The sequence below is a fragment of the Lysinibacillus sp. HST-98 genome (assembly GCF_016757845.1).
GTDB lineage: Bacteria > Bacillota > Bacilli > Bacillales_A > Planococcaceae > Lysinibacillus > Lysinibacillus capsici.
This window is the reverse complement of record NZ_JAENHX010000007.1, coordinates 57,672-115,342: the sequence shown is the minus strand read 5'-3', so window position 1 is coordinate 115,342 and position 57,671 is coordinate 57,672. Positions and strand designations below refer to the sequence as shown.

The 57,671-nt window shown below is 37.5% G+C and carries 63 protein-coding genes (2 of these 63 cut by a window edge); 53 read left to right on the top strand and 10 right to left on the bottom strand.

Going from position 1 to position 57,671, the window contains the following annotated elements; all coding sequences use genetic code 11:
• Positions 1-307 carry the final stretch of an ABC transporter ATP-binding protein gene (locus JIN86_RS16190; RefSeq protein ID WP_004224774.1) on the top strand. The gene continues 461 nt to the left of window position 1, outside the view, so only the last 307 of its 768 coding nucleotides appear in the window; its start codon lies off the left edge, out of view; its stop codon occupies positions 305-307.
• Complete coding sequence (locus JIN86_RS16185) at positions 300-1,094, top strand: ABC transporter permease (RefSeq protein ID WP_202342380.1); 795 nt, start codon at positions 300-302, stop codon at positions 1,092-1,094. Before JIN86_RS16190 ends, JIN86_RS16185 begins: the two co-directional genes overlap by 8 nt.
• Positions 1,095-1,148: 54 nt before the next feature.
• On the opposite strand, the gene JIN86_RS16180 is transcribed toward JIN86_RS16185, so the two are convergent.
• Positions 1,149-1,352: a YlaI family protein gene (locus JIN86_RS16180; RefSeq protein ID WP_048394712.1), complete on the bottom strand. Its 204-nt coding sequence runs from the start codon at positions 1,350-1,352 to the stop codon at positions 1,149-1,151.
• An 11-nt stretch (positions 1,353-1,363) separates the two neighbouring features.
• Positions 1,364-1,864: a molybdopterin-binding protein gene (locus JIN86_RS16175; protein WP_036077076.1), complete on the bottom strand. Its 501-nt coding sequence runs from the start codon at positions 1,862-1,864 to the stop codon at positions 1,364-1,366.
• A gap of 182 nt (positions 1,865-2,046) precedes the next feature.
• Here JIN86_RS16175 and JIN86_RS16170 point away from each other — a divergent pair, with 182 nt between their 5' ends.
• The 5 genes from JIN86_RS16170 to JIN86_RS16150 all read left to right on the top strand — a co-directional run bounded on the left by JIN86_RS16170 (position 2,047) and on the right by JIN86_RS16150 (position 7,952).
• Positions 2,047-2,328 carry an Fpa/YlaN family protein gene (locus tag JIN86_RS16170; RefSeq protein ID WP_004224778.1) on the top strand — a complete coding sequence of 94 codons (282 nt, stop codon included), beginning with the start codon at positions 2,047-2,049 and terminating at the stop codon, positions 2,326-2,328.
• Between the two features lie 60 nt (positions 2,329-2,388).
• Complete coding sequence (locus JIN86_RS16165) at positions 2,389-3,570, top strand: FtsW/RodA/SpoVE family cell cycle protein (protein WP_004224780.1); 1,182 nt, start codon at positions 2,389-2,391, stop codon at positions 3,568-3,570.
• Positions 3,571-3,582: 12 nt separating this feature from the next.
• Positions 3,583-7,017, top strand: a complete 3,435-nt coding sequence (gene pyc, locus JIN86_RS16160) for a pyruvate carboxylase (protein WP_202342379.1) — start codon at positions 3,583-3,585, stop codon at positions 7,015-7,017.
• Positions 7,018-7,150: 133 nt separating this feature from the next.
• Positions 7,151-7,771 (top strand): TetR/AcrR family transcriptional regulator, encoded by a 621-nt coding sequence (locus JIN86_RS16155; RefSeq protein ID WP_202342378.1) that lies wholly within the window; start codon positions 7,151-7,153, stop codon positions 7,769-7,771.
• Positions 7,764-7,952: a hypothetical protein gene (locus JIN86_RS16150; RefSeq protein WP_004224783.1), complete on the top strand. Its 189-nt coding sequence runs from the start codon at positions 7,764-7,766 to the stop codon at positions 7,950-7,952. Before JIN86_RS16155 ends, JIN86_RS16150 begins: the two co-directional genes overlap by 8 nt.
• A gap of 51 nt (positions 7,953-8,003) precedes the next feature.
• Here the strand turns inward: JIN86_RS16150 and JIN86_RS16145 are convergent, their stop codons facing one another.
• Positions 8,004-8,927 carry a COX15/CtaA family protein gene (locus tag JIN86_RS16145; protein ID WP_004224784.1) on the bottom strand — a complete coding sequence of 308 codons (924 nt, stop codon included), beginning with the start codon at positions 8,925-8,927 and terminating at the stop codon, positions 8,004-8,006.
• Between the two features lie 336 nt (positions 8,928-9,263).
• On the opposite strand from JIN86_RS16145, the gene cyoE reads away from it, so the two are divergent.
• From cyoE to JIN86_RS16110, 7 genes are all read left to right on the top strand, one after another.
• A complete protein-coding gene (gene cyoE, locus JIN86_RS16140) occupies positions 9,264-10,181 on the top strand; it encodes a heme o synthase (protein WP_004224785.1) in 918 nt (305 codons plus the stop codon).
• A gap of 99 nt (positions 10,182-10,280) precedes the next feature.
• A complete protein-coding gene (coxB, locus tag JIN86_RS16135) occupies positions 10,281-11,369 on the top strand; it encodes a cytochrome c oxidase subunit II (RefSeq protein WP_004224786.1) in 1,089 nt (362 codons plus the stop codon).
• A 40-nt stretch (positions 11,370-11,409) separates the two neighbouring features.
• Positions 11,410-13,293 (top strand): cytochrome c oxidase subunit I, encoded by a 1,884-nt coding sequence (ctaD, locus tag JIN86_RS16130; protein WP_004224787.1) that lies wholly within the window; start codon positions 11,410-11,412, stop codon positions 13,291-13,293.
• A complete protein-coding gene (locus tag JIN86_RS16125) occupies positions 13,293-13,919 on the top strand; it encodes a cytochrome c oxidase subunit 3 (RefSeq protein ID WP_004224788.1) in 627 nt (208 codons plus the stop codon). The genes ctaD and JIN86_RS16125 overlap by 1 nt, the downstream gene beginning before the upstream one ends.
• Positions 13,919-14,263, top strand: coding sequence for a cytochrome C oxidase subunit IV family protein (locus JIN86_RS16120; RefSeq protein WP_004224789.1), 345 nt, complete (start codon positions 13,919-13,921; stop codon positions 14,261-14,263). Before JIN86_RS16125 ends, JIN86_RS16120 begins: the two co-directional genes overlap by 1 nt.
• Before the next feature lie 180 nt (positions 14,264-14,443).
• Positions 14,444-15,367, top strand: a complete 924-nt coding sequence (ctaG, locus tag JIN86_RS16115) for a cytochrome c oxidase assembly factor CtaG (RefSeq protein WP_004224790.1) — start codon at positions 14,444-14,446, stop codon at positions 15,365-15,367.
• Between the two features lie 40 nt (positions 15,368-15,407).
• A complete protein-coding gene (locus JIN86_RS16110) occupies positions 15,408-15,869 on the top strand; it encodes a DUF420 domain-containing protein (protein ID WP_004224791.1) in 462 nt (153 codons plus the stop codon).
• Positions 15,870-15,883: 14 nt separating this feature from the next.
• On the opposite strand, the gene ytvI is transcribed toward JIN86_RS16110, so the two are convergent.
• Complete coding sequence (gene ytvI / locus JIN86_RS16105) at positions 15,884-16,945, bottom strand: sporulation integral membrane protein YtvI (RefSeq protein ID WP_009373494.1); 1,062 nt, start codon at positions 16,943-16,945, stop codon at positions 15,884-15,886.
• A 146-nt stretch (positions 16,946-17,091) separates the two neighbouring features.
• Complete coding sequence (locus JIN86_RS16100; protein ID WP_004224795.1) at positions 17,092-17,493, bottom strand: YugN family protein; 402 nt, start codon at positions 17,491-17,493, stop codon at positions 17,092-17,094.
• A gap of 147 nt (positions 17,494-17,640) precedes the next feature.
• On the opposite strand from JIN86_RS16100, the gene JIN86_RS16095 reads away from it, so the two are divergent.
• Both JIN86_RS16095 and JIN86_RS16090 read left to right on the top strand, forming a co-directional pair.
• Entirely contained in the window at positions 17,641-18,795 is a 1,155-nt protein-coding gene (locus tag JIN86_RS16095; protein WP_004224796.1) for a CAP domain-containing protein, read from the top strand.
• 151 nt (positions 18,796-18,946) lie between these two features.
• Entirely contained in the window at positions 18,947-20,419 is a 1,473-nt protein-coding gene (locus tag JIN86_RS16090) for a UDP-N-acetylmuramoyl-L-alanyl-D-glutamate--2,6-diaminopimelate ligase (RefSeq protein ID WP_202342377.1), read from the top strand.
• Here JIN86_RS16090 and JIN86_RS16085 read toward each other — a convergent pair.
• Positions 20,400-20,900 carry a PaaI family thioesterase gene (locus tag JIN86_RS16085; protein ID WP_202342376.1) on the bottom strand — a complete coding sequence of 167 codons (501 nt, stop codon included), beginning with the start codon at positions 20,898-20,900 and terminating at the stop codon, positions 20,400-20,402. The two genes, JIN86_RS16090 and JIN86_RS16085, sit on opposite strands and share 20 nt — an antisense overlap.
• Positions 20,901-20,987: 87 nt before the next feature.
• Here JIN86_RS16085 and JIN86_RS16080 point away from each other — a divergent pair, with 87 nt between their 5' ends.
• Both JIN86_RS16080 and JIN86_RS16075 read left to right on the top strand, forming a co-directional pair.
• Complete coding sequence (locus JIN86_RS16080; RefSeq protein ID WP_004224800.1) at positions 20,988-21,434, top strand: YlbF/YmcA family competence regulator; 447 nt, start codon at positions 20,988-20,990, stop codon at positions 21,432-21,434.
• Between the two features lie 104 nt (positions 21,435-21,538).
• Positions 21,539-22,591, top strand: a complete 1,053-nt coding sequence (locus JIN86_RS16075) for a tartrate dehydrogenase (protein WP_004224802.1) — start codon at positions 21,539-21,541, stop codon at positions 22,589-22,591.
• A gap of 90 nt (positions 22,592-22,681) precedes the next feature.
• On the opposite strand, the gene JIN86_RS16070 is transcribed toward JIN86_RS16075, so the two are convergent.
• Positions 22,682-23,593 (bottom strand): glycerophosphodiester phosphodiesterase family protein, encoded by a 912-nt coding sequence (locus JIN86_RS16070; RefSeq protein ID WP_202342375.1) that lies wholly within the window; start codon positions 23,591-23,593, stop codon positions 22,682-22,684.
• A 377-nt stretch (positions 23,594-23,970) separates the two neighbouring features.
• Here JIN86_RS16070 and JIN86_RS16065 point away from each other — a divergent pair, with 377 nt between their 5' ends.
• Positions 23,971-24,243 carry a YlbG family protein gene (locus tag JIN86_RS16065; RefSeq protein WP_004224806.1) on the top strand — a complete coding sequence of 91 codons (273 nt, stop codon included), beginning with the start codon at positions 23,971-23,973 and terminating at the stop codon, positions 24,241-24,243.
• A 2-nt stretch (positions 24,244-24,245) separates the two neighbouring features.
• On the opposite strand, the gene JIN86_RS16060 is transcribed toward JIN86_RS16065, so the two are convergent.
• Entirely contained in the window at positions 24,246-24,635 is a 390-nt protein-coding gene (locus JIN86_RS16060; protein WP_004224807.1) for a DUF7147 family protein, read from the bottom strand.
• A 56-nt stretch (positions 24,636-24,691) separates the two neighbouring features.
• Between JIN86_RS16060 and JIN86_RS16055 the strand changes: the two genes are divergently transcribed.
• The 3 genes from JIN86_RS16055 (at position 24,692) to coaD (ending at position 27,244) form a co-directional block, all read left to right on the top strand.
• Entirely contained in the window at positions 24,692-26,113 is a 1,422-nt protein-coding gene (locus JIN86_RS16055; RefSeq protein ID WP_004224809.1) for a hypothetical protein, read from the top strand.
• 71 nt (positions 26,114-26,184) lie between these two features.
• Complete coding sequence (rsmD, locus tag JIN86_RS16050; protein WP_036219467.1) at positions 26,185-26,751, top strand: 16S rRNA (guanine(966)-N(2))-methyltransferase RsmD; 567 nt, start codon at positions 26,185-26,187, stop codon at positions 26,749-26,751.
• A 1-nt stretch (position 26,752) separates the two neighbouring features.
• Positions 26,753-27,244 carry a pantetheine-phosphate adenylyltransferase gene (coaD, locus tag JIN86_RS16045; RefSeq protein WP_004224812.1) on the top strand — a complete coding sequence of 164 codons (492 nt, stop codon included), beginning with the start codon at positions 26,753-26,755 and terminating at the stop codon, positions 27,242-27,244.
• A 58-nt stretch (positions 27,245-27,302) separates the two neighbouring features.
• On the opposite strand, the gene JIN86_RS16040 is transcribed toward coaD, so the two are convergent.
• The gene (locus tag JIN86_RS16040) at positions 27,303-28,202 is read right to left on the bottom strand and encodes a hypothetical protein (protein ID WP_009373505.1); all 900 of its coding nucleotides are present in this window, start codon (positions 28,200-28,202) and stop codon (positions 27,303-27,305) included.
• 118 nt (positions 28,203-28,320) lie between these two features.
• Between JIN86_RS16040 and JIN86_RS16035 the strand changes: the two genes are divergently transcribed.
• On the top strand, positions 28,321-29,367 hold the full coding sequence (locus JIN86_RS16035) for a SepM family pheromone-processing serine protease (protein ID WP_004224816.1): 1,047 nt from the start codon (positions 28,321-28,323) through the stop codon (positions 29,365-29,367).
• A gap of 44 nt (positions 29,368-29,411) precedes the next feature.
• Here JIN86_RS16035 and JIN86_RS16030 read toward each other — a convergent pair whose 3' ends face one another.
• On the bottom strand, positions 29,412-30,623 hold the full coding sequence (locus JIN86_RS16030; protein WP_004224817.1) for a nucleotidyltransferase: 1,212 nt from the start codon (positions 30,621-30,623) through the stop codon (positions 29,412-29,414).
• Between the two features lie 167 nt (positions 30,624-30,790).
• Between JIN86_RS16030 and JIN86_RS16025 the strand changes: the two genes are divergently transcribed.
• The 30 genes from JIN86_RS16025 to JIN86_RS15880 form a co-directional block, all read left to right on the top strand.
• On the top strand, positions 30,791-31,324 hold the full coding sequence (locus JIN86_RS16025) for a YceD family protein (RefSeq protein ID WP_004224818.1): 534 nt from the start codon (positions 30,791-30,793) through the stop codon (positions 31,322-31,324).
• A gap of 24 nt (positions 31,325-31,348) precedes the next feature.
• The gene (gene rpmF, locus JIN86_RS16020; RefSeq protein WP_004224819.1) at positions 31,349-31,522 is read left to right on the top strand and encodes a 50S ribosomal protein L32; all 174 of its coding nucleotides are present in this window, start codon (positions 31,349-31,351) and stop codon (positions 31,520-31,522) included.
• Between the two features lie 163 nt (positions 31,523-31,685).
• Positions 31,686-32,453: an enoyl-CoA hydratase/isomerase family protein gene (locus tag JIN86_RS16015; RefSeq protein ID WP_004224820.1), complete on the top strand. Its 768-nt coding sequence runs from the start codon at positions 31,686-31,688 to the stop codon at positions 32,451-32,453.
• Positions 32,454-32,564: 111 nt separating this feature from the next.
• Positions 32,565-32,942 carry a transcriptional regulator gene (locus JIN86_RS16010; protein WP_004224822.1) on the top strand — a complete coding sequence of 126 codons (378 nt, stop codon included), beginning with the start codon at positions 32,565-32,567 and terminating at the stop codon, positions 32,940-32,942.
• A 378-nt stretch (positions 32,943-33,320) separates the two neighbouring features.
• Complete coding sequence (locus JIN86_RS16005; protein ID WP_202342374.1) at positions 33,321-34,214, top strand: ketopantoate reductase family protein; 894 nt, start codon at positions 33,321-33,323, stop codon at positions 34,212-34,214.
• A complete protein-coding gene (locus JIN86_RS16000) occupies positions 34,211-34,606 on the top strand; it encodes a DUF3397 domain-containing protein (protein WP_004224829.1) in 396 nt (131 codons plus the stop codon). Before JIN86_RS16005 ends, JIN86_RS16000 begins: the two co-directional genes overlap by 4 nt.
• Before the next feature lie 397 nt (positions 34,607-35,003).
• Positions 35,004-36,620 carry a bacillithiol biosynthesis cysteine-adding enzyme BshC gene (bshC, locus tag JIN86_RS15995; RefSeq protein ID WP_202342373.1) on the top strand — a complete coding sequence of 539 codons (1,617 nt, stop codon included), beginning with the start codon at positions 35,004-35,006 and terminating at the stop codon, positions 36,618-36,620.
• A 254-nt stretch (positions 36,621-36,874) separates the two neighbouring features.
• Positions 36,875-37,306, top strand: a complete 432-nt coding sequence (mraZ, locus tag JIN86_RS15990) for a division/cell wall cluster transcriptional repressor MraZ (RefSeq protein WP_004224832.1) — start codon at positions 36,875-36,877, stop codon at positions 37,304-37,306.
• 62 nt (positions 37,307-37,368) lie between these two features.
• The gene (gene rsmH, locus JIN86_RS15985) at positions 37,369-38,319 is read left to right on the top strand and encodes a 16S rRNA (cytosine(1402)-N(4))-methyltransferase RsmH (protein ID WP_048394669.1); all 951 of its coding nucleotides are present in this window, start codon (positions 37,369-37,371) and stop codon (positions 38,317-38,319) included.
• Positions 38,320-38,691 carry a cell division protein FtsL gene (gene ftsL / locus JIN86_RS15980; RefSeq protein WP_004224836.1) on the top strand — a complete coding sequence of 124 codons (372 nt, stop codon included), beginning with the start codon at positions 38,320-38,322 and terminating at the stop codon, positions 38,689-38,691.
• On the top strand, positions 38,688-40,910 hold the full coding sequence (locus JIN86_RS15975; RefSeq protein WP_202342372.1) for a penicillin-binding protein: 2,223 nt from the start codon (positions 38,688-38,690) through the stop codon (positions 40,908-40,910). Before ftsL ends, JIN86_RS15975 begins: the two co-directional genes overlap by 4 nt.
• 57 nt (positions 40,911-40,967) lie before the next feature.
• The gene (locus tag JIN86_RS15970) at positions 40,968-42,884 is read left to right on the top strand and encodes a stage V sporulation protein D (RefSeq protein ID WP_004224841.1); all 1,917 of its coding nucleotides are present in this window, start codon (positions 40,968-40,970) and stop codon (positions 42,882-42,884) included.
• A 125-nt stretch (positions 42,885-43,009) separates the two neighbouring features.
• Entirely contained in the window at positions 43,010-43,981 is a 972-nt protein-coding gene (gene mraY / locus JIN86_RS15965) for a phospho-N-acetylmuramoyl-pentapeptide-transferase (RefSeq protein ID WP_004224845.1), read from the top strand.
• A complete protein-coding gene (murD, locus tag JIN86_RS15960; protein ID WP_004224847.1) occupies positions 43,981-45,330 on the top strand; it encodes a UDP-N-acetylmuramoyl-L-alanine--D-glutamate ligase in 1,350 nt (449 codons plus the stop codon). Before mraY ends, murD begins: the two co-directional genes overlap by 1 nt.
• A 40-nt stretch (positions 45,331-45,370) precedes the next feature.
• A complete protein-coding gene (ftsW, locus tag JIN86_RS15955) occupies positions 45,371-46,450 on the top strand; it encodes a putative lipid II flippase FtsW (RefSeq protein WP_004224848.1) in 1,080 nt (359 codons plus the stop codon).
• A 21-nt stretch (positions 46,451-46,471) separates the two neighbouring features.
• Positions 46,472-47,305, top strand: coding sequence for a cell division protein FtsQ/DivIB (locus JIN86_RS15950; RefSeq protein ID WP_004224849.1), 834 nt, complete (start codon positions 46,472-46,474; stop codon positions 47,303-47,305).
• Complete coding sequence (locus tag JIN86_RS15945) at positions 47,283-48,011, top strand: DUF881 domain-containing protein (protein WP_004224850.1); 729 nt, start codon at positions 47,283-47,285, stop codon at positions 48,009-48,011. Before JIN86_RS15950 ends, JIN86_RS15945 begins: the two co-directional genes overlap by 23 nt.
• A gap of 123 nt (positions 48,012-48,134) precedes the next feature.
• Positions 48,135-48,854 carry a DUF881 domain-containing protein gene (locus JIN86_RS15940; RefSeq protein WP_004224851.1) on the top strand — a complete coding sequence of 240 codons (720 nt, stop codon included), beginning with the start codon at positions 48,135-48,137 and terminating at the stop codon, positions 48,852-48,854.
• Between the two features lie 3 nt (positions 48,855-48,857).
• Positions 48,858-49,229, top strand: a complete 372-nt coding sequence (locus JIN86_RS15935; RefSeq protein WP_004224852.1) for a small basic family protein — start codon at positions 48,858-48,860, stop codon at positions 49,227-49,229.
• Positions 49,230-49,324: 95 nt separating this feature from the next.
• A complete protein-coding gene (gene ftsA / locus JIN86_RS15930) occupies positions 49,325-50,608 on the top strand; it encodes a cell division protein FtsA (protein ID WP_004224856.1) in 1,284 nt (427 codons plus the stop codon).
• Positions 50,609-50,661: 53 nt separating this feature from the next.
• A complete protein-coding gene (ftsZ, locus tag JIN86_RS15925; RefSeq protein WP_004224858.1) occupies positions 50,662-51,819 on the top strand; it encodes a cell division protein FtsZ in 1,158 nt (385 codons plus the stop codon).
• Between the two features lie 182 nt (positions 51,820-52,001).
• Positions 52,002-52,835 carry a sigma-E processing peptidase SpoIIGA gene (locus tag JIN86_RS15920; RefSeq protein WP_004227308.1) on the top strand — a complete coding sequence of 278 codons (834 nt, stop codon included), beginning with the start codon at positions 52,002-52,004 and terminating at the stop codon, positions 52,833-52,835.
• A 13-nt stretch (positions 52,836-52,848) separates the two neighbouring features.
• Complete coding sequence (sigE, locus tag JIN86_RS15915) at positions 52,849-53,556, top strand: RNA polymerase sporulation sigma factor SigE (protein WP_009373518.1); 708 nt, start codon at positions 52,849-52,851, stop codon at positions 53,554-53,556.
• Positions 53,557-53,670: 114 nt separating this feature from the next.
• Positions 53,671-54,444, top strand: coding sequence for an RNA polymerase sporulation sigma factor SigG (sigG, locus tag JIN86_RS15910; protein WP_004227313.1), 774 nt, complete (start codon positions 53,671-53,673; stop codon positions 54,442-54,444).
• Positions 54,445-54,575: 131 nt separating this feature from the next.
• Positions 54,576-54,818 (top strand): PRC-barrel domain-containing protein, encoded by a 243-nt coding sequence (locus JIN86_RS15905; protein ID WP_225340754.1) that lies wholly within the window; start codon positions 54,576-54,578, stop codon positions 54,816-54,818.
• Between the two features lie 118 nt (positions 54,819-54,936).
• Positions 54,937-55,641 carry a YggS family pyridoxal phosphate-dependent enzyme gene (locus JIN86_RS15900; protein ID WP_370568708.1) on the top strand — a complete coding sequence of 235 codons (705 nt, stop codon included), beginning with the start codon at positions 54,937-54,939 and terminating at the stop codon, positions 55,639-55,641.
• Positions 55,625-56,122 (top strand): cell division protein SepF, encoded by a 498-nt coding sequence (locus JIN86_RS15895; RefSeq protein WP_004227319.1) that lies wholly within the window; start codon positions 55,625-55,627, stop codon positions 56,120-56,122. Before JIN86_RS15900 ends, JIN86_RS15895 begins: the two co-directional genes overlap by 17 nt.
• 20 nt (positions 56,123-56,142) lie before the next feature.
• Entirely contained in the window at positions 56,143-56,424 is a 282-nt protein-coding gene (locus tag JIN86_RS15890; protein WP_004227322.1) for a YggT family protein, read from the top strand.
• A 169-nt stretch (positions 56,425-56,593) separates the two neighbouring features.
• Entirely contained in the window at positions 56,594-57,382 is a 789-nt protein-coding gene (locus tag JIN86_RS15885) for a YlmH family RNA-binding protein (protein ID WP_004227327.1), read from the top strand.
• Positions 57,383-57,477: 95 nt separating this feature from the next.
• Positions 57,478-57,671, top strand: the start of a protein-coding gene (locus JIN86_RS15880; RefSeq protein ID WP_004227329.1) for a DivIVA domain-containing protein. It continues 331 nt past the right edge of the window; the window shows 194 of its 525 coding nt (coding positions 1-194); the start codon lies at positions 57,478-57,480; the stop codon falls past the right edge of the window.

Genomic DNA, 57,671 nt, shown 5'->3' with positions numbered 1-57,671 from the left:
AAAAATTTTATTATTAGATGAACCATTTTCTGCATTAGATTATCAGTCGAAATTAAAGCTTGAGGATTTAGTGGTGGAAACATTAAAAACTTATAAAAAGACTGCTATTCTTGTGACACATGATATTGGTGAAGCAATCGCGATGAGTGAGCGCGTAGTTCTATTTTCTGCAAATCCGGGGACAGTTCACAAGGTGTTTGAAATACCTAAAGCCCTTAATGAACTATCACCTTTTGATGTAAGACAGCATCCAGCCTATGCAGATATTTTCCAAACTATTTGGAAGGAGCTGGAGAGCCTTGGATAATACGTTATTTAAGCAATATCAGCAATTGTTAAAAAAAGAAAAACGCTATGTTCGAGTGTATCAGCTTATTATTTTACTGCTATTCTTTGGAGGATGGGAACTGCTTTCAAGATTAGAATGGATTGATCGGTTAATTTTTAGCTCGCCAACTCATGTATGGCATACATTTGTTGAAAAAGTCATTGATGGTTCATTAACATTGCATGTGAGTGTTACATTAATGGAGACCGTAATTGGCTTTTTAGCGGGGACTTTATTAGGAACATTGATAGCTGTTGTCTTGTGGTGGTCTCCGTTACTATCAAAAGTACTCGATCCCTATCTAGTAATTTTAAACGCGATGCCAAAAGTTGCGCTTGGTCCGATTTTGATTGTTGCACTCGGCCCAGGTTATTTTTCTATCATAGCTATGGGTGCATTAATATCCATCATTATAACAACGATTGTTGTATATACGGCATTTAAAGGTGTCGATCCAAATTATAGTAAGGTTTTACAAACCTTTGGAGCGACAAGATGGCAAATCTTTCGTGAGGTCATTTTGCCAGCCTCATTTCCTACGATCATTTCGACCTTGAAAGTGAATGTTGGTTTATCATGGGTAGGGGTTATTGTAGGGGAATTTTTAGTAGCTTCAAAAGGACTTGGTTATTTAATTATCTATGGCTTCCAAGTATTTAATTTTAACCTTGTCCTTATGTCACTTCTGATCATTGCCTTTTTTGCTACCATTATGTATCAAGTTGTAGAATTAGTTGAAAAGACGATTATTAAAAATAATGCATAGTAGAAAAAAGAGGTGTCTCAAAATAGAGGCACCTCTTTTTAATCTGTTCTTTAGTTAAAATTCTTTATCCATCTGGGGTGAAGTACGATAAAAACGGAAATTGCCCGTTTCCATTCGTGCTACAGTATTTTCTGAAATGCGATCATGGCAAATATCGCACATATAAGTATGAATTGGTCGATTACGCAATTTTTTTGCTAAAGGTAGATTGTCATCTAAATTATGAATCGTATCGCAAATAACGCATTTAACGCGCATTGCATTCCCTCCTATTCAGCGCGAATGGCTGATACGTTTTTAATAGGATTGTCAATATTTGAACCGTCTCTTAGTAATACATGGATGGGACCGTCTTCTAAAAGAGGCTTACCGTCTTGGCTATATTTTAAAATAAGTGTATAAGCTTCTTCAATTGTGAAAGGATATTCTTGACCATCTTTGCAAGTTAAGACGATTTTTGTCGCTTCTGGTTTAATTTCAGCATTCTTCAAGAAATGACTTAATTCGATACCAAATGTACCTGTCTCCATTCCTTTACGGTCAAATTTCCTTTCTGATTTTAATGTAGGCGGGAATGTTGCTCCTTCCATAATTTCACGTGACCAGTGTGCTCCTACTTCACGCATATATTTGACGTCAGCATCTTCCTCAACATTTTGAGTAGTGAAGTAAGTGTTTAAATCTAATTTACGATCATCGAAAATCCACACAGTAGGATCTAATGTTAGTTGGTATGTGACTGCACCTGTGATAGGAATTATTGTTTCCATAATAGAAATCCTCCTCAAATCTTGTATATCCATGACATAGTATAACGCTAATGCCTAGAGATAATAAAGAAATATAATTCGAATTCTCTATTTTCCAATGAAGACACTTGCATTTTTATCGACTAAAAGATAAACTTTATTAAGATAGAATCGAAGAAATATCAGATAATGGGGGCGTCCTCATGGATACGAAATCACAAACTTCTTTTCAAGAGAAGGCTTTGGAGCTATTAGTTGCTGATGCAGATAAGATTGCTCGCCTTATTCGAGTACAAATGGATCATTTAACAATGCCACAATGCCCTTTATATGAGGAAGTATTAGATACACAAATGTTCGGTCTATCACGTGAAATTGATTTTGCTGTGAAGCTTGGATTGATTGAACGTGAAAAAGGCAAAGAAATTCTCGATTCACTCGAGAAGGAACTTTCTGTACTACACGACGCGTATACAGACAAATAAAAAGAAAAACTCAAACGCTTCTTTGCGCTTTGAGTTTTTTTACTAGAACGAGGTTTTCCGATGAGACAATACTTAAAACGCTATGCACAAAATTTTGATTACCCCTTATTTTTTACGGTCCTATTATTAAGTTTATTTGGGTTAATAATGATTTACAGTTCAAGTATGATGGTTGCTATTGCACAGAAAAAACAGGCACCTGATTATTTTTATCAAAAGCAAGTGACCAATTTAATGGTGGCATTTCTTGGCTTTATCATTACAGCATTTTTTCCATATAAACATTATGCGAATAAGAATATTATGTTGTTACTAACGGTCGTATTGGCGGTGTTATTCACATGGTTAAAATTATTTGGTCATGGGGCAGATGAAGTAGGCTCTCAAAGTTGGATTGCTATCCCAGGATTAGGGAATTTTCAGCCTTCGGAGTATGCGAAACTATTTATAATTTTATATTTTGCAGCTGCTTTTTATCGAAAAGCACAAAAATATACGTTTGAAAAGCTACAACCTACTGAAATTTTTTATCCAATTTTTCTATGGATTTTAGTGGTTGCTGGGGTAGCCTTTGAAACAGACTTAGGAGCAGTAATTATTCTATGTGGTATTGCTGTTTCAGTTGTAGCTTCAAGTGGTATTCCATTTAAAACATTTTGGAAATTTTTCGGTGTATTAGGTGCATTTGGTACAGCTATTCTTGGTATTCTATGGCTATTTAAGGGAGAGCTACTAACAGGAAATCGAAAAGGACGGATATTGTCTTACTTAAATCCGTTTGAATATGAGGATGGTAGTGGTCACCAAGTGGTGAATAGTTATTATGCCATTGGCGGAGGCGGCTTAGAGGGACGTGGCCTTGGTCAATCCATTCAAAAATTAGGTTACTTACCTGAACCACAAACAGATTTTATTATGGCCATTATTATGGAGGAATTAGGAATATGGGGAGTTTTAATTGTCCTAGGTGGTTTAGGCTTTATTGTATATAAAGGTTTTTCTATTGCATTGCGAACTAAAGATCCATTAGCACGCATGATTGCGGCTGGTATTGCGAGCTGGATAGGCTGGCAATCGTTTATTAATCTTGGGGGTGTAACCGGGTTAATCCCGTTAACCGGTGTAACGTTACCTTTTATAAGCTATGGCGGTACATCTATAATCATTCTATCTTTAGCGATGGGAATATTGATCAATGTTTCTATGTTTGAAAAGGTAGAGAGGAAAAAAACACAATCATAAAGGGGGATACCTATGGAATCAATCAACAAAATTCTCGTAGCCAATCGAGGAGAAATTGCAATTCGTATTTTCCGTGCTTGTACGGAGCTGAATATCCAAACTGTTGCCATCTATTCAAGAGAAGATAGTGGTGCTTTTCATCGCTTTAAAGCAGATGAAGCTTATTTAGTGGGAGCTGGCAAGAAACCAATCGATGCTTATTTAGATATTGAAGGTATTATTGCCATCGCAAAAGATGCAGATGTTGATGCGATTCATCCAGGGTATGGTTTTTTATCAGAAAACGTGGAATTTGCACGTCGCTGTGAGGAAGAGGGCATTGTCTTTATCGGACCAACTTCTCAGCATTTAGATATGTTTGGAGATAAGGTCAAAGCACGTTCTCAAGCCATTGCGGCTGAGATTCCTGTTATTCCTGGTACAGATGGCCCAGTAGCCGATCTAGCAGAGGTAGAGACGTTTGCTAGCAATTATGGCTATCCAGTTATGATTAAGGCAGCACTTGGCGGTGGTGGTCGAGGGATGCGTCTAGTCCATACGCCAGAAGATCTTGCTTCCTCCTATGAAAGAGCAAAATCTGAGGCAAAGGCTGCTTTTGGTTCCGATGAAGTATATGTAGAAAAAGCAATCATAAAACCAAAACACATTGAAGTACAAATTATTGGCGATAAACATGGCAATATTGTGCATTTATATGAGCGCGATTGCTCAATTCAGCGTCGACATCAAAAGGTGGTAGAAATTGCGCCATCTCATTCAATTTCACAAGAGTTAAGAAATCGTATTTGCGATGCAGCTGTGAAATTAATGAAGAATGTCTCGTACATAAATGCAGGGACAGTGGAATTTTTAGTCGCAGGAGACGATTTTTATTTCATCGAGGTAAACCCTCGCATTCAAGTAGAACATACAATTACAGAAATGATTACAGGTGTTGATATCGTCCATGCCCAAATTAAAGTAGCGGCAGGCTATGGACTTCACAGTGAAGAAATTCATATGCCAAAGCAAGAAGATATGCCAATGATTGGCTATGCCATTCAAGCACGTGTGACAACAGAAGACCCTGCAAATGACTTTATGCCAGATACAGGAAAGTTAATGGTTTACCGCTCAAGTGGTGGTTTTGGCGTGCGATTAGATGCTGGGAATGGATTCCAGGGTGCTGTCGTTACACCATACTATGACTCTTTGTTGGTAAAAATTTCTACTTCGGGTATGAACTTTAAAGAAGCTGCTGCGAAAATGGATCGTAATTTAAAAGAATTCCGTATCCGTGGCGTTAAAACGAATATTCCGTTTTTAAATAATGTGGTGACTCATGAAAAGTTTTTATCAGGAGCCTTTGATACTAGCTTTATTGATACAACACCAGAGCTTTTTGAGTTCCCTGTCCGTAAAGACCGTGGAACAAAGCTGTTAAGCTATATCGGGAATGTGACCTTAAATGGCTTCCCTGGTGTAGAGAAGAAATCAAAACCTATCTTTGTTCAGCCAAACCAACCTAAAATTGATCCTTTAATTGTACCACCAGCAGGTACGAAGCAGATTTTAGATACACAGGGAGCAGATGGCTTAGTCCAGTGGATTTTAGCACAGGAAGACGTACTACTAACAGACACTACATTCCGTGATGCACACCAATCTCTACTTGCAACACGTGTTCGTTCACAGGATATGTATCAAATTGCAGATGCAACAGCTCGCATGATGCATCAGTTATTCTCGCTGGAAATGTGGGGTGGGGCAACATTCGATGTAGCGTATCGCTTCTTAAAAGAAGATCCATGGGAGCGACTAGCGAAACTGCGTGAGCAAGTGCCGAACGTGCTATTCCAGATGTTACTGCGTGGAGCTAATGCTGTTGGTTATACAAACTATCCTGACAATCTAATCCGAGAATTTATCGCTGAATCGGCTTCATCAGGAATTGATGTATTCCGTATTTTCGATAGCTTGAATTGGATTAAAGGCATGGAAGTAGCAATAGATGCTGTGCGTCAATCAGGAAAAATTGCTGAAGCGGCAATCTGTTATACGGGGGATATCCTCGATGACAGCCGTGCGAAATATTCAGTGCAATACTATAAGGATATGGCGAAAGAACTTGAAGCATCTGGTGCCCATATTTTAGCGATTAAAGATATGGCTGGTTTATTGAAACCAGAAGCGGCGTACCGTTTAATTTCCGAGTTAAAAGAGACGACAAGTCTGCCAATCCACTTGCATACACATGATACTAGTGGCAATGGAATTTACTTATATGCTAAAGCGATAGAAGCAGGTGTTGATATCATTGATACAGCGCTTGGATCTATGGCAGGCCTAACATCTCAACCGAGTGCAAACTCCTTGTACTATGCAATGAAGGGCAGCAAACGTGAGGTACGAGCAGATATCGATGCATTAGAAAAATTATCGTACTACTGGGAAGATGTTCGTAAATACTATAAAGATTTTGAAAGTGGCATGATCAGCCCACATTCTGAGATTTACGTACATGAGATGCCTGGTGGTCAGTATAGTAACTTACAGCAACAAGCAAAAGCTGTAGGGCTTGGTGATCGATGGGAAGAAGTGAAACGCATGTATTCCCGTGTAAATCTACTATTTGGTGATATTGTTAAAGTTACCCCATCCTCAAAAGTGGTAGGTGATATGGCTTTATTTATGGTGCAAAATGATCTAGACGAAAATACGGTCTTAACAAGAGGGAAAACGATTGACTTCCCAGATTCTGTGATTGAATTCTTCCAAGGTTATCTTGGGCAGCCACATGGCGGGTTCCCAGAGGCATTACAACAAGTAGTGTTAAAAGATCGTGAAGCAATTACAGTTCGTCCAGGAGAATTATTAGAGCCTATTCAGTTTGATCAATTAGAGGCTGTACTAGAGGAAAAGTTAAATCGTCCAGTTACGAAAAAAGATGTACTGGCTTATGCACTTTATCCAAAAGTCTTTGAGGAATATGCGAAAACAGCAGAATCCTTTGGCAATATTTCAGTTCTTGACACACCGACATTCTTATATGGCTTAAAGCTTGGAGAAATTATTGAGGTCGAAATTGAAAAAGGTAAAACATTGATTATTAAACTCGTTTCAATCGGGGAACCACAACACAATGGAACACGTGTCCTTTACTTTGAGCTCAATGGACAATCGCGTGAATTGGTGATTCAAGATATGACTGTTGAGGTTGATGGCAATTTAGCGTTAAAAGCCGATCCAAGCAATCCAAACCAAATCGGTGCTACAATGCCAGGTACTGTGTTAAAAGTTGTTGTTTCTAAAGGTAGTCCTGTTAAACGTGGGGATCATCTGTTAATTACAGAAGCCATGAAAATGGAAACAACTGTCCAAGCACCTAAAGACGGCATTGTAAAAGAAGTATATGCGAGTGCAGGAGATGCGATTTCTACAGGGGATCTATTAATTGAAATTGAATAGATAGTCGTGAAAAAAGGTTATTAGATGCTTTTATTGCATCTATATAACCTTTTTTATTGTGTTAAGCGATAAATCATATACAATTTGATTACTTAATCAAAAAAATGTTTGGCTAATCAATCAGGAGGGTTCTATGGATAGCAATAAAAATACCTTTATTCAGGAAGCAAGAAAGCAGCAAATTATTGAAGCTACGATAACGACACTTGATGATATAGGCTATGTAAAGGCGAGTTTAGCACAAATCGCTAAACGTGCTTCTATTAGCACAGCATTAATTTCTTATCACTTTGTAGATCGACAAGATTTAATCAACCAAAGTCTGCAAGCACTAACCGAGCAATCCACAACTTTCATTTTGACAAAAACATATACTGCCAGTGATCCTGTCACACAATTAGCAAACTTCATAGAGGCGAGCATTGCTTATCAAGCGACACACCCAAAAGAAAATGCAGCATTATTAGAAATTGACTTCAACGCTCGGACTGTACAAGACATCCCTTACTATAAACTGCCAGATGAAGAGGAAGACCCACTTTTGACGGCATTATGTAATATTTTAGAAGATGGAAAAAAACAGGGGACATTTAGTGTTCGCTCTGTCAATGTAATGGCAAAAGTAATTCAAGGAGCGATTGGTGAATACATGCTTATAGGGGGACCGCTTGCTATTGCGGCAGTGGATTACAGTCTCGAAGTAACAAATATTATATGGACAGCAATGAAAGTAGAGGGGCCAAAAAATGCTTAGAGCGCTATTCAACTGGATGTTAGTCATTGGTTTAATTTTATTAGGAGGCCGTCTCGTAACACTAATTTGTCGATATTTCGACATTCCCTTTACAACATTTTTTAAAGATTATGCACTAGTATCCATGATTATCTTAATTGTTGGAATTATAGGAACTGAAGCTATGAAGAAACAAAAATAGTCATAGAAAAAAGATTCGACACATTTTTGGTGTCGAATCTTTTTTAATGGGCTATTTCTTTTTCTCATTATAATTACTTCTAGCAACTAGCATGATCATATAGCATAATAAACCGAATAAAAGGGAAATAAATAATGAATGCAGTAAAGCTACCGTTAAATTCAGTTTAGTAAGGACTACTAACATACCTGCAATAACTTGTAAAACTACTATAGAAAAAGCAATTATCCATCCATAGTATATAACACGTTGATGTTTATATTCCTTTACAGCGTGCCAAGTTATGTATGCAATCCAAATGAAAATAATAAGAACAGCTAATCGATGTCCCATTTGCACCCATTCATACATATTATTCGGGGGTGCGAATGGTGTTTCATTATAGCAAAATGGCCAATCAGGACAAATTAAGCTCGAATCTGTATGACGAACTAGCGCCCCTGTATAAACGACTAAATAAGAATAAATTGTGACAGCAATTGTATGCCAACGTAACTTTTTACCAATAAATACGTTATCGGCATCAAATTTCCGATCGACTTCAAATACAATCATAGAGAGAAGAAGAACCGCGGCAAAGGAAATCAGAGATATCCCAAAATGAAGTGCTAAGATGAAATCACCTTGCCCCCATAATACTTGAGCTGCTCCAATAAGAGCTTGCGCGATTAAGAAAAACATTGCTAGGAAACCTAATAGTTTTACTTCGCGAATATGTCCGAGCTTACGCCATGTCCAAACGGTTAACACAAGAATTGAAATAGATACAACTCCTGTTACGAGACGATGTGAGAATTCGATAAGGACTTCTGGTGTAATCTCCTTTGGAATAAGAGATCCATTACAATCAGGCCAGTTTCGACCACAGCCTAGGCCACTATCTGTTTTGGTAACGAGAGCCCCACCTAGTAATATAAGGAGCATCCCTACTGTAGCGGCAACAGCAAACCACTTCAAATACCTGTTGTGTTGCATAAAATGAGTCACCTACTTTATCTATCAACATTACAAGCACGTAATGTTTCTGCTACTAGATAATATCGAAAATACGTATAAAAAACAACTTGTAAAGAGAAGGGACTACTAGATGTCGATTCCATTTCACAAATTGTTCATAATTTCGTGCTTTAACCTTCACAATTCATTTTAGAAAATGTTTTACTATAGATATGTTGTTTTTAATTATATTTCTAGACAAAACTAATTTTTACAACTTCATCTAAATTTCACTTAATGTCTAGAAATCAATCGCAAATTTCGCTATAGTTATTGTTAGCGGAATATGCTTACAAAAATGAAAGGAGAGGTATTATGTCAAACGGTCGTACACTGGCGGCTACTAGAAATACTGGTCCTGAAACAACATCTGTTGTAAAAGATTTCTTAGCACTAATAAAAATTGGAATCGTTAACTCGAATCTTGTCACAACGTTTACAGGGATGTGGCTGGCTTTTCAGTTTACTAGTAGACATTTCTTGCAAGAGCTTGATGTCATATTTTACACCATGCTGGGTGCGGCATTAATCATTGGTGGCTCAGGTGCAATGAATAACTTCATTGATCAGGATATAGATCCTATCATGAAAAGAACAAAGGCAAGACCGACAGTGACAGGCAGATTTAAGCCAAACTTTGTGTTGACCATTGCCCTCTCATTTTTAATTGTAGGTGAAATTTTGTTATTTGCGGCATCGTTTGCAGCCGGCATGTGGGGACTAGTAGGAATATTTGCTTATGTCGTTCTGTATTCAATGTGGTCAAAGAGGAAGCATGTTAGTAACACGGTTGTAGGTAGTATTTCTGGGGCTATTCCTCCTGTTATTGGATTCGCGGCGATTGAGCCTGCCTTAGGTCCAGGAGCACTAGCTTTATTCCTTATCATGTTTGCATGGCAACCACCACATTTCTATGCGCTTGCTATGAAACGGACTGAGGAATATCGTGCAGCTAAAATACCAATGCTACCTGTTATAAAGGGATTTAAACGTACAAAGTACTCAATGTTATTCTGGATTCTTTTATTATTACCGTTACCTTTCCTTTTAACAGAGCTTGGAATTGGCTTTTTAACTCTTGCTACTGCATTGAACTTGGGTTGGTTAATACTAGCTCTGAAAGGCTTTACAACAAAAGATGATATGAAATGGGCAAATAAAATGTTTATTTATTCGTTGAATCATATGACCATACTATTTGTAGCCATCATAATATTTGCGGTGTTTAGCTAAAGTTAGGGATTCTTTCTTTTTATAAGAATTCAGATAGACAGAACTGATGTCCTAGGTACACATGAAAATACAACAAAGAAAGAGGGGTTTAATTAAGCTATGATGAAAGGGCTTAAAAAATGGCGTCTTTTTTCACTTCTAGCAGTGATGATGGTTTTCCTTTCAGGTTGTGGTGAAGATTATCTTTCTACACTAAAACCATCTGGAGAAGTAGGTAAACAACAATTAAATTTATTACTGTTAACTACTGTAATTATGACGCTAGTAGTAGTAATAGTATCCGTTATCTATTTACTTGCATTCCTAAAATACCGTCGTGCACGCGTAGGTGAAAATGTTATACCTAAGCAAGTAGAAGGTAGTCATACTTTAGAAGTGATTTGGACAGTTATTCCGATTATTTTATTATTAATTATCGCTGTACCAGTTGTTACAACTACTTATAAATTTGCAGATGTTGCTGCAATGGATGAGGTAGATGAAGAAGGGAACAAAACAGCCCTAACGATCAATGTAACGGCAAAATTATACTGGTGGGAATTCGAATATCCTAACCAAGGTATCGTAACGGCTCAAGAGCTAGTGGTACCAACAGGTGAAAAAGTTTACTTTAATTTAAAAGCTGCCGATGTTAAGCACTCATTCTGGATTCCTGCTGTAGGCGGTAAAATGGATACAAACGTGGAAAACTTAAACAAATTCTACTTAGTATTCGATAAAGAATCAAAAGATCTTAAAGATGGCGTATTTTATGGAAAATGTGCTGAATTATGTGGACCTTCACATGCATTAATGGACTTTAAAGTAAAAACATTAAGCCCTGATGCATTTGATGCATGGGTTGATGCAATGAAAGCAACTGAAGGACAAACTGCTGACAAAGCTTCCACTGATCTTGGTGAAGCAACTTTTGCTAATAGCTGCTTAGGCTGTCATGCTATCTCTGGTTCAGGAGCAGGCGGTACACCAGGTCCTAACTTAACTACGTTTGGTGACCGTAACCGTGTTGCTGGTTTCTTAGAGCATAATGAAGAAAGCTTAAAAGCTTGGATTAAAAACCCTGAGGAATTTAAACCAGGTAACTTAATGATGAATGCTGAAGGCACTGCGCCTATCTACGGTGATTTATCTGATGAAGAAATTGAAGCTCTTGCAACTTACATCATGGGCTTATCAGTAGAAAAATAATTTTCGTTCTATGTAACAAATTTTGAGGGAGGTAAAAGTTGTGAGCTCATACACACAGAAAAAGGGCTTTGGAGCAGCTGTCTGGGATTACATCACTACTGTTGACCATAAAAAGTTAGCAGTGATGTATTTATTAGCCGGTACATTGTTCTTCGCTATCGCTGGTTTTGAAGCATTATTAATGCGTATTCAATTAATGAAACCAAATAATGATTTCGTATCAGCTGGTTTTTTCAATGAATTATTAACAATGCACGGAACAACAATGTTATTCCTAGCTGCTACGCCACTACTATTCGCATTTATGAACATGCTTGTACCATTACAAATTGGTGCGCGTGACGTTGCATTCCCGTTCCTTAACTCATTAGGGTTCTGGTTATTCTTCCTAGGTGCAGTATTCCTTCACCTGTCATTCTTTATGGGTGGCGCTCCTGATGCGGGCTGGACTTCTTATGCATCATTATCTTTATACTCTCCAGGACATGGTATTGATTTCTATGTTCTTGGTTTACAAATTTCAGGGGCAGGTACATTAATTTCAGGTCTTAACTTTATCGTTACGATTATTACAATGCGTGCTCCAGGTATGACATTTATGCGTATGCCATTATTCACTTGGACTGCTCTTGTATCAAGTGCCTTAATCTTATTCGCATTCCCTCCATTAACAATTGGTTTATTAATGATGTTATTTGACCGTATGTTCGGTGGTAACTTCTTTGACCATACAATGGGTGGTAACACAGTAATTTGGGAACACTTATTCTGGATCTTCGGACACCCAGAGGTTTATATCTTAGTATTACCAGCATTCGGTTTATTCTCTGAGATTATTCCAGCGTTCTCTCGTAAACGTCTATTCGGATACTCTTCAATGGTATTCGCTACAATTTTAATTGGTTTCTTAGGGTTCATGGTTTGGGCTCACCATATGTTTACAGTTGGTCTTGGGCCAACAGCAAACGCAATCTTCGCTGTTGCAACAATGGCAATTGCGGTTCCAACAGGTATGAAAGTATTCAACTGGATCCTAACTATTTGGGGCGGATCTATTAAAGTTACAACACCAATGCTTTATGCACTTGGATTCATCCCGTCATTCGTTGCGGGTGGTGTTACAGGGGTCATGCAAGCATCTGCACCTCTTGACTATCAATTACATGATTCTTACTTTATCGTTGCTCACTTCCACTACGTAATCGTTGGTGGTATCGTTACAGCATTATTTGGTTCAGCGCACTTCTACTGGCCAATTTTCTTCAACCGTATGTTAAACGAAACGCTTGGTAAAATTACTTTCTGGGTATTCTTTATCGGATTCCATTTAACATTCTTCCTTCAACATTTCTTAGGTTTGATGGGTATGCCACGTCGTGTATTCACTTACATGGAAGGTCAAGGTTGGGATCAATTCAACTATATCTCTACAATCGGTGCATTAATGATGGGTGTAGGGGTTATCTTAATGGTAATCAACTGCTTAATGTCTATTAAGGGCAAACCAGCAGGACGCGACCCATGGGGCGATGGACGTACTTTAGAATGGTCAATTCCACAACCAATTCCATTCTATAATTTCCGTCAAACTCCACTTGTTCGTGGTTTAGATCCATGGTGGATTGAAAAACAAGAAGGTAATAAAGAAGTAACATTTGCTGAGCCACTAGGTGATATCCATATGCCAAATAACTCAGCGATTCCATTCGTTATTTCATTAGGTATGTTTATTGCAGCATTTGGTGCACTTTACAATCCAGACGCAGATAAGCCATGGTCTATCTATGTATTAATCATTGGTTTAGCTATTACATTTGGTGCAATGATTGCTCGTTCTGTTAAAGACGATCATGGTTTCCATTTACACAAAGAAGAAATTCTTGAAATTGAAGAACATCTTTACGGCAAAGGAGGAAATAAATAATGGATTTCAATACTAAATTTACTCCTCATACTTGGCCAGATCATCCTGAACAAGCTACGATGGAAGGTAAAAATAAAGTCGTTGGTTTCTGGATTTTCCTTGCCTGTGAAGTTGTACTTTTCGCAAGTTTATTCGCTACTTATTTAGCGCTTAAGAACAAAGGGCCAGCTGGCATGGAGTTCACAACTCAAGGTTTATTTGAATTACCATTAGCATTTGCTATGACGATGTTATTATTAACATCATCACTAACATCTGTTTATGCAATTTACCATATGCGTAACTTTAACTTTAAAGGTATGCAAACTTGGTTAGCGATTACATTAGCTTTAGGTCTTGGATTCTTAGCACTTGAAATCTATGAGTTCAACCACTATGTGCACCTTGGTTTTACATTTAATCAATCTGCATTTGCAACAGCGTTTTATTCTTTAGTTGGTACACACGGTTTCCACGTAACTTTAGGTCTTGTATGGATTGGTACTTTAATGATCCGTAATGCTAAACGTGGATTAAACCTGTACAATGCACCTAAATTCTTCGTTGCTGCTTTATATTGGCACTTTATCGACGTGGTTTGGGTATTTATCTTCACAGTAGTATACTTGATGGGAGTGATCGGATAATGTCTTCACACGATACACCTATAGTTGCTAAGTCACAAGCACAGTATGAGTATGATCGTCATCATAATGCCGTTCATATGCGTAAACAAGTAATCAACTTTGCGATTATGATTTTCTTCACTTTTATCGCATTCGCAGTAGTTGCAGCTGATTTTTCTAAATACTTAATTATGCCATTCGTATTATTATTGGCTGGCGTTCAAGTTGTACTTCAACTTTATTCTTTCATGCACTTAGAAGATAAAAAAACTCACTTTGGTGGCGTTATTGGTTTCTTCATGTGGATGGGAATTTTAATCGCATTTACATTCTTCTTAGCATTTTTAACAATCATTTGGTGGTAATCACCAAAAAAGCACGTTCGTTATTTTGTACGAACGTGCTTTTCTTATGTTTTGAGGTTATTTAGGTATCAAAAGAGGCAAACACTGTTAAACTTAACATTTGTTCACCTTTCGTTCATTGCAGTATAGCTGTAAGCGTTTTATAATAGGAGTACTGAAGTTTAAAGGAGTGCGTTCTATATGCCACTTAGTATATTTGGTTTCCAAGCATTGTGGAGCCCGTATTTAATAGGGGTTCTTGTTTTTATAACAATCATCTATTTTTTAGTCACAACAAAGTGGCGTAAGGATTTTAAAGTAAGCGAACCTTTGAAAAAAAGTGAAGCTATTTACTTTGTTTTAGCTATGATTACCATCTATATTATCAAAGGATCTCCTATCGATTTAATGGCTCATATTATGTTTACCATGCATATGGTGCAAATGGCTATTCTGTTATTGCTGGTCCCTATTTTCTTAATTAAAGGGATTCCTTGGTGGGTTTGGAAGGTGGCTATTGAGGCACCAGTAGTTAGAACATTGTTTAAAGTGCTAACATTACCAGTTGTTGCTGTTTTTGTATTTATTGGTCTATTTTCTTTCTATCATTTACCGTCCATATTGGATTACATTAAATTAAATGAAACATTACATGGTACCTATACATTTGTATTATTTCTATCTGCGGTGTTTATGTACTGGCCTTTAATTCAAAATATGCCAAATAGTAATCAAATGAAGCCTTTGCATAAATTGGCGTATATTATTGCTAATGCTGTTTTAATTACACCTGCTTGTGGATTAATCATCTTTGCCCCCAATGCAATGTATGAGACATACACAAACGGTGATGCATGGTTAAAGGCGATGGAGCTTTGTGTACCAGCCTCTACATTGTCAGGATTATCTTTATCTGGACCTGAGCTATTTACAGACATGAAACCAGTTGCAGATCAGCAATTAGGTGGCGTGTTAATGAAAATCCTACAAGAGCTTATTTTTGGTGTACTAATTGGTACAATCTTCACAAGATGGTATCGATCTGAGCAAAAAGATCCAGATAAAATCACTGCTGACGCTTTAGCTGCCCACCAAAAGAAGTGGGAAAGTCAACAGCAACATTAATTGAAGAATAGAAATTTACTTTGTGTAAGGGGTTTTGACAATGGAATTGCAAATTTTGCCTACTATTAGTACATCGTTTATCGTTATTAGTGCTGTACTAGTAGCGATAGGGTGGGGCTTAATTATAAAACGAAATGTAGAGGGACATAAGAAAGTGATGCTTGCTGCAGGTGTTGCGGCACTTATTTTCTTTATCATCTATGCGTCCCGTACAATCTTTATTGGAAATACAGCTTTTGGCGGTGGAGAAGAATTAAAACCATATTATACGTTCTTCTTGATTTTCCATATTATTTTAGCGACATCTGGAGCTGTGTTCGGTATCATTAGTATTATTTCAGGTTTGAAAATGAACATTAAATTACACAGACGAATTGGGCCAATTACAAGTATTATTTGGTTCTTTGTTGCCATAACTGGTGTATTAGTTTATTTATTATTGTATATTTTATTTGAGCCTGGTGAAACAACATCAGTAATTAAAGCTATTTTAGGATTTTAAAAAAATCTCCCTCCTTATTTCTGTGCAGGAGGGAGATTTTTTATAGTTGGTTGGAATAGTGAAAGCACTACGACAACTAGTAATGGACCAATTAATATTCCAATAAATCCAAAGATTTTAAAACCAATAAACATGGCAATAAAGGTATTCAAGGAAGAAAGGCCAATTTTATCGCCAATAATTTTTGGCTCAATCATTCGTCGGACTAGAAATTGTCCAATGGTTAGTAAAATTAAGACAGCAGCATATAAATAATCGCCAGCAAAGACCTGATAGATTGCCCATGGGACTAATAAAATAAATGAATCAAGAAAAGGGATAAAGTCTAAAACAACAAGTAGAAGTGCTAACAGTATAGGAAAGGGTGTTTTTAAAAAATAAAATGCAGCGAATGATATAGCAAAGATCCCTATACCTACAAGTAATTGAGCTTTCAGAAATCCAAATAATGCCAGCTTAACACGTTGGCCAATAAAGATTATTTTTTGATGGTAATGAAAAGGAACGGGCGTTAATAATTTGCGATTAATTGTTGGTAATTCTAAAAGCAACATATACAACACAATCCAATAGACAAATATATCAAAAAGACGTGTGGGAATATAAGTTAGTAACGTTGACCAAACATTGACGTTCGTTAAGGATAAAGAAAATTTTTCGATGGATGCTAAAGCTTTTGCAATCATAAATTGAATTTGTGACACTAGCTCTACAGGTAAATGATAGGTGTAATTGCTGAGCTTAGATTGCATTTGAATCCATAGGGCGGACAATTGATTAAGATAATCAGGTATATCAATGATAAAGGAAGAAAATTGTTTCCAGCTTATATAGAGGATAAGAGCACATAATAATAAAGATATACTTAGAAAAAACAAAAAAAAGAAGAAGACAACGATTTTCCGTTTTTTTCTAAACCGTTTACTCATTCGAACGATGATTGGTTCTAACAATAACGCGGTTAAGTAGGCAAGTAAAATTGGTAATGATATGGAGATGGACCAAAGGATCAGTATACCCATTGCGATAACAATAATGGGATGACGAAAAAAAGGACGATTAAAAAATGATAACATTTTTCTCACCTACATCTTGTAATAGATATAGGTAGTATGAGAAAAAAATTTTTTTTTACTCAAAATAAAAAAAGACTGGACCACCAGTCTTTTTACAACCATGAAGCTATTTATGCTTACTTGCCGTCACTTCAATGTACGAAAGATTAGCGTGCGTTAACAGGTTCAAAGTTATTTTTATTTGTAGGCTCGATTGAGAATTGATCTAACTCTAATTTAACCTTTTTTAAGATTTCTTCACATTTTTTTACAAGGTGTGCTGGATAAACCTCGTCATCACCATATTCAACACCATGTGGATAATAGTATTTACCAAGGACTGGTTTCATTAATGTAAGGATGGCATCGTGTGCACCTACGTCACCAGAAATAGCATATGCGAATACGCGTAGGTAATAACGACCTTCACGAGTATCGAATCGTTTATCGAATGTCATACGCTCGTAATCCCAGCCGCCATCACATTCTAAACCATGTTTTTTCATAATGCTGACAAGTAGCTCTTGATCAGCTGTTAAATTTTCAAGGTTAGTATTTTCAAAATACATGTATAGTCCTCCTTTAGGTTCTCGTACAAAGTATACGCTCATTTTTATAATAGAGCATATTCGACATTGTTGCAATGACAACATTGTGTCAACCCAATCACAATTGATATAATAACTTACAATAATGGTGATGAAAAGGAGTCCTGTATGAAAGCTTTATTCCGCATTTTAATGGTTTGTGGTGCAGTTGCATTAATTGGCTTTATGTTTTTTAATACCCCTAAGGAAAATGAGCCTCTAGAAGGCCCGAATATCAATTCGAATATCATACCTCAAACACAGTTAAAGCAGGAACCTGCAATAGGCGCAATGACACGTCCACAAACAGGTATATCCACATTGATAGGAAAAGGTACACAAACTGTTTTAGAACAATATGGGGAGCCTGCAAGAAAAGAGCCATCTTCATTTGGTTATCAATGGTGGGTCTACAATGAAGATGTTTCAACTTTTTTTATGATTGGCATTGATAATAATATTGTGACACAAATTTACATAGCAGGAAAAGAAATTGATGCATTTCCTTTTAAAGTGGGCCAAAAACGTGATGAAATATACAGAATGACGATCATTGATTATGAGGTAGCCGCCACTGTAGGCGAAAATATTTTCATTTTCTCGATGAGTGAAGAAGATATGCAAACAAGGCTGCTTATCAAATTTGATGGTCTTTACGCACAACTTTACATAGATAGGGAGACAAGTGAGTTGCAAGGTATTCGATATACAGACAGTGAAACACTTGTCCTTCATCAGCCATATGAAATGAGCTATCAAGGGGAGCTTGTTAGACGTACTCCTCCTTCCTCTTTCTTACAGCAAGAAATTGATGTTGCTAGCGCTAAACAATTAGACGATTTGCTAAATGTAACAAGAGTCCATCATGATTTACTTCCTTTAGAAATGGATGAATCCTTGGAGGAAGTAGCAAGAATGCATAGTGAGGACATGAAAGTGCAAAATTTTTTAGCGCATGAATCTCCAACCTATGGCGATCTAAAAAAACGATTACAGACGCAAAAAATCGAGTATAGTGAAGCGAATGAAAACCTAGCAACTGCTTATTTTGATGCGATTGAAGCCATGCATGGCTGGACAAATTCTCCTGAACACAGAAAAGTTCTTTTGAATGATCGATACACCCGCGTTGGTTCTGGTGCCTTTGTAGATTATTATACGCAAATATATCTTGAACCTACTACACAAGAACTGGATAGAGAAGAACAAGATAATGAAGAGACGAAAAATGAAAAACAAGATAGCGAAGATTCTACAGATAAATCAAATCAAACCTTACCATAACAGAATAATATTCAGATGAAGACGAGCTTTCAACAAACGGGCTTGTCTTCATTTTTTATGTGGAGTTTCTCCCTCTTTTAGGGCTCTACATTTTTCGTCACACCGTTACAAACGCCGTCATATGATAGAGAACTGAGAGGGGGAATGAGGTTTGCAATTAGCAGAATTATTAAAAGACTGGCCATGTAGCGTGACGGGAGGATCTATACGGACAGAAATTACTGGTGTAGAGGACTATGCGCAGGCGGTACAACCTGGTGATATATTTATTGTGCGAAAAGGAAAAAAAACATCGGGAAGTCGGTTTGTCAAAGAGGCATTGGCACGTGGGGCTGCTGCCATCGTTTCAGAAGAAAGTATCTCTTTGCCAATTATAGATAAAGAAATTCCGTTTGTATGGGTTCCAAATACAGCATTATTTTTATCGTATGCAAGTGCGAAGCTTGCTGCTTTTCCAGCAGAAGCTTTAACTGTTATCGCCATTACAGGTACAAATGGAAAGACTACAGTGAGCCATTTTGTCAGTCAGCTTCTAAATGCACTACATAAACATGCAGCAGTTATTGGAACAGTTGGCTTTTTCATCAATGGTGAGAAACAACAAACGGCTTATGAGCAATTAACAACATTGCAAGCTAAAGAATTACACCCCATTCTTAAGCAATGTGTGCGGAAAGGTGTGACCCATGTTGTATTAGAGGCTTCTTCAATGGGGTTACAGCAGCATAGGCTCGATCATTGTGACATTGACTGTGGTGTATTTTTAAATTTATCAGAAGATCATTTAGAAGATCATGGAGGGTTAGAAGCTTATAAACGTGCCAAGAAACGTTTAGCAGATTTATCAAAAAAGCTAGTATTAAATGGAGATGATAATTTTTGCCGTTCTGTTGGCATTTATGATAAGAAAAAATCTTGCTCATTTGGTTTTGATAATCACAATGATTTACATATCCAAATCGTCAGTGAATCAGTAGGCAAAACCGTACTTTGTTTACAGACTTCCGCGAGTGAGCATATTGTAGAAATTCCTTTTGTCGGTAAATACCATGTGCAAAATGCTGTTGCATCCTTAATGGCTGTATGGCGCTTAGGTGTCCCTATGGAAGATATAGTTGGACATATGTGGTCATTAAGGCTACCAGAGGGCAGGCTAGAGAAGATTGAAAATCCATTAGGAATTGATGTTTATGTAGATTATGCCCATACAGCAGAAGCTTTACAAGCGGTATTGCAAACCTTTGATCACTCTAAAACAATTTACCTTGTCTTTAGTTGTGGAGGAAATCGAGATAAGGCGAAACGCTTTGCAATGGGGGCAGTAGCAAGTAAATACGCTGATGTTATTTATTTAACGACAGATAATCCACGTGATGAAGATCCTATTGTGATTAATGAAAGTATTATTGCTGGTTTTACAGAGCAACAATATTATGAAATTTATTTAGATCGCAAACTTGCTATCCATCAAGCATTAGCAAAGGCAGAAAAGGGTGACATTGTCCTTGTTGCCGGAAAAGGGCATGAACAAACACAGCAAATTAAAAATCAAAAGTTCCCTTTTTCCGATCAACAATGTGTTAAAGACTATTTTGCGAGTTTAATTACGGACGACGCTGAATAACGAAGAAAGATCCTGTAGCAATAGCAAGCCTGCGACCAGTCTCATCTTCAATATCATATTCCATGACAAGCGTTTGGCGTCCCTTATGAACAAAACGACCACGTGCAATCAATTCTTTATTTGTGGTGGTAGCAATATACGATACATTCATATTCGTAGTTACTACATTATAGCCCTCAGGCACAGAGCGCGAAGCAAGCCCCCCCATAGCGGCATCAGCAATCGTTGCAACAATACCTCCATGGGGCACCTTTATCGTATTGTGGATGACCGGTGTAATAGGGATACGGACCTCACTGACCTCAGTCTCAAATTTACCTACCATATGTAAAGTAGCATTAATATAACGACGGTGAATGCCCTGCTGTTTCTCCCGTAGGCCCTTTAAAAGATGTAATAAAACTTCTTCATCTTCCTCGGTACTGTCTTGTAAAATCTCGGCCACTAACTGTTCAACCTGATCCTTAGATGTTGTCATCATTTGGAAAACCTCTTTCATTAAAATTATCATTAATGTAAAATTACCATAAAATCTGTTATGATGGGAAAGAGATTGGGGGAATTAAAGATGATGATGACCTCTGACTGGGTAATCATTTTGGATGAGGCGGAAGCGCTTTGTGAGATGATTCTTTCCTCAGAACCTGCGATGGCGCTACAACAAGCGTATGAAGCTGTATATAGTGATGCACAAATTGTAGAAGCTATATATGCATTTAATCGCATGAAAGAGCAGTACGAAGATGTACAACGTTTCGGAAAATATCATCCGGACTACCATACAATTATGAAGTCGATTCGCCAACAGAAAAGGGCACTTGACTTAAATGAGAAAGTTTCAGCCTTGAAAATTGCTGAAAACGATTTTCAGGATTTACTTGATGAGATTAGCCTATTAATAGGAAAAACGGTCTCTGAAGCGGTAAAAGTTCCTGTTAGTAATCCATTCTTTGCATCTGGTTCATCTTGCGGTGGTGGATGTGGCTCGGGCGGTTCATGCTCTTGCTCAGCGTAAATAGGATGTGTATATAACATATCTCTTCTAGACTGTAGACAACTCGAAGGCAACTGAGTTAGTTTACAGTCTTTTTTATAATTAAATTGAAGGAGGAAACATTAATGAAAACTTATCGAATTGCTGTAATACCTGGAGATGGAATAGGAAAAGAGGTTGTGCCAGCTGCAATAAAAGTTCTTGACCAGGCAGCGTTGTTAGATGGACGCTTTCAATTTGAATGGACAACCTTTCCATGGGGCTGTGAATACTATTTAGAGACAGGGAAAATGATGCCTGATAATGGTATTGAGCTGTTAAAACAGTATGATCAAATATTCTTAGGTGCAGTCGGAATGCCTAACTTGGTTCCGGATCATGTATCATTATGGGGTCTTCTCATTAAAATTCGACGTGAGCTACAGCAATCTATTAATGTACGACCTGCAAAGCTACTTCAAGGATTACCATCACCTTTACGACAACCAAATGATTTTGATTTTATTGTTGTAAGGGAAAATTCTGAAGGGGAGTATGCTGAAAGCGGAGGAAGAATACATAGTGGTCAAGATGAGGTGGCAATCCAAAATGCTGTTTTTACAAGAAAAGGTACGGAACGCGCAATGCGCTATGCATTTGAACTAGCCAAAACTCGTAATGGACATGTGACAAGTGCTACTAAATCAAATGGGCTTACATATAGCATGCCTTTTTGGGATGAAGTGTTTACTCAAGTAGGAAAAGACTATAAAGAGGTAGGTCAAGCATCTAATCATATTGATGCACTAGCGGCATTTTTAGTGATGAAGCCAGAAAATTTTGATGTTATCGTAGCATCGAATTTATTTGGGGATATTTTGACAGATCTAGGCGGTGCCATTATGGGAAGCATCGGTATTGCACCTGCAGCAAATTTAAACATTGAAGGGCAATATCCATCAATGTTTGAGCCTGTCCATGGTTCTGCACCAGATATAGCTGGTCAAGGAATTGCCAATCCTATTGGACAAATTTGGACAGGTAAGATGATGCTCGATTTCCTGGGTTATCAAGATGTGGGAACAAGGATATTGAATGCTATAGAGCAAACATTAGCGCGGGGTATAAAAACGCCTGATTTGGGTGGAGTTTCCACACTACAAGAAGTAACTGATGCAATCTTAGATTATTTAACATAAGTATTACTGTAATGGAAAGTAATAATGGGGCTAACATTTACATGAAGGGGAAGCACATCAGTTCAGTGTGCTTCCCTTTCATTCCTAATCTTATTTAGACTCTTGAGCTTGTAATAACTCAACTGCAATATCCGGACGATCGGTAATAATGCCCTTTGCCCCATTATTGAGTAATTTTTTCATCGTATCTAGGTCATTGATTGTCCAATAGTGGACAGGAATATTGAGGTTGTTTAAAAACTGAATAAATTTAGGAGAATCTAATGCAATAACCCCTGACTTTGGAGGAATTTGAAAAACATCCACTTTAGGGTGATATAAATGTCCAAACTGACTTGAGAAGGAAGCAAATGCTTTTCTGACATCTGATTCACCTGCACCAAGGGCTACTTGATTTTGCGCATATAAATTAAAACGATCTATTTGCTCACCATAAAAGCTTGTCACAACAACACGATGTTCAGCTTGAAGTTCTTCGATTAAGCGCCAAAGTTTAGAAGGCATCAGACTCCCTTCATAAGTATCTGGAGCATCTTTGATATCAATATTGATTAACATGTTTGAATAGGTTTCAAGCAACTCTCGTAAAGTTACGACTTTCAATTTATCCTCTCGATATGGGAAATTTCCATCTAAATCTTCAAATTGATAGCCATGGTTCAAGGCATTGATTTCTGCCAACGTCATATCTGCAATGAGCCCATAGCCATCCGTTGTACGTTCAACTGTCTCGTCATGGAAAACAATAATTTCCTCATCTTTCGTTAGGCGAATGTCGATTTCAAAGCCATCAACACCTAGCTGTACAGCTTTTTCAAATGCAACCATTGTATGTTCTGGTGCTAAAAGAGCTCCGCCACGATGTGCAAGAATTATGGGGCGTTCAAATTGTAATGCTTGTTTACCTTCACGTTGCTGTGGTTTTGAAATAGCTTTACTGCCTGCCCAAGCTGCTGCACTTGCTGCTGCAATTGCAAGCGCAATTTTTGTTTTCTTACCCATATTCGTCCTCCTTAAAAATTATCCTCATATAAAAAGTTGTAGTGAATGCATTGTGTAATCAATAGTAGTAAGTACAGGGCCTACTATTAAAATTAGTTACTAGTATAAATGAATGATGATTTTTTTATGCCGATTTTTGCCATCCTATTTGAAAAACAATCGGGTTCATTTGAGGCATGACCATCTTTCAGCACTTTTCTGTTCCTGTAATGATGCTACAATTGAATTTAATTAAAACAACTGATTCATCTTCACGATGTTCAACGTCGTATGCTTTTCCATTATAACGGAAAATTGAGCGTTCTGTCAGCTAAACTCTGTTGCTATCATTTTCTGGTCTATGGTATTCTTTTATGTAAGAAATGAGGGAATCCACTATGAACGAACGACAAGGGCTAATCGTTTACGTCCATCAATTAAAACATGCGAAGTCACTTCGGAAATATGGTCATGTTCTTTATATTTCTAGAAGACAAAAATACGTAGTGCTTTACTGCGATCGTGAGGATATTGACATGATGACAACAAAACTACAACGCCTTCCATTTGTGAAAGACGTTGTGGCGTCTTATCGTCCTTTTGTAAAAACTGAATATGAAAATGCAAAACCAGATAAAGCAAAGGAATATGACTATAAAGTAGGTCTATAAACTTATGCCAATGGAGGTATATAGTTATTTAGTCTTAATATACCTATTAGGTATTGATAAAATAGTTTTGATTCCGAAAATATAGATGAGTGCTTTATTTCTACAACTACTGCTTTTCGACCGAGTTGTTCTATTTGTGCTTCAAACATTTTTTGTCGCTGTGTGGGCTGTTCTTCATTGTATGGGATGCCTTCTCGACAAATATAAATAGGCATGAATTTACTTTCGCCGACTGGTTTAAGGGCGACAGCTAAAGAAATCACCTTCTTGTCTTCTTTTGTAGATGTTAGTAAAAAGGCTTGATGAAAACGTTCCTGGTTGGTTTTAATAATTTCGAGTAGCTCGTATACATCACCATAGCCTTCACCTAATTCTATAAATTGTTGTGGCATAATAATTGCACATCCTTTCCAATATTCATAGTATCATGCTGCGGGAGGTCAAGCACATGAAATTTGCATTGAGCTTTTTTTCTATTTTAGCACTAATCATTACAGGAACGGTATTTTTCCAATACCATGCTTATTCATCTGATTTAGAAACAGGCATAGGAGATTTTCATTATTCTCAGGAAATAGAAATTGTCTATCGCGAAAATAGCTTAGATATTCGTCAACATTTTAAAAACCTACCAAATCAAAAGGTGAAAATTAAATGGCCTGAAAAAGCAACAAATGCTAGTTGCTTTATTGAAAATGAAAAAAGCTGTGATCGTTTATCAGATGAAGTTTCTTACTTTGCAAAAGGGGAGACAAAATCACAATCTGTGTCATACATAATTCCGATTGAGGGTGGCTTAAAAAATAAGATGCTCCTTCAAAATGTTTTTGCTACACTAATAAATGGTGAAGCATCCTATTCAATTGTTTCAATTTCTACAGACAGTAAGGTGAAAGGACAATGGGTTACAGGTTTGCCCCTAGTAGGTCAACAACAACTTGTACTTGTCAATTACACCATGTTTAGAGGAAACGGTACTGTTCAAGATTTATATTGGCAAGCTGGGGAGCTTAAAGCGCAAGAACAGACACCTGTGTTATCAATTTATGCCCAGCAAAAAGTCCCTAATGATTTTCTAAAGTCATTAGAAAATTTACAGCTTCTAAGTGATGAGCATATTGCAATTATTCAAGAAAAAAGTCCAGTAGCAGTTCATGACGAAAGATTGTTATTTTTACCAACGCTTACTGCACAAGCTGTAGAGCAAGAAGTAATTTTATCACAAATCAAATCACAATATAATTTTGTAGATTCCCCAGAATGGTTGCCTGAGGTTGTGGCATCCTATTTAATAAGCGATCCAATTGGTGGAGAAAAAACAAAGAAAATCATCAAGACATTAAATGATTACATGACGGATGCTCAACAACAAGCTTGGCAGGAAACATTGAAAAAGCTTGGAGATGAATCAATTTCACCAGATACAATGGACAAGTATTTATCACAGGTATTAGATGCCAAGACATCTTATTTTGCATTAAATGCAGCTCAGCAAAATGGAACCTATCCACTTTTATTTGAGGATGCACGTGATGTCTATGTGGATGATACATTGAAGGAAGATGTTCATGTTATTCTCTATGAGGGACAGGTGTTGTATACGGCAGATACATTATTGCCTTACCTTGGCTACTCAGCTGAGGAAGGAAAGAATGGCTATTATGTTAATAGCGAGCATCGTACATTCCGCTTCCCTAAAGAGCCTGGATTCTATGTATTCAATCAGCGTAGGTATTCATCAATCTCTGAACCAATCATAAAGATTGCTGATCATTATTATGTAGAAGAAGCTTGGTTACAGCGATTATTCCAAGTTGAATTGCAAAAAAAGGATGAGCGTATTCAAGTATTAAAACAAGAGCAACAATAACTTTTGCAGCGGAGGGCCAACCTTTCGCTGCAAAATACTTTATATAGACGAAAGTACGGTGAGATATTGATATGAGAGTTGTAGCAGGAGAGCGCAAAGGAATGCCGCTTAAAGCAATAGCGGGAAATACGACAAGGCCTACAACTGACAAAGTAAAGGAATCCATTTTTAATATAATCGGACCATTTTTTGATGGAGGTTTGGCGCTAGATTTGTTTGCTGGAAGCGGTGGTTTGGGGATTGAATCATTAAGTAGAGGAGCAGAACGTGCTATTTTTATTGAGAAAGACCCTAAAGCATTCCAGGTGCTACAAGAAAATATAAAAAAATGCCGTTATGAAGAATATACAGAGCTTTTTCGTATAGATGCAAAGCGCGCTGTGAAAGCGCTATTAAAGCGTGATATTACATTTAAACTCGTATTTTTAGATCCACCTTACCATCAGCAGGAATATTATGACCTCGTACAGATTTTGGTCGATAACAGTAAAATACAACAAGATGGTATTATTTTATGTGAACATGCAAAAGAGATAGGATTACCTCAAAATTTTGGGGAGTTTGTTTTAACAAGACAAGAAACCTATGGCGGAACAATTATTTCTGTTTATCGCTGTACAGAGGAAGAGGGAGAATAAATTGTCTGAAAAAATTGCTGTAGTTCCTGGAAGTTTTGACCCTGTAACATTCGGCCATTTAGATATAATTAAACGTGCGGCCGATGTGTTTGATATCGTATATGTAGCAGTATTAAACAATTCAGCAAAGAATCCTTTGTTTTCTGTAGAGGAACGTATGGCTTTGATGGCTGAAGTGACAAAAACCTTACCTAATGTTCGTATAGAGAGTTCTTCAGGCTTATTGATTGATTATGCTAAGGAAAAAAAGGCGAAGGCAATTGTTCGTGGCTTACGAGCAGTTTCAGATTTTGAATATGAGATGCAAATTACTTCTATGAACCGTTTCCTGGATGAAACAATCGAAACATTTTTCATCATGACGAAAAATCAATATTCATTCCTAAGTTCTAGTATAGTAAAAGAGGTTGCGAAATACGGTAGTGATGTTAACGAGCTAGTCCCTACATGTGTCGTAAAGGCTTTAAAAGAAAAATATGGTTTTACACAATAAGGATGCAGAGGATGTCAAGAGAACGATGACATCCTCTTTTTGATATTTAGAGCGAGTGTTATTTTAGAAAAAATAAAGCATAAATAGTTGGTACAATGATTATGCTAAGGAGGCGGAATTTAATATAAGGTCGTACAGAAAGTTTTGCAGATTTGGCGATAACAAAAATTTGTAAGTGAATACTTATACTTTGCATCGTTAACAAAATTACAACAAGTAAATGGGTATACGGAAGATCTGGAAATGCTGTAACTGTCATTTTAAGACCGTTCGTTACCTCCAGAACAGCTGCTATGGAAAGCTCAATCGTATAGGGAAGCTTTGGTATCAGCTGATCTAAGCCTTGTTGTACAATGGTTTGAATCGTTGTGAAAAAGATGATGGTTGTACCAACTAGCAGAATGGTTGGGGCTGTTTCTTTAATACTTTCCGAAAATGGAGCACTATAGAGTGGTGTGTTGTGTACGGAGATAGTAGGTGAATCAGTTTTGCGAAAGAAAAAGTAGCCAGTTACTAGGCAACAAATATTAAACGTATGTAGTAAACATAAAAACAACCATCCAAACGTATTACTGTGTAGTAAATCAAGGCTTACAAAACCTAATACAAAAAGTGGACTAGGTGCATGACAAACAGCTAGCAAGAAATTTGCCTCTTTAGGGTGTAATTGACCACTATTTTTCAAATAAACAATAGTGGTTGCGCCAGTTGGATAGCCTCCAAGGGCACTAATAACGTAGGCTTGTACGTATAAGGAAGCCCTTTTTGTTTTGGTACGCATAGGAGCTGTTAAACGCAGAAGCCATTGTGTTAACACAAGATACGGCAATAAGTACGGGAAAAGTGCTTCCATGAAAAGATTTAAGCCTAAATCTGTACCACTGTGAGCGGTTTGTGGGAATAACAAGAGTAAGAGAATTAGAATCACGCAGAGCACTATTTGAATTGTAGCAAACATGTTATCATCTCGTTTCAACTTTTTGTCATTCACATAGGCAAATGCTAAAATCAATATATGTGAGAAAGGCAAAAACATGAACGTATGGTTTTGCAAGCGTCCTAGGAGGTGTTTTCAAGTGAAGAAAAAAATTAGTACTTATGCAGTGTTGATAGTCGTGATTTGTTTTATGATGTTATACCGACTAGACGCGTATATTATGAAACCTGGAAGTGCCTATGATGTCAGTAAATTTGTTACTGTGGATAGTAAAGAGGCAGATAGTGAGGGGTCATTAAGTTTAATGACAGTTGCTATGCAGCAAGCCACACCATTTTCGTATTTGTGGGCGAAAGTCCAAAAATATCAAAAGCTAATGGATATTGAACAAGTACGAAATCCTTTAGAGGATGATGAGGAATATAATATTCGACAGTTAAAGTTAATGTCTGATTCACAATTTAATGCCAAATATGTAGCCTTCCAAAGAGCAGGGCTAGAGACAAAGGTTCTTTTTAATGGTGTATTCATATTAAATGTTTTAGACGGAGGAGCTTCGGACGGTATTTTAAAAGCTGGTGATGAAATTGTCGAGGTTGATGGTCAAAGAATAACTAGCCAGCAAATGCTTGTGGATCTATTAAAACCTAAGCAGCTTGGCGATAAGGTAACCATTCAATTTATACGTAATGAAGAACAACATCAGGAGACTATTACACTAAAGGAAATTCCTAATGCCCAAGAACATAGAGCCGGTTTAGGTATTTCCTATACTGAAAGCAAATCGATTGAAACTAATCCGAAAGTGACGATGAAAACAGAGGATATCGGGGGACCTTCTGCTGGACTGATGTTTACACTTGAAATATTAGACCAATTACTTGATGAAGATTTAACAAAAGGCTATGCAATTGCTGGTACAGGTGAAATGCTAATAGATGGAATCGTTGGCAGAATTGGTGGAATAGACTATAAGGTTATTGCCGCTGATCGTGACGGCATGGAAATCTTTTTTGCACCAGATGATGAAATCTCTCGAGAAATGAAAGCGAAGTACCCAGAGCTAGAATCGAATTATGCAACGGCTGTCAAAACGGCAAAAGAGATTAAAACAAAAATGAAAATCGTTCCAGTGAAGAGCGTTGACGATGCTATCAATTATTTAAAGCAACTTCAACCAAAATAATATAAAGGGATGCTAAGAGGACTTTAGCATCCCTTTTGATGTCTTTAGCAACGAATCGGCGGTGTTTGATAATCCTTCGGCAGTGTAAGATCCTTTGTTCCTTGCTCGATACTTAGATTATAAAGCTCTGCTGCATGTATATCGATAGCTAGCATCGCATCATTTGTAGCTGCAACGCGACTGATTAAGGGTAATTCTATATTCTTTTTTTGCTGACCTAAATAAGCTTGTCCCATCGAACTCATACCCAATAGCCGAATAAAAGAGGGCGTGTTAAAACTTTGAAGCTGCTTTTTGGTAAACCCTGTATAGATATGTGTTATCATCCGTTGAAGGCGGGTCCAAGTATAACGCTTAGATTTTATTTTTTCCATAAAGCTATAAAATGTAGAACTGGTTTTGGCTGCTTTTACAATTGCGTTTTCTATGCCCTCTGTTACTTCTGCATAACGAGTAAGTTCTGAAGGGGTATGTCTTATAATGGTGAACTGTAATAACGGCCAAAATGTTTCCCAGCTTGCAAATTGGTTATACTTTGTATGCCAGTCAGTTAAATAATCAAAAGTAGCAGTAGGAACAACATTTTGTACACTTTGTAAAGAATTTGTAGAGGCAAGGGCTTTACGTATGCCAGTGGCACTGGCGATCGATGCATCTTCTTTTAATGCATCATGATATCCTGCTGCAACGCGAGGAATTGTTAGTGGTTTAATGTTGCTGTTAAGTGCCCTCGCTGCTTCAAGATAATGAAAGCCCAATATATTATTTGGTTGTGCAAGATCGATGTATGGAGCAGGGTACATCTGAGAAAGCTGTTCATAGGCGTAATGAAGGCTTTTTGGGTAGCTTGCACCTGTTTTAAGGCTGTCTTTAATGAACAGGTCATATTCTGCACGGTGGCTGTCAATCAGCTCGAAAGTGTTTAGAAAGGGCTGAATAGAGCCGTCTTCACTTCCAAAGGCAAAAGAGTTGCAACCAACAGCACTTAATAAGGAAATGGCTCCTTTTGCGAAATCTGTAGCAGGTGCTGTACTATAGACATAAGGCAGTTCAATAACAATATCTACACCGCCAGAAAGCGCCATTTTAGTACGTGTCCATTTATCTACCATGGCAGGTTCTCCACGTTGTAAAAATGTGCCGCTCATAACAGCAATTACGAGATCTGCCTGTGCTGCTTTTTTAGCCTGTTCTAAATGATAAGCATGTCCGTTGTGAAAAGGATTATATTCAACAACAATTCCAACTGCTTGCATGCTTCTCCCCCTTATAATTTGTGTCTTTATTTTAAACTGTTAGGAGTAAATACACTTCTCATAGTATATAATTATAGGTGGGTTTTAAAGTGGTGACAAGAAATTATCTTGACATCTATTTTTACACATTATATAATCAACATTGTTGTCTCGAGGTGATTAAACGAATGAAATGGTCAATTCATCAATTATCTAAATACCGCCAAAACGGGATGCCAATCGATGCCTTTGTCCAGCTGGACGAAGTGATGGAGCGAAACCAGGATATTCGAGCAATTTCGCCCGTTCATGTAAAAGGGCTATGTACTTTTGGTGCATCGCAAATGACATGTCAGTTAACTGTGACAGCAACGTTAACACTACCATGTGCTCGCACATGGGAGGATGTTGAGTTTCCAATTGAAGTTGAGACAGTTGAAATTTTTAGCTGGATCGACGAAGATAAACGAGGAGACGATGACGGAGACATTCACTATATTGACGGTGAAGTCATCGACATGAAACCGGTTCTTGAGGAATTAGTTTTGCTTGAGGTACCAATGCAAGTGTTCAAGGAAGATTCTGAAGGACAAGTGCATGGTGGTAAAAATTGGTCTTATGCAACAGATGAAGACGTAGAGCTACACAAAAAAGCTGACGAACAAAAAGTGGATCCAAGACTAGCTGCTTTAGCTAAGTATTTTGATCAAACAGACGAATAGACGATCTGTAAGGAGGTGCCATCAATGGCTGTACCATTTAGAAGAACTTCTAAAACTGCAAAAAGAAAGCGTCGTACGCATTTCAAATTATCTGTACCTGGTATGGTAACTTGCCCTAACTGTGGTGAGGCTAAATTATCACACCGTGTTTGCAAAGCTTGCGGACAATACAAAGGTAAAGAAGTAGTAAGCAAATAATACAGTGTTTGCTCACTTAAAAGGCTAGTAGAGAGACCATGGCTCTTTACTAGCCTTTTTGTTTGCTTAAAAAGACGGAATATTGCGTTGATTATGAAGTTCTTTACAATAGTGAAATAATTGTGTGATACAATTTATTCATTGCGACAAAGGGGGTAGTAATATGTCTTATACGATTGGCAATCATGATGGCATTATGACGTTTACCATTAACCGTGAAGAGAAACGGAATGCTGTCAATGATGAAGTGATGAACGGTCTTCAAGAAGTCATTACGTATATTCGTGGGCATGAAGATGTGCGTTTCTTAGTAGTGACTGGTGCTGGCGATAAATCGTTTTGCTCAGGAGGGGATTTATCTGAGTTTCATTCACTGGAAACAGAGGATGAGGCATTTGGTATGTTAAGTAAGATGGGGAAAATATTATATGACCTTGCTACGCTTCCAGTACCAACTATAGCACTTATAAATGGTGCTGCTGTTGGAGGGGGCTGTGAGATTGCAACAGCTTGTGATTTTCGTTTAGTAGCTAGCCATGCGAAATGTGGATTTATTCAAGGAACACTAGCCATTACAAGTGGCTGGGGTGGTGGTACATATTTATTTGAACGAGGTTTGCGTCATGATCGTGCAATGAAGATGCTAGTGGATGCGAAGCCTTACCCTGCGCAATTATTATATGAGATAGGATGGGCTATGCGTGTTTTTGAAGGCTCAAAAGAAGATGCCTTGAACGATTTTATTGAACATATGCGAAAAATTCATCCTTCTGTTCATAAAGCTTATAAGGAGATTGAGCTGCGAAAGTGGCGTGAACGAAATATGTATGAGCGTGTGATGGAAGAAGTTCGTACCTGTGCAAAGTTGTGGGAAAGTGAAGCACACCATCAAGCGGTTAATAATTTCTTGACAAAGAAGAATAATAAGTAATGTATAAAGACAGTGATGAGAGTAAAAACATCATCTCTGTCTTTTTTCATGCAATGATTCTATTTTGTTTGCTTTTGCATATAGTAGTAAAAAATGCGAGGGTGATAGATTATGGAATTGAAAAAAAGAAAAGATCAATGGACAAAGGAAGATGATGAAAGACTAGCAGAAATCGTATTGCATAATGTGCAAAATGGCAAAACACAGCTAGAGGCCTTTGAAATGGCGGCCATAGAACTAGGTCGTACAAAACAAGCGTGTGGTTTCCGTTGGAATAAAACATTGCGTGGTCAATATAGCCAGTCACTATTAGCTGTGCGAAATCAGCCCCAACAATCTATGCGAAGTCATTTGAAATTAGCGTTGACAAGTTTTGACGAATTAACGGAGGCTTATCAAACGCTTGAAATGAAGCATCGTGAATTGCAAAATGAGCATGAGAAGCTAGTGAAATGGCTTCAGCAAGGTTATTCATTAATGAAAGATTAAAATTATGATTACGTGGCTTTTGGAACATGAATTACATTGCTTTTCTTTTATGGACATAAAACCCTTTCTGTATATCGTCAATAATCAGTCTATCCTGTATAATAAAAGAACCTGCATAGAAGGTGCCTTAGATGTATTCTAAGGCACCTTATTCTTATAGTTTTAAGAATATATGCTATTCAGAGGTGAAGCATCAGATGGGGGTTTTAAAGTCTGCTGATTTAGGGGGCGTGCCAAAAATGCGTCACCCTCTTTGATGGTGTGAATAATAGCGTGTTGCTCCGAAGTATCACAGCGTGTCTCCAGTATTTTTGGAACAAACTGGATGTAATGACGTCGAGGTAACATTGATCAGTAAAGTTGGAAAGGGTGTAGACAATGAAAGTAGCAATAATTGGGGCAGGGGCAGTTGGTCAATTAACAGCAAGTTTTTTAGCGGAGTCTGGTGTATTAGTAACGTTGGTTGCCAGAAGGCAGGAACAAGTAAATGAACTAAATGCCAAAAAGTTAACACGTATCAACGTTGATGGAACTAAAGCTGTGCAAAGAATTGTTGCTACGACAGATTTGACTAATCTACCAAAGCAAGATTTATTAGTGATTGCTGTTAAATACGGACATTTGCAAAAGCTCTACAATCAATTAACCTTATTCTCAAGTGATATGCCGTTGCTTTTTATGCAAAACGGCTTAGCGCATTTTGAGGAGGCGCTACTTTTGCCACAAAAAAATATCGCCTTTGGTTCAGTGACCTTTGGAGCTCAATTGTTGGACCAATCAACGGTTCAGCATAGAGGAGTAGGACTATGTAAAATAGCGATAGAACGAGGAGAACACTGGGCTTTTCAACAGTTATTACAATTACAACATTCCTTATTTCCTATTGAATTGGCTAGTAATGCAGAGCAAATGCTTTTTGCAAAAGCGGTACTTAATAGCTTAATTAATCCATTGACAGCTGTTTTGCAAGTAAAGAACGGAGAGTTAGTGGCTAATCAACAAGCATTTTTACTGCTAGAAAGTATTTATCGAGAACTTACGGAAGCTTTTGAACTCACCATATCTTTTAGTGATGTGATAGACTTATGTAGGAAAACGGCCAACAATACTTCGTCTATGCTAGCGGATCGTCTGCAGGGGAGAAAAAGTGAAATCGAAACAATTGTTGGTGTCATTCTAAATAAAGCTTTAGCAAACGGTCATAATTTACCTACTTTGCGTACTTTATATCATCAAGTGCTTGCAATAGAGGAGAGCGGTGAAAGAAGTTGAAAGACCTTTTACATATAGTTATTAGTATCATTATTTTTTGTCCAATTGTTCTTTTCATAATTGTTTATCTGGTTGGCAGGAAAGTTAAAATTCGTGGCACACATGCATTTGGTGCAGCCTCTGATGTTACGACATTGTGTTTGTTTTTTTCTGTTCCGTTAGCCGTCGGCGTACTTTGGCGTGTGAATGTTGGGGCTCTTTTGGTGATACTCGCGATAATGATGGCCATGATTTTTACATATATTGATTGGCGAACTAAAAAGGAAATAGAAGTAAAGCCGTTATTAAAGAAAATTTGGCGTTTTTTATTCTTAGTACTTAGTACAGCTTATCTAGTCATATGTATCGTGGGTGTTATTCAATCCATTATGGAATATTTACAGGTTGTCTAAGCATTTTCTTTTCATGTTGAAGCTTTAAGCGTTAAAATAATAGCATTAAAATAGTTATAAAAATCATTCTATGGGGATGAGAATATTGATTGCATTCATAAACCTTCGTAACTAGAAGCGTAGTTCAGTGACATGAGGAAGTGAACCAGCACATGTTTTTTGTACCGAAAGCAAAGTTAGGTATAGAAAATCCTTCTCGAGGGAGAGCGATGGCTTTTAAATCGAAATGTCTGCTGCAAAATTGTTGCCTCAAAGCCGCTAATAGATGCCGCGGATTTTTTTTGAGCAATTTGAATGTCAAGGCGACATTGAAAGCCTCATGTGCATAGTATGAATGAAATTCAATTTCTTGTTATGAGTAAGGAAATGATTTAGTGAGTAGAGGAGTTTATGTTAAATGAAACTGGAGTCAATCCAAGTACCTATAAAAAATCATGTACTAGCAGATTACTGGTCGCCAAATACTGCCATACATCAATTTTTTGAGTATGAATACAATGATCAAGCTTTTGAGAAAAGAGCGGAGCATTTAGCGCGAAATTCCCGTGATCAAAAAGAATTAACAACAATCATCCGTCAATTTATGGAGCCACTGGGGTTATCAAAAAAAGCGAATGAACATTTAGAACAACTAGAGCAAGGAGCTATGGTAATAGTTGGTGGACAACAAGCAGGTATCTTAACAGGCCCTCTTTACTCCGTTCATAAAGCTATTTCAGTTATTGCATTAGCGAAAGAGCAAAGTACGAAGCTTCAACAGCCTGTTATTCCTGTTTTCTGGATCGCTGGAGAAGATCATGACTTAGAAGAAATTAATCACACCTATACGGTTTATGGGGAATTGCTGAAAAAAAGAGCTTATGGAGAGCGATCTAGACGTAAAACGATGGCTTCTGCAACAGCCCTAAACAAAGAGTCGATGACGCAATTAATTAATACTATTATTCGTGATATTGGAGAAACAGAGTATACAGAAACGCTGATCAAGCAGTTAGTTGACGCATTGAATAATAGTGAAACATTTACAGATTTCTTTGCCTGTCTAATGAATCAATTGTTCAAAGAGGAAGGTTTATTATTAATCGATGCCGCCAACTTTCAATTCCGTCAATTTGAACATAAATATTTTGCTCAAATCATTCAATCCAATGAAGAAATTGCTAGAGTAGTAACGGAAAAGGAGCAAGAGCTTGAACGTGCTGGCTATGGTAAGCCTATTTTAGCAACATATGAAGCCGCTAATTTATTTTACGTAGAAGATGGGGAGCGACATCTTTTAGAAAGAAAAAATGATCTGTTTGTTAATTTAGCGGCAAACCTTAAATTTACACAAGAAGAGCTATTAGAAGTGGCGCATAATCATCCTGAACGTTTAAGTAATAACGTAGTAACTCGCCCTTTGATGCAGGAGATGACATTACCAGTATTAGCGTTTGTCGGAGGTCCAGGAGAGCTAGCTTATTGGGCGACACTGAAAAATGCATTTTCAGTGTTAGATTTACAAATGCCGATTTTTGCTCCGCGCCTACATATTACTATTATCACTCGTCATGTAGAGCAATTATTACGTGAGCATCAACTAACTGTTACTGACGTATGGGAAGGGAAAGCATTACAACTGAAAGAACGTTTTATTGCAGATGTTCAGGACAGTGAAGCCAAACGTCAAATCCAAGCTATGCAGCAGTTGTTAGTAGAAAAATATGAAGAGCTAGCCTCCTATTTAGAGAACCAGCATCTGCAATTAGATAAGATTCTTGAGAAAAATCAAGAAAATCATGCGAAACAATTTGACTATCTACAGCAAAAAATTGAACAAACTGTATTAGGTAAGCATGAAACGACGATTCGTAAATTTATGACACTGCAAAATGAATTATATCCTAATGATGGTTTCCAAGAGAGATCCCTTAATCCATATCAATATTTCAATGAGTTTGGACCTATGTTAATTACTGAAATGCTGAAGCAAAATTATAGCATCGGTAAACACCACTATTTACTTTATTTATAAAATTAATAAATAGATACTTTTTACCTAAGTAGTAATTTGATATCCTGTAAATTTGATGAATAATGTCGACATAAATAGTATTTAAAGAGCTATCCTACTAGGGGTGGCTCTTTTTTTATATCATTTAGCATATGTCGAAAAAATTCCTAAAGGTCTAATTGCATATTAAGCGATAAAATGTCAAGTTTTTTTTAAAAAAAGTGGAGGAAAGTGGGTGGATGTGGTACATTATTTAATAAAGTGGGGTGAGTAGTATGTTCATGGGAGAATATCAACACTCCGTTGATGCGAAAGGGCGATTAATCGTACCGGCAAAATTTCGTGAAGCTTTAGGCGAAACGTTTGTTGTCACAAGAGGTCTCGATAACTGTCTATTTGGCTATCCTATGAATGAATGGCGAAAACTCGAAGAGAAATTAAAAGGTTTACCAATGACCAAAAAAGATACACGAGCATTTGCGAGGTTTTTCTTTTCTGGAGCAACAGAGGTAGAGATAGACAAGCAGGGGCGTATCAATATCCCAGCTACCCTTATGCAACATGCGCATCTAGTAAAAGAATGTGTGGTGTTGGGTGTTTCAAATCGAATCGAGATTTGGGCTAAGGATGCTTGGGAAGCTTACTTTAGTGAGTCTGAACAATCTTTTAATGAAATTGCAGAAAATATGATTGGCTTTGATTTTTAACTTGTAATAGGCATTACAACGTGATAGTTGAATGAGGTTAAGGCCTGAGAGGAGCGAGTGGTATGTTCGATCATACAACCGTGTTATTAAAAGAAACTGTTGATGGGTTGAACATAGATCCTGATGGTGTATATGTGGACTGTACACTTGGCGGTGCGGGACACAGTGAATATCTAGTACAACAATTATCAGATAAAGGCCGCTTAATTTGTTTTGATCAAGATATGACGGCTATTGAAAATGCGAAAATTCGATTAGCACCTTATATAGAGCGTGTTACATTTATCCATTCGAATTTCCGTTACTTAAAAGAAGAACTATTAGCTCATGGCATTAAGCAGGTTGATGGTATTTTATATGACTTAGGCGTATCTTCTCCACAATTAGATACACCTGAGAGAGGCTTTAGTTATCACCACGATGCACCACTTGATATGCGTATGGATCAAACTGCAACTCTGACAGCATCAGATGTTGTTAATCAATGGGCATACGAAGATCTTGTTCGTATATTTTTCCGTTATGGAGAAGAAAAGTTTTCTAAACAAGTTGCCCGTAAAATTGAAGAGGCTCGAAAAACAGCACCGATTGAAACAACTGGTCAACTTGTAGAATTAATTAAAGAGGGTATTCCAGCAGCGGCACGCCGAAAAGGTGGACATCCGGCAAAGCGCATTTTCCAAGCAATAAGAATTGCTGTTAATGATGAGCTAGGCGCAGCAGAGGATTCATTAGTCGATGCGATTGATATGATTAACGTAGGGGGGCGCATTAGTGTCATTACGTTCCATTCATTGGAGGACCGCCTATGCAAGACAATCTTTAAGGAAGCGTCATCATTACCGGAATTACCACCAAATTTACCTGTAATTCCTGATGACATGAAGCCAACTTTAAAGCTTATTACACGAAAGCCTATTATTCCTTCTGATGAAGAATTGGCAGTTAATAATCGTGCGCGTTCAGCGAAGCTTAGAGTGGTGGAGAAAATTAACGACAAAGGGCGTGAGTAAATGGCAGCAGTTCGTGTAAGGCAACAGCACCAACATCAACAAGTGCAACAACCGATAACACCACCTAGTCCACAACCCACTATCATACGTCGTAAAAAAACGAACCAGAAGTTTGAAAAGACAATGCTAATTGTTTTAATTGGCATTATTGCTGTACTAGGAATACTTGTATTAAATAAACAAGCAGCGATTCAAACAACAAGTATAGACATTCAAAAAATCGAATCAGAAGCAGAAGAGATTGCGAAACAGAATGTTGACTTAACGGTTCGTGTAAGTGAACTTTCTACATACGAAAACATATGGAAAAAAGCCAAAGAACTCGGTTTAACTCAAAATGAGAAAAATGTAAAGGTAGTGCCGGGAGAATGAAAAAAAAGAGATTTCGATTCCAATGGGGAGCCTTTCTATTATTAATTTTTTATGGAGGGCTCTTTTTTCTATTATTCACAAGAATGGTGACATTACAGGCTACAGGTGAAGTGGAAGGACAAGAGCTTGCAGCGAGAGCAGCAGCTAAGTATGGTAAGGAAAGTGTAATTACAGCTAATCGTGGAAAGATTTATGATCAAAATGGACAAGTAATTGCAGAAGATACATTAAGTTATCGCATGATTGCCATTGTAAGTGAAAAGGCTACAACAGATCCTAAGAATCCCCGACATGTAGTGGATTCGGAGAAAACGGCAAAAGTACTAGCGAAATATATTCCAGCGATGAAAGAAAAGGAAGACGAGATTGTTAAAAAATTGAACAATCGATATAGAAGTGATGGTGAACCTTTATATCAAGTTGAGTTTGGTAGTGCAGGCCGCGGCATTAGTCACGAGGTCATGAGTAAAATAAAGGAAGAAAAATTACCAGGGATTCTCTTTGTGAGTGACTTAAAACGGTATTATCCAAATGGTGTATTTGCTTCTCATTTAATTGGCTATGCTCTCAAAAAAGATAATGAAGATGGCACGGTTACGACCAAGGGAGAAATGGGTCTAGAATATACGTATGATAAAGAATTAACAGGCGTTAATGGCAAAGTGGAATATGAGACAGATGCTTTCCGCTATTTGCTTCCAAACAGTGAGAAAATGATTACACCTGCAAAAAATGGGGACGACATTTATTTAACACTTGATAAAACAATCCAAAGCTTCTTAGAGGAAGCAATGACAAAGGTTGAACAGGAATATAATCCTGAGTCCATGACCGCGGTTGTAGCAGATCCGAAGACTGGAAAGATTTTAGCAATGTCACAGCGTCCTACATTTAACCCAGAAACACGTGATAGTCAAAATATGAAGTGGCTGAATGAAGTGATTGAGGAGACAATTGAGCCTGGCTCTACGATGAAAACTTTCACGCTTGCTTCAGCTATCGATACGGGAAAATGGACACCGAATGACCCATTTAAATCAGGTTCATATACAGTATTTGACCGTACGATTCGAGATCACAATAGATATGGTTGGGGTTATATCACTTATTTACAAGGGTTCCAACGCTCTGCTAATACTGCTATGGCCCATTTATTAACAAAGATTGGCGATGATGTATTTATTGATTATCTGGACCGCTTTGGTTTTGGGCACAAAACGGGTATTGATTTACCGAATGAAGCAACAGGTACTATTTTAACAAAGTACCCTATTCAACGAGTAACAACTACCTACGGTCAAGGTTCTACAGTAACACCTATTCAGCTAATCCAAGCGATGACTGCTATCGCGAATGATGGCAAGATGATGCAGCCGTATGTTATCGACCGTATTGTTGATTCTTCTACAGGGAAAATTATTCAAAATCATGAGCCTGTTGAAAAAGGACAGCCGATTAAAGCTGATACAGCGAAACAAGTACGAGAAATCCTAGCTTCAACGTTAACATCAGAATATGGTACAGCTAAGGATTTTATATTGGAGGATTATGAGGTTGCAGGGAAAACGGGGACTGCCCAAATTCCAAAAGCTAGTGGTGGATATCTTTCAAACCAATACCTTTATTCATTTTTAGGCTTGGCTCCTGTAGATGATCCACAGCTAATTGTATATGTCTCAGTGAAAAAACCTAAGCTGAACAATGAGCTTGGATCGGTACCAGTATCAAAAGTCTTTAATCCAGTTATGTTAAATAGCTTAAAGCACCTTAATATCAACCCAGACGATGTTCAACATGTCAATAAAGTCAGCATTCAGGACTTTACAGGTCAAAGCGCTGAAGCGGTTGAAGTAGAATTAGCCAATGATGGTTTACAACCAATTGTTGTTGGTAGTGGTGGTAAAATTATTGAACAATATCCAATGAACACTCAAAAACTGGTAAAAGGTAGTTTTGTATTTTTAAAGACAGATGGCGAGGTAACATTGCCAGACTTTACGAATTGGTCATTACGTAATTTACTAGTCTTCAAATCTATGACTGGACTAGAGATGGAAATATTCGGCGAAGGTTTTGTAGCAAGTCAAAGCGTTTCAGCTGGAACCGTCATCACTGATAGTTCCCCGATTGTTGTTAAGCTTAAAACACCTGCCGAAAGCTTTGTACAAGACGTGGAAGCTGCCTCTGAGGGTGAAGTTGAAGAAGTAGAGGATGAATAATACTGAATAGAAGTCCACTTTATTTCATACGTTGTAAAAAACAAGGTGTGATGTCGAATGAAGTGGATTTCTATCCATTCTAAAAAGCGTTTACGTATTTTATATGTGTTGTTTATGTGTGTAGCATTGGCAATTGTTGTTAGGTTATTCTTTTTGCAAGTGCTAGATCAAAAAGAATTGACTACCAAGGCAGAGGAGAACTGGGACAGGGAAATTCCATTTGCGAATGAACGAGGACATATAACAGATCGAGACGGAGAGAGTATTGTAACTAATAAGCTAGCGCCTACATTATATTTCATGCCTTCACAAAGCAATGATATTGAAGGAGCTGCTGAAAAAATTGCCCAGGTTCTCGAAGTGGATAAGGCGAAGCTATTAGAGAAAATGCAAAAAAAAGCTTACTTAGTGAAACTAGCACCTGAAGGCAAAAATATACCTTATGAAAAAGCAGTAGAATTACAAGGCATGCAAATTGAAGGGTTGTATAGTGGTGTTGATTATTCTAGGGATTATCCTTACGGCACGCTGTTATCTCGATTTTTAGGTTTTACAGGGTATGATGCCCAAGGATTAGCTGGAATTGAATATGAATATGATAAATTTCTGCAGGCTAATTCTTCTGCGATCCGTCTCTTTACAGATGCAAAAGGTAATAATTTGCCTAATGTTTCAAGTGCTTGGAAAGCAGGAGAGGATGGTGCTACGATCGAGCTAACAATTGACGTTGATGTACAGCAAGTCGTAGAGCGTGAAATATCGCAAGCAATGAAGCGCTATGAAGCTGACCAAGCACTAGCGATTGCGATGAATCCAAACACTGGCGAAATTTTGGCATTAGCCTCTTATCCTACTTTTCATCCAGCTGAATATCAATTAGTAGAGCCAGCCATCTACAATCGAAATTTACCTGTATGGATGACGTATGAGCCCGGTTCTACTTTTAAAATTATTACCCTTAGTGCTGCGTTGGAAGAAAACTTAGTGGATTTGGAGCATGAAACCTTTTATGATCCAGGTTATACGATGGTGGCGGGAGCAAAGCTTCGCTGTTGGAAACGTGAAGGACATGGGCATGAAACATTTTTAGAGGTGGTTGAGAACTCCTGTAACCCAGGCTTTATAGAATTAGGACAGCGTCTAGGCAATGAGCGACTACTACAATATATTAAAGACTTTGGTTTTGGACAAAAGACAGGGTCTAATATTGCTGGTGAAGCATCTGGTATTTTATTTTCTAAGGATGCCTTTGGTCCTGTTGAGCAGGCCACCACTTCATTCGGGCAAGGGGTAGCCGTGACACCTATTCAACAAGTTCAAGCAGTAGCTGCTGCCATAAATGGAGGCAAGCTTTATACGCCATATGTTGTGAAAAAGGTATTTAATCCAAATACAGGAGAAGTCATACAGGAAACGCAACCAGTTGTTAAAAATCAGGTAATTCGTGAAGAAACCTCTGCTAAGGTTCGAGGTGCTTTGGAATCAGTAGTAGCGAATGGTTCAGGTCGACAAGCCTTTCGAGATGGACTGCGAATTGGTGGTAAAACTGGAACAGCACAAAAAGTTGAAAATGGCCGTTATAAAAGTGGAGAATACATCGTATCTTTTATTGGCTTTGCACCAGCAGACAATCCGCAAATTGTTGTCTATGTAGCTGTTGACAATCCGAAAAAGACAACCCAGTTTGGTGGTGTTGTAGCAGCACCTATAGTGGGGCAAATTATTGAGGATGTTGCGCCTTTTGTAGGTATTGAAAAATCGAAGGAACAACTGGAAAAGGATTATCGTTATGGTGACCCAATTACTGTGAAGGTACCTAATTTTATTGGTCAAACAAGGGATGATATTGCCAAGCAATTTTATCCATTCCGTATTGAATGGCATGGGGAAGGGACTAAAATTGGCAATCAATTACCTGAAGTGGATAGTGTTATCAAACAAGATGGTACCATTCATTTATATTTGGAGAACTAAAATAACTTTACCTTTAAAAAATGGGAAAGAACCACTATTATTATGAAGGGTAGTAATAATAAAATGAAAGTTAATGCTTTTTTCTTAAAGAAGAAAGTGAAACAAGATTTAAAGGAGATTTTTCAATGAAACTCGCAACAACACTTACCATTTTAGCTCTTGCTTTTATAGTAACAGTTATCCTGGCACCAATTAGTATTCCACTTCTTCGTCGTCTAAAGTTTGGGCAAAGTATTCGAGAAGAGGGACCAAAATCACATATGAAAAAAGCTGGTACACCAACAATGGGAGGAATCATTTTCTTAATATCCATTCTCCTAACAACTGTTGGTGTAGGTAGCTTTTTAGATTTATTAACGACACATACCGTAGTACTTTTATTAGTGTTAGCAGGATTCGGCTTAATAGGTTTATTAGATGATGGTTTAAAGGTTGTATTTAAAAGAAATTTAGGTTTAACCTCTCTTCAAAAATTGATTGGTCAAATTGTTATTGCTATTCTTGCGTATTTCCTTCTACATGTAGGATCGTTTGATACAACGTTAGCTATTCCATTTACGGAGTGGACAATTGATCATGACGTATTCTATGTAGCCTTTTTAATTTTCTGGTTAGTAGGCTTCTCCAATGCAGTGAATTTGACAGATGGTCTAGACGGGCTAGTGGCAGGTACTGCCTCCATTGCCTTTGCAGCATTTGGTGTTATTGCGCTATTCCAAAGTCAGGCAGATATTGCACTATTTTCGTTTGCTGTAACAGGTGCTTTATTAGGCTTCTTATTATTTAATGCAAATCCTGCAAAGGTATTTATGGGGGATACGGGGTCATTAGCATTAGGTGGAGCATTGGCTATGGTATCTGTCTTAGTAAAAGAAGAATTCTTGCTTTTACTAGTTGGCTTAGTGTTTGTTATAGAAACACTTTCCGTTATTTTGCAGGTAGGTAGCTTTAAGCTTCGAAAAAAGCGTATTTTTAAAATGAGCCCTATTCATCATCATTTTGAATTATCGGGTTGGTCAGAATGGAAAGTAGTGCTTGTCTTCTGGTCAACTGCCTTAGCAGTAGCATTAATTGCAGTCTTATCGGAGGCGTTCTAATGAAAAACTATACAGATTTACAACATAAAAAAGTACTTGTGTTAGGTCTAGCAAAAAGTGGTGTGGCCGCTGCGGAAATTTTACATGAGCTTGGTGCATTTGTAACAGTAAATGATTCAAAACCATTTGATGAAAGTCCAGATGCACAAGGGTTATTACAGAAGGGGATTACAGTAATTTGTGGTCGCCATCCTGAAGATTTACTTGATGAAGGCTTTGAGTTAGTGGTAAAAAATCCAGGTATACCTTATAGCAATCGAATTGTGGCTGATGCCCTTAGTCGAGAGATTCCAGTCTGGACAGAGATTGAGCTAGCTTTTTTAATTAGTGATGCACCATTTATTGGTATAACAGGCTCAAATGGCAAAACAACGACGACAACTTTAATATTCGACATGTTAAGTAAAGGAAGTAAAAATCCGTTAATTGCTGGAAATATTGGGACAGTTGCTTGTGGCGTCGCAAAAGAAGCGAATCAAGATGACATCATTGTAACAGAACTGTCCTCATTCCAATTGATGGGGATCAAAACGTTTAAGCCTAAAATTGCTATTTTGACGAATCTTTATGATGCGCATTTAGATTATCATGGAACATTTAATAACTATGCTGAAGCGAAGTTTGGCGTAACTCGTAATCAAGATGACAGTGATTATTTTATTTATAATGCCGACCAACCGATTGTGGTTGGATATGCAGCACAATCTCATGCACAGAAGATTCCATTCAGTTCGAAGGGACGTACTGCAAATGGGATTAGTGCAGATGAAACTACAATTTATTGGCAAGGGGAACCATACATGGATCGCGCGAACATTGCCTTGCCTGGTAAGCATAATTTAGAAAACATCTTAGCAGCCGTGGCAGCCTGTATTTTAGTTGGCTGTGACAAAGAGAAGATGGAAGAGGTTTTAGCGACATTTGGTGGAGTTAGACACCGTACACAATTCGTACGTGAATGGAACGGTCGAAAGATTTACAACGACTCTAAGGCAACCAATTGTTTAGCGACAAAGAGTGCTTTAGATGCTTTCCAAGCTCCTGTCATTTTACTCGCAGGTGGCTTAGATCGTGGACATTCTTTCGAAGAACTTCGCCCTTGTATGAGTCATGTAAAGGGTGTTGTTGCGTTTGGAGAAACTGGCTTACGATTTGTAGAATTTGCAAAATCGTGTGGTGTCCAACAAACCGTCATTGCTCAAAATGTAGAAGACGCTGTTCAATATGCAGCACCGATGTCTGCAGAAGGAGATGTTATTTTACTATCTCCAGCATGTGCAAGTTGGGATCAATATGACAGCTTTGAAATACGTGGAGATGTTTTTATTGATGCTGTAATGAAGCTGTAATGAGCCTGTAACTATTTTAGAATATACTTGACTTGGAAGGATGGCATTACTGAGAGGTAAAGAAAGCTACTTATTGCTCGTCACAACTTTGATGCTATCAATTATCGGCATTATTTTCGTCTATTCTGCAGGTACCTACTGGAGTGCCGTTCATTATAGTGGAAAAATGCCGTTTTATTTGAAGCAAAGCGTATACTTTGTGGTAGCCATTGTCGTATTTTTAATCACGATTCGATTAAATATTTTGAGAGAGCAGTCCTTTTGGAAAATGGCCTATATATTTTCGTTAATTTTACTCGTTCTCGTACTGATTCCTGGTATAGGATTGGTGCGAAATGGTTCGCAAAGCTGGATTGGTGTAGGTCCATTAACAATACAGCCAGCAGAGCTAACGAAAATTACCGTCATTGTGTACTTGAGCCATATATTAGCCCAGCATAAAACGGGCACTCCTGTTGTTAACTGGCGACATGGTTTTATCCTGTTACTTCCTGTTGTTCTTATCATGTTGCAGCCGGATTTTGGCTCAGTATTTATTCTCGTTGTATCTGTGTTTTTATTGTTTTTTGTCGCTGGCTATCCTCTAAAACTATACGCCATGATTATGCTAGCTGGTGTCGCTGGATTAGTAGGTCTCATAGCGACAGCACCATATCGTCTAAAGCGTATAGAAGCATTTCTTGATCCATGGGCTGATCCCTTGGTTAGTGGGTTCCAAGCGGTGCAATCTTTAATGGCTATCGGTCCAGCAGGGATTTTTGGGCATGGCTTTGGACAAAGCCGACAAAAGTTTCTGTATTTACCAGAGCCTCAGAATGATTTTATTTACGCCATTATTTTAGAAGAAGTCGGATTGATTGGTGGCCTCGTTATTTTAGCGCTTTTTATACTAACGATCTATGCAGGCTATAGATTTGCGGTACAGGCTAAAAACCGAACGTCCTATTATGCGATTATCGGGCTAGTCACAATGCTTATGGTGCAGGCTTTTCTAAATATAGCTGTAGTAATAGGTTTAGTGCCAGTAACGGGTGTTACATTACCTTTTATTAGCTATGGTGGAACATCTTTAGTAACAATGTGGTTAATAATAGGTATTATTTATCAATTAGCGAAATAAATATAAAGGAGGAGTACTTTTGTGGAGAAAGTAATTGATATAGAAGAACGCATACCTACGCTAAAAAAGCGACGAAAAAAGCGTACAAACCGGAAATTTATAGTGCTAATATTACTTTTCTTTATTGTGTTAGCAGTACTCCTTTATTTTCAATCTCCATACAGTAACATCAATAAAATCACTGTCAATGGTGCTAAGCTAGCGAATGACCAATATTATTTGGAGGCAAGTACTCTTGCACCAGGAAAATCAATGTGGAGTTTCAAAGTGGAAGATATTGAGCAGATTTTATTAAAGGATAAATGGGTAAAAGAAGTACATGTTAACCGTAACTGGTTACAAGGCGTAGCAATTGATATTAAAGAGTGGAAAAAAGTTGCGTACTTAGCTGGAGACGGGACTTATTATCCTTTGCTAGAAAACGGTAAGCGCTTTGAACAAAAGGGAAATGATACACCCATTGATGCACCTGTTTTTATCGGGATAACCGGTGAAAAGACAATTAATAAGCTTGTTGAACAGCTAGCACAATTAAAGCCCGAAGTATTAGCTTTAATTTCTCAGGTTAACACGAATAGTAATGAAGCAAATCCAAATGCAGTCAAGCTTTATATGAATGATGGCTACGAAGTACGTGCTGTTATTCAGACACTAGCGGAAAAGTTAAATTACTACCCCTCTATTGTCGCACAAATTGCTAACTTAGAAAAAGGTGTGATTGATTTAGAGGTTGGTTCATACTATCGTCCTTTTAACGAGGAATACAACAAGATTAGTATTGACATGGAAGCAAATGCAGATGGTGAAATGGTTAACCAGGAAGTGACAGAAGATGAACAACAAGAAGACGAATAGCAAAGGTAGTTTTTTTACTAGAAAACAATTCGAATTACTAATTGTTTGTATAACAACAGGATTTATCATCGGCTATTCATACAACCAGGCGAAAGATAATCGAGAGGCAGGCACTATTAATTCTGAGCTTTTTGAGCAAGAAGATTCTTATCGTGAGGAGTTAATCACTCAACAAGAGCGTAATAAAGAACTCACGGAAGAAGTAAATAATTTACAAGAACAAATTCGAAAGTATGAAAAATCCTTTGCATCAAACGAAAAGGACTATAAGAAGCTTGTTGAGCAAGCAGAAGATTTACGGTTTTTACTCGGTGAACTAAAGAGTGAGGGGAAGGGCATACGCATAACCCTTCAAGATGGAGACTATGATCCAAAATCCTTAAATCCAAATGACTATATTGTTCATGAAAGTCATGTATTTAAATTGTTAAATGAACTAAAAATTTCAGGCGCGCAAGCTATTGCTATTAATGGACAACGTGTATTAGCGAGTTCTTATATTCGCTGTAATGGCCCAGTAATAACAATTGATGGTACACAACATCCAGCTCCGTTTGTGATCGAAGCGGTTGGTGATTCAGATACATTAATAGCTTCTTTAAACTTAAACGGGGGCGTTGTAGATCAATTATTAAATGACAATATTGTGGTGTCACTTGAAGAAAATCAGAAGCTTACCATGCCAAAAGTAAAAATAGAAAGTTAGGACAAGTTCTATACTTTAAACTTCATGTTTAATTTAGCCTCCAGTTATATAGTCGATTGTAGAAAATTATACAATTCAAAGTCGTATTCTGAGGGGCATACGATACGTCTAGGAGGGGCTATTTTGAAAAGAAATATGTACACCCGAATAACGATCGTGCTATTTATTATCGGTTTGATGATAGCGGTACAATACAATACCATACAAAAACCAGCTGAGCGAGATACACGAGATATTTGGGCAATAAGAGAGGAATTAGCACAAGAAAAACAAAGACATTCCGCACTACTGGCAGAAATTCGCTCACTTCATGAAGTAGTGGATCGCTATGAGCAATCTGAAAAAGTAAATCAGCAAGCAGCCTTAAATGAAACATTAAATCGTTTAAAGCTACAAGCAGGATTAACAGAAGTTATAGGGCCAGGTGTTGTACTTCGAGTTGAACCTGCACCTGAACTGATAGAAATGGGCTATGAAATTAAAGAGATTTCACCCGATTTGTTAACTCAATTATTGAATACCCTTTTTAAGAACAATGCTACTAATGTCTCAATTGATGGTAACCGTGTAGTACAAACAACAGCCATACGGGATATCAATGGTAAGACAACAGTAAACAGTATACCACTGTCTTCGCCTTCATTTGAGATATTTGTTGGGACAAGCGATTATAAAGCAGCGCAAAAAATGTATAATTCCTTGCAGGCCTCAACATTTATAGACTCATTTTATTTAGACAATTTTAATTTAGTAATCGAAGAACCAATTGAACAGTTACAACTTCCAGCATTTGATCAGCCGTTGACAAATGATTATTTAGCAGAGGTAAAAAAAGGAGATTAATATATGTGGCTACCATTTTTAGGTTTGATATTTGGACTTGCCCTTGGCTTGTTAACAAATATACAAATCCCCTCTATGTATGAAAATTATCTGTCAATAGCTGTTTTAGCAGCTTTAGATACATTATTTGGAGGTATTCGTGCTCAATTACAGCAAGTTTACGATGATAAAGTTTTTGTATCAGGATTCTTTTTTAATATAGTTCTAGCAGCAGGATTAGCTTTTATAGGAGTGAATTTGGGGATAGATTTGTATTTAGCAGCGATTTTCGCTTTCGGAGTACGTTTATTCCAAAATATAGCAATTATTAGGCGTATATTACTAACTCGGTTAGATGAGAAACGTCACAAGCGGAAAAAAACTTCCATAGAATGAGAGAAAAATTGACCAAAATACTCGATTTGCTTAGACATTATGCCAAATTTACAATAGAATGAAAATAAGAGCATTTTTCAAGGAGGTGCAGCGAATTGAATCAGCAAGATTTATACATTTCCCTTGATATTGGATCCTCCTCTGTCAAGGTATTAATAGGTGAAATGAGTGACGGGCAATTACATGTAATTGGCGTCGGAAATGTAAAGTCGAATGGAGTTCGAAAAGGTGCAATTGTTGATATTGATGCAACAGTACAATCTATTCGAAAAGCAATAGAACAGGCCGAACGAATGACTGGTTATCAAATCCATGAAGTCGTTTTAGGCGTTCCAGCTAACCAGACGATGTTACAGCTAGTTAAAGGTGTTGTCGCTGTAAATAGTGAAAATAGAGAAATTACAGATGATGATTTAGACAGAGTGGTAGAATCTGCACAAGTCATGTCAATACCTCCTGAACGTGAATTAGTTAACATCATTCCAAGACAGTTTATTGTGGACAACCTTGATGAAATTAAAGATCCTCGTGGTATGATTGGCATCCGTCTTGAAATGGATGCAACAATGATAACGACATCCAAAACGCTTTTACACAATGTTCTTCGCTGTGTTGAGCGAGCGGGTTTAAGTATACGAGAAATATATTTGCAGCCATTAGCATCAGGCTACTTTGCATTAACAGAAGATGAAAAAAACCAAGGAACTGCCTTTATTGATTTAGGTGGCGGATCTACAACAATTGCAGTTTTTGAAGAGGGATTATTAACGCATACGGGTGTCATACCAGTTGGTGGTGATCATATAACGAAAGATATTTCAATCGTTTTAAAAACACCAACAGAACAAGCAGAACAAATTAAACACCAGTTTGGACATGCCTTTTATGATGACGCATCAGATGACGAACTCTTTGAAGTGCCTGTCGTGGGTACAGATTCTACTGATCAGTACAGCCAACGTTATATATCGGAGATTATCGGTGCTAGATTAGAAGAATTACTAGAGTTAGTTATAGATGAATTAGCACGTTTAGGTGTTAGAGATTTACCAGGCGGTGTAGTTTTAACTGGTGGTGTTGCAAAGCTTGAGGGGATTGCCCAATTAGCACGTCAAATTCTACAAACGCGTGTTAGAATCTATACACCTGATTATATCGGTGTTAGAGAGCCTTCATTTGCGACGGCAGTTGGACTTATTCGTTACGCCTATTTAGAAGATGATTTTTACGGTAAAAGTACGAATACGCAGCCTGTTGAATATGCAGTTGTAGGGGCTCAACCAGCTATAAGCAAAAAGCAAGAGTATTCTGCACCTTCAGAACCAAAAGAAAGCGTAATTGGGAGAGCAAAAAAATTATTTGATAAGTTTTTTGATTAACTAGAATGCGTAATGAATGATACAGAGTCGAGTTACCGTGGGAGGAAAAAGAGATGTTAGAATTTGATACAAGTGTTGATGAACTTGCAGTAATAAAGGTCATAGGTGTTGGTGGCGGCGGTAACAACGCTGTCAATCGAATGATAGAACATGGTGTACAGGGTGTTGACTTTATCGCAGTTAACACGGATGCACAGGCATTAAATTTATCCAAAGCGGAAGTAAGGCTACAAATTGGGGCTAAATTAACGCGTGGATTAGGTGCAGGTGCAAATCCAGAAGTAGGAAAAAAGGCTGCTGAAGAGAGCAGAGAACAGCTAGAAGAGGTTTTACGAGGCGCCGATATGGTATTCGTGACTGCTGGTATGGGCGGCGGAACAGGTACTGGTGCAGCTCCAGTGATTGCACAAATTGCGCGTGAATTGGGAGCCCTAACAGTAGGTGTTGTTACACGTCCATTTACTTTTGAAGGTCGTAAACGTCAAACCCAAGCAATCGGTGGCATTGGCGGTATGAAAGAAGCAGTAGATACACTGATTGTGATACCAAACGACAAGCTACTACAAATAGTTGATAAATCAACACCTATGTTAGAAGCCTTTAGAGAAGCCGATAATGTATTACGTCAAGGTGTACAAGGTATTTCAGATTTAATTGCTACGCCTGGTCTTATTAACTTAGACTTTGCAGACGTGAAAACGATTATGTCCAACAAAGGTTCAGCTTTAATGGGAATTGGTATTGCAACAGGTGAAAACAGAGCTTCTGAGGCTGCAAAGAAAGCTATTTCAAGTCCATTGCTTGAATCATCCATTGATGGTGCTAAAGGTGTCCTTATGAACATTACAGGTGGTTCAAATCTTAGCTTATTTGAAGTACAAGAAGCAGCAGATATCGTAGCTTCGGCATCAGATGAAGAGGTAAATATGATTTTCGGTTCTGTAATTAATGAAAATCTTAAAGATGAAATCATTGTTACAGTTATTGCGACAGGCTTCACAGAGGAAGCTTTACAGCAACAACGACCTACAGCAAAACCGACACTTAATATGAACAGACAATCTGCTCCACAGCAACAAGCACCTATTCGTGAACAACGACAAGAAATGCATGTTCAACATGAGCAGCCACGTCAAAATCAGCAAAATTATGCACAGGATGACATGCTTGAGGTTCCGGCATTTTTACGTAATCGCAAAAATCGTGGTTAATTAACTTCTAAAAAGCTCGTATTTTACATATGTAAAATACGAGCTTTTTATATTGACTGCCATAATGTTCAAATGTGTAAGGAAACCATGTTTTTTGTCAAAACATTTTTAGGAAATGATGCGATTGTTTGACAATATTTGTGGGAGTAACGTGCTAACTTTGTATGTAGGAGGCGGCTGTTATGTATGGAGAATGGCTGGTGCTCATTAATACGCTTTTTAATCTAGCGATACTCACGTTTACGGCAAGAGTAACAGGAGTCCTTGTAAAAAATTCAAGATTATTAATGAGTTCTATTTGTAGTAGTTTTGTAGCTGTCATTGGCGGTCAAATGCTGTGGACGACAATTCTTAGTTTTATATTGTTAATTGGTATAGCGTTTCACTTTAAGATTCGAAGCTTTCAGAAGCAAGGACCGATTGTGTTAACAGCAACGATCGTTATTGGCGGATTGTTAACAGCTCTACAACCTTTTTTAAAAAATCTTTCTGCCACCCACTTCATTATGATTTGCTTTTTGCTTGCAGTTTTAAATCTTATTGCATTTTATAAGCAATGGGGTTTTGTAAAGTTAGAACGCTTAAGTGGTCAATTTGTATTTGATACAACTTTAACAATCTTTGGGGCAAAGATACCGCTTTCGGCCTTTGTAGATACAGGAAATCAAGCCATTGAGCCATTATCAGGAAAGCCGGTTCATTTTGTTTCCTATACTGCTTTGAGACCACATTTACCTTCAGCGTTCCGGGAATCATTAATGGAATGGCAAGAAACAGATCCGTACAATGTATCTATGTTTTCAGAAGATTATCAGCGTTATATACGATTTATTCATGTCAATACAGTACAGCAGCAAACCGTTGTCCTTGGTTTTCGCTTTGATGAGTGGCATATAAAGGGGGAGCCTTCGCAAGTGAAAATAAATGAATATATCGTATTAACCAAAAAAGCTAAAAATTTTCCACATAGCACAGCAGCAATTTTACATTTTTCAGCGCTTTCAAATAACTCATAGAGGGGGAGAACTATTGCTTCTTAGGCTACTTGCTAGCTTGAAAAAATTATGGAGTAAGTTTCGGAGTCGTGAAACGTACTATATAGGGGGAAATGATTCATTGCCAGTGCCATTAAGTCGAGAAGAAGAAGTTACAGTCATTGCATCCTTTATGAATGGTGATTTACGAGCTAGAGACACACTAATTGAACGTAATTTACGTCTTGTTGTTTATATTGCTAGACGTTTTGATAATACGGGAACGCCAATCGAAGACTTAATTAGTATTGGCTCCATTGGTTTAATAAAGGCAATTGAGACGTTCAATACCGATAAAAATATTAAGCTTGCAACATACGCATCACGCTGTATTGAAAATGAAATTTTAATGCATTTACGAAAAACAAGTCGTATGAAGGGTGAAGTATCCTTAGATGAGCCACTAAATTCTGATGCAGATGGAAATGAATTACTACTGTCTGATATTTTAGGAACAGAAGAGCATATTATTTTAGATAATGTGGAGAAAAAAATTGAACGTCAGCATATGTTCCACGCTATTAATTTACTAGGTGCGCGTGAACGTTATATTATGGAATGTCGCTTTGGTCTCAATGGAAAAGTTGAAATGACACAAAAAGAAGTTGCAGATCATTTAGGCATATCGCAATCATATATTTCCCGTTTAGAAAAGAAAATTATTCAAGATTTACGTGAAAATTTAAATCAACCAATTTCTTAGAAAGGGAAATTTATCCTACCTAAAATTGGTCGCAGCTTTTGTGCATATTCTTGTTTCTCTCGGACAAACTGATGTCACGGTTTAGTCAGAGAATAACATCCGGAGGAATCGAATATGCGAACAAAAGTAGATCTTTGCGGCTTAGATACATCGACTTTGCCAATTCTAAAGCACGAGGAAATGAAGGAACTCTTCATCCGATTACAAGCTGGAGAAACAGAGATTAGAGAAGAGCTTGTGATGTGCAATTTAAGGTTAGTGCTTAGTATTGTCGGTAGATTTGCCTATAGAGGTGAACAGGCAGATGATTTATTTCAAGTAGGCTGTATTGGCCTCATGAAAGCCATTGATCATTTTGATTTAAAGCATAATGTACGATTTTCGACATATGCTGTACCAATGATTATTGGTGAAATTCGTCGCCATCTGCGTGATCATCATGCATTACGTGTATCTCGCTCTCTAAGAGATATTGCTTATAAGGCAATGCAAGCAAAAGAACAATGGATAACCGATAATTTACGAGAGCCAACGATTGAAGAAATTGCTGAGATGATTGACATGAAAAAGGAAGACGTTTTATTTGCTTTAGATGCCATTCAAGATCCAGTTTCGTTACAGGAACCCATTTATTCAGATGGCGGAGATGCTGTTTATATGATGGACCAATTACGTGATGATGATGTATCAGAGGATCAATGGGTTGCCTATGTGTCGGTAAAGGAAAGCTTGCAAAAGCTAGATGAACGTCAGCAAATGATCGTTGCCAAACGATTTTATTATGGAGAGACCCAAACTGAAATTGCCAAAGAACTAGGGATCTCTCAAGCACAAATTTCACGTCTTGAAAAAAATGCAATTGAAACAATGCAAAAAGATTACAAATAAAAAAATGCGCATCGTATAATTCGGTGCGCATTTTATCTTCATTCAATGAACAAATGATACATAAATATAAAGTAACTGCAAAATTTGATGGTAGTAGAAATGATTATACGAAAGTAAACAATAGAGGAGGTATGTCATTGCGTTTTTCGATGTTACAACAAAAAGAAGTCATAGAAGCAGGAAATGGACGATTTATAGGCTTTGTAATAGATGCTGAGGTATCAAAAGAAACAGGCTATGTGACAGCATTTTTGATTGCAGAGCCTCGCAAATATCTTGGTTTTTTTAAAGGTGAAGAGTCTGTGAGAAAAGTGTATATGAAGGATGTGCTTGTTGTTGGTAAGGATGTCATTTTAGTCAAAGCCCTTTCCTAAGACATAGGCTCATTGAAATTGTGAAATTGTATGCTGACATAGGTCAGGCTATTCATTGATAAATCAAGCATTGCTTGTTACAATAAAGGAAACTATTGTTGTAAAGTTGGGAAAAACAGTGACAAAAATCTTAACAAATTTAAACAAACTAAATGATTTAATAACAGCAGCAGAAAAAAAAGGGAATCGTGAGGGCGAAAAAGTCCAAATAATTGCCGTGACGAAGGAAGTTTCTGTTGAAAGAACACAAGAAGCAATTGAAGCAGGGCTCATTCATTTAGGTGAAAACAGACCAGAGGGCTTACATCGTAAAATTACTGATATTCATGCTAATGTTCATTGGCATTACATTGGGTCGCTTCAAACACGTAAAGTAAAGCAAGTGATTAACAGCATTGATTATTTACACTCCTTAGATCGTTTGAGTTTGGCAGAAGAAATTGAAAAAAGAGCCGAACAACCTGTTAAATGTTTTGTACAAGTAAATGTTTCTGGTGAAGAATCAAAACATGGTTTAACTATCGTAGAAGTCTTGCCTTTTGTAGAAGCATTAAAAGGTTTTACGAAGATTCAAGTTGTAGGTTTAATGACTATGGCACCAAACACCGAAAACGAAGCAATTATTCGCTCTGTTTTCAAGCAATTAAAACAATGTCAACAGCAAATAGCCGAGCAAGGATTCGCACACGCACCTTGTACCGAGTTATCAATGGGCATGTCTAATGACTTTGAAATTGCGGTAGAGGAAGGGGCTACTTTTGTTCGAGTCGGAACGGCTCTTGTTGGAAATGAAAGAGGGGAACAGGATGAGCATGAAAAATAAGATTAAAAACTTCTTTTACCTTGAAGAAGAATTAGAAGAAGAAATCACGCAAGCTCCTATTCAGCAACAACAACCCATACAACAACAGCAACCGATTCATTCAGTTAAGCCAAAAAAAATGATGAAAGAACGCAAAGCACCTATTCATGAAATTATGCCACAAAGCACAGCAACTCCTAATAACATAGTCAGTTTACAGGCAGCTATGAGTTCTAAGGGAGCAAAAGTTGTTTTAATAGAACCGAGAGTTTATGCAGAAGCACAAGATATCGCAGAGCATTTAAAAAATAAACGTGCAACAATTGTCAATTTGCAACGTATCGAAAGAGAACAAGGTAAACGCATTATTGATTTTTTAAGTGGCACAGTTTATGCTCTTGCTGGAGATATTCAACGTATCGGTAAAGATATCTTCCTTTGTACGCCAGATAATGTAGAAGTGACTGGTGAAATTACAAACTTTATTTTAGACGATAATTAATAGCGAGGATTGTAGTTTATATGACTTTTTTTATTATACTTGGTTATGTATCATTAGCATTTAAGATTTACTCATTCATGCTAATTGCATATATCTTAATGTCTTGGGTGCCTGCCGCTCAAAATTCAGCCATTGGTCGCATGCTTGAAAAAGTTTGTGAGCCATATTTAGGGATTTTTAGGAAGTTCATTCCTCCTCTTGGTATGATTGATATTTCGCCAATTGTGGCCATCTTTATGCTGAATTTTATTGAAAGAGGGCTTTATATAGTCATTCAGAAAATATATTTTATGTTCGCTTAGAAATAAATCCTCACGTTTTGGTGGGGATTTTTTATTTATTTTAATGATCTCCGCTATTAAAGCGACTAATAAAAAATTTTAAAACAATGAGGTCCAAACGTCATTAATTGGGAATACTAAGTTTCCAACTAACAAAGCAAAAAGGAACAGTGAAAGAGGAGACAACAAGATGGAACACTTAATCCAGCATTTTCGAAAAGATGAACAGCCCTTTATTGAACAGGTAATAAGCTGGCAGCGTGAGGTTGAAGATCGTTACGCGCCTAAGCTGACAGATTTTCTTGATCCAAGACAACGTTTTATTGTGACATCGATTATCGGGCAAAATGATACCCTAAAAACTGCATGCACAGGTTTATTTGAAGAGGCGGAGAGGCAGCGTATGCTTATTTTTCCTACTTACTATGAAGCGATAGAAGAAGACTTTCAGTTAGTGGCATTTACGATTCAATATCCAGTGAAATTTGTCCAATTACGACATCCTGATGTTTTAGGTGCGTTGCTTTCATTAGGTTTAAACCGTGGCAAATTTGGTGATATTCGTGTAAATGATCAGCAGGTGCAATTTGTTGTAGCTCAAGAGGTAGCAGAATATGTTCGGTTACATTTAACAGGTATTGGTAAAGTTAAGGTGCATATTGAGTCTTTAAAAGAAGCGGATTCCCTTATTGTAAATGAGGAAGAATGGTTGGAGGAATCTCATACAGTATCTTCCATGCGCTTAGATGTAATTATTGCGACTGTATTAAATGTATCACGCCAAAAAGCTCAAGCTTTAATTACTGGGAAAAAAGTTCGTGTAAATTGGACAGAAAGAGATACAGTTGCTTTTGAATTACAAGAGGGAGATATTTTATCGATACGTGGAAGTGGTCGGGTGAAAATTATTATGACTGAAGGCCGAACAAAAAAAGATAAAATCCGTCTTCAAGTCGGTCGATTGGCCCAAAAAAGCTGAAAGTGAAGTAAATTTCATTAATTTTTACTGCTAAGTTGTCGGAACAATTGTATAATAGGAATTACGAATGTACATGTAAAGGAGAGAAGGATTGTATGCCATTATCACCTATTGATATACATAATAAGGAGTTTACAAAAGCCTTCAGAGGTTATGCTGAAGATGAAGTAAATGAATTTTTAGATCAGATTATTAAAGACTATGAAATTCTGCTTCGTGAAAAAAAAGAGGTTGATAAGCAATTAGAGATGGCTTTAGAACAAGCGAGACATTTCAACACCTTAGAAGA

Bases quoted from the DNA above. Each gene is read 5' to 3' on its own strand.
- JIN86_RS16165 (WP_004224780.1), top strand. From the start codon at position 2,389: ATGAGACAATACTTAAAACGCTATGCACAAAATTTTGATTACCCCTTA.
- rpmF (WP_004224819.1), top strand. From the start codon at position 31,349: ATGGCTGTACCATTTAGAAGAACTTCTAAAACTGCAAAAAGAAAGCGT.
- JIN86_RS16025 (WP_004224818.1), top strand. From the start codon at position 30,791: ATGAAATGGTCAATTCATCAATTATCTAAATACCGCCAAAACGGGATG.
- coxB (WP_004224786.1), top strand. From the start codon at position 10,281: ATGATGAAAGGGCTTAAAAAATGGCGTCTTTTTTCACTTCTAGCAGTG.
- ctaG (WP_004224790.1), top strand. From the start codon at position 14,444: ATGCCACTTAGTATATTTGGTTTCCAAGCATTGTGGAGCCCGTATTTA.
- murD (WP_004224847.1), top strand. From the start codon at position 43,981: ATGAAAAACTATACAGATTTACAACATAAAAAAGTACTTGTGTTAGGT.
- rsmH (WP_048394669.1), top strand. From the start codon at position 37,369: ATGTTCGATCATACAACCGTGTTATTAAAAGAAACTGTTGATGGGTTG.
- JIN86_RS16010 (WP_004224822.1), top strand. From the start codon at position 32,565: ATGGAATTGAAAAAAAGAAAAGATCAATGGACAAAGGAAGATGATGAA.
- bshC (WP_202342373.1), top strand. From the start codon at position 35,004: ATGAAACTGGAGTCAATCCAAGTACCTATAAAAAATCATGTACTAGCA.
- JIN86_RS16030 (WP_004224817.1), bottom strand. From the start codon at position 30,623: ATGCAAGCAGTTGGAATTGTTGTTGAATATAATCCTTTTCACAACGGA.
- JIN86_RS16060 (WP_004224807.1), bottom strand. From the start codon at position 24,635: ATGCCACAACAATTTATAGAATTAGGTGAAGGCTATGGTGATGTATAC.
- JIN86_RS16150 (WP_004224783.1), top strand. From the start codon at position 7,764: ATGCTTAGAGCGCTATTCAACTGGATGTTAGTCATTGGTTTAATTTTA.
- JIN86_RS16005 (WP_202342374.1), top strand. From the start codon at position 33,321: ATGAAAGTAGCAATAATTGGGGCAGGGGCAGTTGGTCAATTAACAGCA.
- JIN86_RS16120 (WP_004224789.1), top strand. From the start codon at position 13,919: ATGTCTTCACACGATACACCTATAGTTGCTAAGTCACAAGCACAGTAT.
- ftsZ (WP_004224858.1), top strand. From the start codon at position 50,662: ATGTTAGAATTTGATACAAGTGTTGATGAACTTGCAGTAATAAAGGTC.
- JIN86_RS15895 (WP_004227319.1), top strand. From the start codon at position 55,625: ATGAGCATGAAAAATAAGATTAAAAACTTCTTTTACCTTGAAGAAGAA.
- rsmD (WP_036219467.1), top strand. From the start codon at position 26,185: ATGAGAGTTGTAGCAGGAGAGCGCAAAGGAATGCCGCTTAAAGCAATA.
- JIN86_RS16040 (WP_009373505.1), bottom strand. From the start codon at position 28,202: ATGTTTGCTACAATTCAAATAGTGCTCTGCGTGATTCTAATTCTCTTA.
- JIN86_RS16070 (WP_202342375.1), bottom strand. From the start codon at position 23,593: ATGGGTAAGAAAACAAAAATTGCGCTTGCAATTGCAGCAGCAAGTGCA.
- JIN86_RS16155 (WP_202342378.1), top strand. From the start codon at position 7,151: ATGGATAGCAATAAAAATACCTTTATTCAGGAAGCAAGAAAGCAGCAA.
- sigG (WP_004227313.1), top strand. From the start codon at position 53,671: ATGCGAACAAAAGTAGATCTTTGCGGCTTAGATACATCGACTTTGCCA.
- JIN86_RS16145 (WP_004224784.1), bottom strand. From the start codon at position 8,927: ATGCAACACAACAGGTATTTGAAGTGGTTTGCTGTTGCCGCTACAGTA.
- JIN86_RS15885 (WP_004227327.1), top strand. From the start codon at position 56,594: ATGGAACACTTAATCCAGCATTTTCGAAAAGATGAACAGCCCTTTATT.
- pyc (WP_202342379.1), top strand. From the start codon at position 3,583: ATGGAATCAATCAACAAAATTCTCGTAGCCAATCGAGGAGAAATTGCA.
- ytvI (WP_009373494.1), bottom strand. From the start codon at position 16,945: ATGTTATCATTTTTTAATCGTCCTTTTTTTCGTCATCCCATTATTGTT.
- JIN86_RS16175 (WP_036077076.1), bottom strand. From the start codon at position 1,864: ATGGAAACAATAATTCCTATCACAGGTGCAGTCACATACCAACTAACA.
- JIN86_RS16015 (WP_004224820.1), top strand. From the start codon at position 31,686: ATGTCTTATACGATTGGCAATCATGATGGCATTATGACGTTTACCATT.
- JIN86_RS16095 (WP_004224796.1), top strand. From the start codon at position 17,641: ATGAAAGCTTTATTCCGCATTTTAATGGTTTGTGGTGCAGTTGCATTA.
- JIN86_RS15975 (WP_202342372.1), top strand. From the start codon at position 38,688: ATGAAAAAAAAGAGATTTCGATTCCAATGGGGAGCCTTTCTATTATTA.
- mraY (WP_004224845.1), top strand. From the start codon at position 43,010: ATGAAACTCGCAACAACACTTACCATTTTAGCTCTTGCTTTTATAGTA.
- JIN86_RS15945 (WP_004224850.1), top strand. From the start codon at position 47,283: ATGAACAACAAGAAGACGAATAGCAAAGGTAGTTTTTTTACTAGAAAA.
- JIN86_RS15890 (WP_004227322.1), top strand. From the start codon at position 56,143: ATGACTTTTTTTATTATACTTGGTTATGTATCATTAGCATTTAAGATT.
- mraZ (WP_004224832.1), top strand. From the start codon at position 36,875: ATGTTCATGGGAGAATATCAACACTCCGTTGATGCGAAAGGGCGATTA.
- cyoE (WP_004224785.1), top strand. From the start codon at position 9,264: ATGTCAAACGGTCGTACACTGGCGGCTACTAGAAATACTGGTCCTGAA.
- JIN86_RS16075 (WP_004224802.1), top strand. From the start codon at position 21,539: ATGAAAACTTATCGAATTGCTGTAATACCTGGAGATGGAATAGGAAAA.
- JIN86_RS16100 (WP_004224795.1), bottom strand. From the start codon at position 17,493: ATGTATTTTGAAAATACTAACCTTGAAAATTTAACAGCTGATCAAGAG.
- JIN86_RS16125 (WP_004224788.1), top strand. From the start codon at position 13,293: ATGGATTTCAATACTAAATTTACTCCTCATACTTGGCCAGATCATCCT.
- ftsW (WP_004224848.1), top strand. From the start codon at position 45,371: ATGGCATTACTGAGAGGTAAAGAAAGCTACTTATTGCTCGTCACAACT.
- JIN86_RS16080 (WP_004224800.1), top strand. From the start codon at position 20,988: ATGATGATGACCTCTGACTGGGTAATCATTTTGGATGAGGCGGAAGCG.
- JIN86_RS16180 (WP_048394712.1), bottom strand. From the start codon at position 1,352: ATGCGCGTTAAATGCGTTATTTGCGATACGATTCATAATTTAGATGAC.
- JIN86_RS16170 (WP_004224778.1), top strand. From the start codon at position 2,047: ATGGATACGAAATCACAAACTTCTTTTCAAGAGAAGGCTTTGGAGCTA.
- JIN86_RS16110 (WP_004224791.1), top strand. From the start codon at position 15,408: ATGGAATTGCAAATTTTGCCTACTATTAGTACATCGTTTATCGTTATT.
- JIN86_RS16055 (WP_004224809.1), top strand. From the start codon at position 24,692: ATGAAATTTGCATTGAGCTTTTTTTCTATTTTAGCACTAATCATTACA.
- JIN86_RS15905 (WP_225340754.1), top strand. From the start codon at position 54,576: ATGTCATTGCGTTTTTCGATGTTACAACAAAAAGAAGTCATAGAAGCA.
- JIN86_RS15970 (WP_004224841.1), top strand. From the start codon at position 40,968: ATGAAGTGGATTTCTATCCATTCTAAAAAGCGTTTACGTATTTTATAT.
- JIN86_RS15935 (WP_004224852.1), top strand. From the start codon at position 48,858: ATGTGGCTACCATTTTTAGGTTTGATATTTGGACTTGCCCTTGGCTTG.
- ftsL (WP_004224836.1), top strand. From the start codon at position 38,320: ATGGCAGCAGTTCGTGTAAGGCAACAGCACCAACATCAACAAGTGCAA.
- JIN86_RS15920 (WP_004227308.1), top strand. From the start codon at position 52,002: ATGTATGGAGAATGGCTGGTGCTCATTAATACGCTTTTTAATCTAGCG.
- JIN86_RS16085 (WP_202342376.1), bottom strand. From the start codon at position 20,900: ATGATGACAACATCTAAGGATCAGGTTGAACAGTTAGTGGCCGAGATT.
- JIN86_RS16065 (WP_004224806.1), top strand. From the start codon at position 23,971: ATGAACGAACGACAAGGGCTAATCGTTTACGTCCATCAATTAAAACAT.